Consider the following 57671-nt stretch of genomic DNA (forward strand, 5'->3'; position numbering starts at 1 on the left):
CTGGAGTTTACGTGCCAAGCGAAGGTTATTTAGCTTCGGCAAAAGCACTTTGCGAAAAGCACAATGTTTTATTTATTGCAGATGAAGTACAAACCGGTATTGCAAGAACAGGACGTTTATTAGCCACTTGTGGAAACTGTAGTTGTGCAGATAAACATTGTTCTGGAACACCTGAAGTAAAAGCTGATATTTTAATATTAGGAAAAGCCTTATCTGGAGGTGCATATCCTGTATCTGCGGTTTTAGCTAATAACGAAATTATGAATGTTATAAAGCCAGGAAATCACGGTAGTACTTTTGGAGGAAATCCAATTGCAGCAGCCGTTGGTATCGCAGCTTTAGATGTTATTAAAGATGAAGAATTAGCTAATAATGCTTTTGAGTTAGGTGAATTATTTAGATCGGAATTGTCTAAATTTATTGAAACAAGTTCTATAGTAAATGGTGTTAGAGGAAAAGGTCTTCTAAATGCTATTTTAATAAACGATACAGAAGAAAGTGATACAGCTTGGAATATATGTATGGCTTTGCGTGATAATGGTTTATTAGCAAAACCAACACATGGTAATATTATTCGTTTTGCGCCACCTTTAGTGATGACGAAAGAACAATTATTAGACTGTGTTTCCATAATAACAAAAACACTAACTCAATTTGAAAAATAATTGTTTTAGTTGAAAATGATATAAAAAAAAGCGACCGATTGGTCGCTTTTTTTATGCTTAATAAATTAGCAATGAATTATTGTTGACTTTCATATTGCTCCATAGTCTCTTGAAATTGCATCATAACTTGATCCCAACCAACCGTAGCAATTTGGTAAATAGTAGATATTAGGTATAGTACGTTTATTATAAGTATCACCAAGGCTACTATTTTTGCAGTATTCATCGCTTTTACGCTTGCAGGATCGTACTGTTCTGGGTTTGCTTTTGCTGCGTTTATTTTACTATTTGCAATAAAAAAGGCAATACCAGCTAAAATAAAGCCAAAACCACCAATACAGCAGCATAATAGTCCGATAATTGCTAATACATATACTAGCGTTGGGTTGAGTTTTTCTTGTTCCATGTGTTAATTTTAATTAATTATTTTAATAAAATAGCTTGTTACAATAGTCACGATTGTCGCTATAGCTAAAATTGTTGTGATAATATTTGAGTGCTTAAATTTAAAGACCATATTACTTCCTATGTAAATAAAAAGAAATATTAAAGGGTAAATGGCAGGATACATTTTAAAAGCAGCAATAAAGTCACCCTGAAAAATTAATGAAATAGAGCGCTGTATACCGCAGCCCATACATTCTACACCAAATAGTTTTTTATTTAGGCATGGAAGCATGTATTTTTCTAGAGATTGCATGTTTTATTTGTTCTAAGTATGCTAAAATAATAAAAGCCAACTAACAAAAAAATGCTTTATCGATTTTTTGTTAGTTGGCTTTTTTAAACCAGTATTAAAATGGTTTAATTAATAATTATCTTTTTATTGAATGTTGTGTTATTATCTAGCGTTGCTTTTACAATATAAACACCTGTACTAAGTTGTTTTGTAGAAAGCTCGTAAGCATTAGAAATGCTATTAGGTCTTTCTGTTATTACTTGTTTTCCTGAAACATCATATACCAAAATAGATTTTATATCTAAGTTAGATGGGTTTAAAACCTTAAGTATATCTGTTGTGTTATTTTGAATAGCGTCCATGCTATCCACAAGATGTTCTTCCGTAGCTAATGTAACGTCTGCTCTAAATGTCACTTCAAAACGTTCCGTGTAATTTCCAGCATCGAGGTTTACACTAAAGTCTTGACTTTGTAAATTAACATATAGATCTGTTGTTTTGTCATGAATGTAAATTGGTAAATCTGAATCGAAATTTTGGACATCTGCAATTTTAATGTTTACCGGCATATCATTTGCTACCTTAATATGTAAAGGTATTTTCATAGCTTCATCATACATTAATGCCTCAGCAATAAATGGCAAATCGTTTACTAGCCAAGAAGCATCAGATGATAGCATATCATCTTCACGTAATCTAGATTCTAGTCCACGATCAAAACCTTCTGTGGCATTCGGACTGAAAGTTTCTACTATTTGTCTAGTGTAAACACTGTTAAAATCTACGTTTAATCTAAAACGCTTAAATTCATTTGGTACTGATGTAAATATCGATTTTATTTCTGTTGTAACTGTTTTTGAGTTAGTTGACCTAAAAAAAGCACTATTAACACCGTCCTCTTTTTCGTAAACACGATGGCTGTTTTGTGCATTAATAGTTCCGTTAGCTGTTCCTAAAACCATAAAGCCCTGGCCTATTGGTATGTAGCGAGTTGGTGTTTTTGTATTCGATCCGCCTGTTACTCCACTAGCAACTCCATCTGTAGTAAAAGTGGTAAAGACAGCAGGTGTAATTGTTTCATTAAAAGTGGTTTCATGAATTGTGTAAGTGGTGTAACCTCCTTCATAGGCAGCCAAATTATGAGAGTTTACGGTAGCGTCCTGTTCCCAGTAAAGTAAGCTTCCATCAAAAGTATTTCTATTATTTGCATCCCAAATGTAAGCATGAGCATCTATTGCAGATGGGTAAGGATTACCTACTAAGCTATTTTCACCTGCAGTGATAGGGACACTTATTTGTCCTGTGTTAGGTTTGCCTCTAAAATCATATTTTTGGTTATCACCTGTGTTGTTTGAGCTGGTGCCAGCGGTTCCTTTCATTGTAAAGCCTTCTCCGGGCTCTATAGTTGTAGCTGCTCCAACATAAATCCAATCAGAATAAGCTGTTCCTCCAACGAATTTCCAAATCCAATACGGTTCTATTTTTAGGTCTGTAGCATCACCATTATAGCCAGGTTGATGTACTGTAATTGCTGGTGAAGAATCAGTTATATTATCAATATCATTAAGTAGCGTGATACCAAATAAGCCATTTCCGGCAGCAGCAGCAGGAAGTCCTGTAGGCGAGCACCAATAGTTATATTCGTATACACCAACATTTCCATCTTGGTAAACACTTAATGCACCTTCTCCTGAGTTTCCTGTAGTTCCACTACCTTGTATCACTTGAGCATCGGTTCTTAAATAGATTGTACTTGCAGGTTCTCCTAGGTTAATATCATCTTCAACAAATACAATTTCATCATTTACATAAACATATGCATTGTTTCTTACAGCTAGTTGCGCTTCGGCAAATTGGCATGTTAATACCGTAGCGAATAGAGCAAATCCAATTGATAGAGTTGATGTTTTTTCCTTCGTTAAAGTGTTTTTCATCGAAATAAAAAGTGTTTTATAGATGTTTCGTGTAGGTTTTATCATAATTTTTAGATGAATATGGAACAATACAAATATACTAAAACTTTGCTAACATTATATTATTTATTAAAAATGGCTAAAATTTAAGTGTTTGATAATTAGTAATTTAATGTTTTTAAGTAATTTAAGAAATTATAATCTCAATTATTTTGATTAGTATTTGTTTAAATTTGCCAAATGAAGTATTTAAATTATATATTAATTTTAGTTGGAGCCGTAGTTGCTATGTATGCTAAAGTTGGTGCAGAGCAGAACCAATATTTACTAATGGTTGGTATTGTTTTTTTAATGATGGGAGTTTATAGAATTTCTAAATTAGTACCAAGTAAAAGGGATAAAGATTTAGAAAACAACGATTCAATAGAAAACTAATTACTATGAAATTTAAAGTAAACGATTTTGTTTTAGTTTTAGATGAAAACCTGTCTGGGCATATAAAATCTATTGCTGGGAATACAATATCTATTGAAACAACCGATGGTTTTTTGTTGGATTTTGAAGCTGAAGAACTTGTTAAAGATACTTCTAAGAGCGATTTTTCTACTGGTGTTTTTTCTCATAAAAGTTTAAGTTCTGTTTTAGATGAAAAAGAAAAACCAGGTCGCAGAAAATCTGTTAGAGTAAAACCAAAAGAAAGATTTGAGCCTACAATGGAGGTCGATTTACATATCAATCAGCTTGTAAAATCCTCTAGAGGCATGAGTAATCACGATATGCTAACCACCCAATTAGATACAGCAAGGTATAAGCTAGATTGGGCCATTTCTAAACGCATACAGAAAATTGTATTTATCCATGGTGTTGGAGAAGGTGTGCTTAAAATGGAATTAGAATACTTATTTGGTCGCTATAACAACGTTAAATATTACGACGCCAATTACCAAAAATATGGTTTAGGCGCCACCGAGGTTTATATTTATCAAAATGTAAGTACCGATTAAAGCTTATTCAAAATCTGGTGTTACACTTTCCGATGATGTTAAACCACTATCGCTTAAAACACCAAAATCAAAATCGTCTTGAGATAAAAAGCTTAAACTAATTTCTTGCAAGTTTACAGTTACTAAATAGGTGTAGTAAATTGTATGTTCTCTATAAGCTGTTGCCGGAACTGTTTCTGCAACGGCTGGGTTTAAGTAATCTGCACCAACATCACTGTTAGTAATATCGTTATTTGGACGTTGATCTTGTGAGTCGTTTTCTTCATCACGAGTTAAAACACCATCGCCATCATCATCATCATCTAAATAATCTGGAGTACCATCACCATCGGTATCTTGAGCATCTTCTAAATCACCATCACCGTTAGGGTCAGGATTTTCATCTTCAGTTAAAATATTATCACCATCATCATCCCAATCAATATAATTTGGTAAACCATCACCATCGGTATCATCATTAGTTAAATCGCCATCACCATCTAGATCTTCTAAGCCTGCAAGAATTCCATCTTCATCATCTTTAGTTAAAACGGTTAAAATTTCCGCAGTACAAGCATCACTTTCACTAGAAGTAATCGTTACTTCATCAGGGATATCGTTACAAAATAGGGTAGAGGGTAAACTTTCATCACTATAAGTTCGGTAATAAAACGTAGCATCTACAGTAAGTTCTAAAGAATCATTACTTTCTACCGCTAGAATTTCATCTAAAGTCAAATCAGAAATTAAAACTGATAAAGATTCTGATGGATCGTCTTTCGTTTTATAAAGAACAAGATCCGATACACCTTCGCATGCGCTAAACTCATCGTCGAATTCAAGCTCTACGGTAATAATATCACCATCATCACAGCCCTGGATTGAAATTAAACAAACAGCAACAAAAATATAAATTAACTTACGCATGGACATCTATTTTGCCACAAAAATAGTGGAATTGATATTGATAACAAATAAACTTCAAAATTACAGATTAAATTCGTTTTTATCATTTTTTTAACCTACTTAAATATGGAATAAAAAATAATAAGTAAACCGAATTTTGCAATGTTGTAAAATTCATTTCAAACTAATAACGAACGATATTAGAAATAATTTTATTTGAAGTATTTTTGTTGCTCAATAAAGTAATATGAAACCAGTATATTTTGATAATGCCGCAACAACAGAACTGAGAGATGAAGTTATTCATGTTATGGCGCAAGTTTTGAAAGCGAACTACGGAAACCCATCGTCTTCACACAGTTTTGGGAGGTCTTCAAAATCTTTAATCGAAAAATCTAGAAAGGCTATAGCGAGTTGTTTAAATGTTTCGGCTAGTGAAATTATTTTTACATCGGGTGGCACAGAGGCCGATAATTTAATTTTGAATAGTGCCGTGCGCGATTTAGGCGTTAAGCATATTATAACCACAAAAATTGAACATCATGCCGTTTTACATACAGTAGAAGCTTTACAGGAAAACCATAACATTGATGTTAGTTTTGTTAATTTAGACAGCAAAGGGAATTTGGATTTTAATCATTTGGAATCCTTATTGCAAACAGAAACCAAAACATTGGTGAGCTTAATGCATATTAATAATGAAATTGGCAACATTACCGATATTAAGCATGTTTCTAATTTATGTAAAGCTAATAATGCACTTTTCCATAGTGATGCCGTGCAATCTGTAGGGCACTATAATTTAGATTTACAAGATATTCAAGTTGATTTTATAGCTGCGGCGGGTCATAAATTTCATGGTCCAAAAGGTGTTGGTTTTGCTTTTATCAGAAAAAATGTAGGATACCTTAAACCTTTAATTTTTGGAGGAGAGCAAGAACGCGGACTTCGAGCAGGTACAGAGAGTGTGCATAATATTGCTAGTTTAGAGGCGGCTCTAAAATTATGTCACGAACGTGCTGAAGAAGAGCATAAATATATTAAAGACTTGAAATTATATTTTATAAATGAAATTAAGGCGGCTTTACCGGGTGTTACTTTTAATGGAGAGTCAGAGAATTTAGAAAAAAGCACCTATACCTTAATTAATGTTTGCTTGCCAATTCCGGCAAATAAATCTGCTATGCTGCTCTTTCAATTAGATTTAAAAGGTATTGCTTGTTCTAAAGGAAGTGCGTGCCAAAGTGGAAGTAATAAAAAATCGCATGTCTTATCCGAAATATTATCTGGTGACGATTTAGAGAAACCATCTTTAAGGTTCTCGTTTAGTATTTTTAATACAAAAGAGGAGGTTGACTATGTGATTTCCATTTTGAAGGAATTCGCTTAATAATAATTTGATTTTACAGGATAAAACCGTTGAAACGATCGTTTTTAACGTTTAAATGTATTTTTGTAGTGTTTAACTGATTTTTTATACCTAACTTTGCGCTTTATTTATTATATTTAGAGTAACTTAAAGCTAAGCGAACATGAAGAACACTACCATTTTTATCGGATTATTATTTTTAGTCCTTTTTCAGGTGCCAACATATGCACAAGTAGGTATAGGAACAATTACTCCTGATGCTTCTTCAATTCTAGACATAGAATCTACAACTCAAGGAATTTTAACACCTAGAATGACAACACTTCAAAGAAACGCAATTGCTTCTCCTGCAGAGGGTTTGATGGTTTTTGATACCGATGAAGGTTCTTTTTTCTATTTTGACGGAACAGTTTGGGTTGAGTTAGAAGGATCAGTAACTAGAGATAATTATAAATTGGTGAAATCTGCAGCCGATTTGGCTGATGAGCTTGCTGCGGGTGGTGGAACCGAATACTTATTTACTACCGACTTTATGTATGAAATTAATGGCACAATAACTTTAGCAGCTCCTATTAATTTAAATGGCGCTTATTTAATTGGAGAGGATACAAATGAAGATATACTAGTTAGAGTTGGAGGAACTATGTTTCAGGGTGCTACGGGAGGCTCAATAAGAGGTCTTACATTAACGGCTCCGGGAGGAACTGTTTTTAACCTAACTGGTGGTGCTGCAAGAACTGAGCGCTTCGTATTTAGAGACTGTGTTGTAGCAAACTCAGGTTCGGTTGGTTCTATTTCGTCATTTGGACTTGTATTTTGCAGTGTTGTGCAATTTGTTGATAATACAGCAGGTATTACATATGGAGGAAGTGACCAAGTTCTTTTAACATCTCTAGGATGGGGAAGTGATAATGGAGGTACTTACGAAACATTTGTTGGTGATTTTGATATTATTACTAAACAGGGGGGGTTTAGTAAAGTTACAACAGCCGACTATGCAATGGATATTATAGGAATAACATCTTTAACTGATGGAGGTTTACGTATTGTCGATTTTTATGGAGGCGGAAATTATGTAAATGGAACATCACCTTATGCTGGACATAATTTCCCTAGAGAATGGGATGTTAATAGTCCTGGTATTCCTGTAGAGACTGATGGAGAGGCGAAAGGTAGTTTTTGTTTTGATGGAACTTTAACTACAGGTTTTTCTCAAACTATATCAAATGGTACTCCTGTTGAAGTTCAAGGAACTGGTAGTTTTGATGCAACAAGTTTATTTAGGTTTACAAGTACTGGAGGTAATAATGAATTAGTCTATGATGGCATTAAAGCTAGAAGCTTTCTTGTAAATGCATCCATGTCCATACGTGTAAGAAGTGCTGCAGGATTTTTTTATGCATTTGTTATTGCTAAAAATGGTGTTTTGATAGAAGAATCTAATGCTGTTGTGCGTATTGATAATGATAGTCAAATTCAAAATATATCATTAAATACCGATGTTGATATGGTTAATGGAGATTATATACAAGTTTATGTTCAGCGGCTAACTGGTTCAGGTTCAAATACCCTTGAAGTGTTTTCAGAAAATTTAAATATAAAATAGTAGTTATATTAAAACCTCATACTAGTTTTTACATTAAAAACACGTGGTGTTAAGTAATTAGGAATCGCATATTGGCGCTTGCTATATACATCGCGTACCCAAGTGTTTGTTATAGAGTTTTGAGCATCAAACATGTTATAGATTTCAAACCCAAAAGACAAGGCTTTAAAAGGCTTTCTCCAACCACGATCAAATTGTTTTTTATCATCGACTACCACAAATTGTAATCCTAAATCGGCACGTTTATAATCGGGTAGTCTGTTTTGATAATCGTAAGGATCGGCATAACTTGGCGATCCACCAGGTAAGCCTGTATTGTAAACTAGATTTAAATACACTTTCATGTTTGGTACATTAGGTACATAATCTTGAAATAAGGCAGCAAACTTTAAACGCTGATCTGTTGGTCTGGCAATGTAACCGCGATTATCTATATTTTCCTCATTCTTTAAGTATCCAAAACTAAACCAAGATTCGGTTCCAGGTACAAACTCTCCGTTTAAGCGCATATCTAAACCATATGCATAAGCTTCAGCATTATTATTGGCTGCATAACGGATACGTACGTTTTCTAAAGTATACGGATTAACATCGGTAATGCCTTTATAATAAAGCTCGGTAGTTAATTTAAAGGGGCGTTCCCACATTTTAAAACTATAATCGTTACCTAATACAACATGAAGTGATTTTTGAGCTTTAACATCAGGCTGAATTGTTCCCGACGCATCACGCAATTCACGATAGAAGGGTGGCTGATAATATAAGCCTGTAGCTACTCTAAATAGCATATCTTTTTCCCAATTAGGTTTTATGGTGAATTGTGCACGCGGACTAAATACGATTTGATTGGTTCCAGATATTCCATCTCCCGAAACGGACCAACTATGTATGCGGCCTCCGGCATTGTACCAAACATCGCTATTACCTATAGTAGAGCGTTTACTCCACTGCGCATAGGCTTGCAGTCTATTAATTTGTGTGCTATTTGTAGCTCTAATATTTTGATAAGGTTCTAGCGGACCACTAAATGGTGCATAAGGTTGCTCGTTTGTTACCGTTTTTGGAGGCCTTATAGAGAATCCTGCAGAGTCTATGGTTTCCCATTCTACTAAGCGGTCTCTAATATCTTCGTGAGTATATTTTATAGACCATTCAATATGGTTATCTTCAATTCTTAAGTCGCCTTTATGTTCAATATTTGTAATTAAGGCGTCAAGATCGTTTCGGCCATGATTTAATTGGCTCCCAACACCTTCGCTAAATTCTACTTCTCCTAAATTCTCATCACCAATATTACTATTAACTTCACCTAATCTATATTGTGCTAAAATATCAAAATACTCTTCTTCTGTAGTATGGTAAGTTGATGCTATTAGCTTTAAAGTTAAATCATCATTTGCAAAATAGGTTCCTTTAAAAGCTCCAAAATAGGTTTGATATTCATCTTTTTCTTGACCTTCATAAAATACTAAAAGCGCAATAGGGTCAGCAAGTGTACCAAAATTGGTTTGTCGGCTTTGCGGTTCAAAATTATATTTATTGATAGAGGCGTTTCCTAAAAAACTCAAATGAAATTTATCGGTAAATTTATAAGTCAAAAATGCTTGCGCATCTGCAAAGGTTGGTTTAACATTAGTTTCGGTTTCCTTAGCATCAACTAGCAAACTATTGTCGCGATAACGTAAACCTATAATGCTTGTAAATTTAGAATCTTTACTAATGCTTTCTACGGAAAGACTTCCGCCAAGTAAACTCAAATCGGCATTAACTTCAAACTGGTAAGGTGTTTTATAGGTAATATCTAAAACTGAAGATAATTTATCGCCATATTTAGCTTGAAACCCACCTGCTGAAAAATCGACATTTTGCACCAAATTAGAGTTTACAAAACTTAGACCTTCTTGTTGGCCTGAACGAATTAAAAACGGACGATACACTTCTATATCATTCACGTAAACCAAATTTTCATCGTAATTTCCACCGCGAACAGAGTACTGTGTGCTCAATTCGTTATTATTACTAACGCCTGGTAAGGTCATTAATAGGTTTTCTACACCGGCATTAGCACCGGGTATTTTTCTAATGGTTTCTGGTTTTATGGTAATTATCCCTTCAATATCTTTTCTACGGTTGCTTGTTACTACAACAGTGGCTATTTGCTCTAAAGAAGTACTCATTACAGGATTGAATTCGAAGATTTCTCCGTTTTTCAAATTAAAAGTACTCGATATTTTTTTGAAAGCTAAATGTGTGAATTCAACTAAAACATCTTCATTTATATTTATAGTTAAACTATAAAACCCGCTAGCATTACTAATGGTGCCTTGCGTGCCAGATTTAATACTAACCTGTTCTACTGGTAAATTGTTTTCATCTAAAATAATACCTTTTATAGTTGCTGTTTGCGCAAACCCATTGTAAAGGTTCAAAAAAAATAAACTGAAAATTAAAAGTTTTGTTTTCAAATGAATTGATGAGTTAGGTTGTGTTATTTCCTGTAAAATAACGCTTCAAAAGTAGAGCTATTTCCAACATTATCAGTAACAATAACTTTTAAATTATTGTTGGTGTCTGTAAAATCGCCATCGTTAAAATCGTAAGTTAAAGTATTTGTTTTGTATTCGTACTCCATTAAAATAAATTTCCCGTTAATGGTTGCTCGGTAATTAGAAATGCCAGAAAGATCGTCGCTAATTTTAACTTTTAGATATCTAAAATTACTTAACCATTGCTTATTTTTAAAATTATCTGCCTTAATAGTAGGAGGAATGCTATCGGTTGTTAAAGCATATTTTCCTAAATATTTTGTGGTAGTCGATAAAATATCGCCTTTTCTTTTTGTTGTAGAATAAGCGGCGTAATCTTTATAACCAAGTAAGCGAGCAATAAAAAGTTGGTTTTTATCAGCATCGTTATATTGGCTAACATCAAAAGATATATTGAAACTTTTTTGTGTAGGGACGGTATCGTCATGCAATAATAGAGTGTCGTTTTTTACTTCAAAATCTAAATAAAAATCGTTGTAAAATGTGTTTTTATAAAAATCGACAGCAATTTTATCTTGTTTTAAATTTGTTACTTGGTCGGCCTGAATAAAATAAGGTGTTATCTTATCTGCTTCTGGCTCGGTAATGGTGTTTTTTGTTCCCTTTATATTAACGGTAATCCAGGTTGCATTATTTTTATAATCGGATACTCTAATTTTATAAACAGAATTGGTGCTATCCTGTATAGTTAACATACCGTTATTAGATACCGATTTGTATAAGCTTAATTGATTATCTTCTCTATACAACCGTTGTATGCGTTCTCTTTTAGTTTTAAAATGCTCGTAATCTATTAAAGCATTAATGTGTTTTGTTTCATCGAATGAAAATTCTTTAAAATCAATTTCAAAATTACGCAGACCATTAATTACGGTTTGTATGTTGTAAACCCCGTTAGAGTTTCCAGCCAAATCTTGTCTGTCAATAGTTTTAATTCCAAAACCAATATTACCAATGGCATCGATTTTTTCGGTAACAAAATCGCCATTTTTTAAAGGCACCAATCTTACTTTCTGTTTTTTATTCTTCTTATTTACAAATGAAGTGCTATCTAAAGGATACACGTAAAGCGATTGCACAACAGGAGCTTTGGTGTCTAGAATGTCAATGCCAAAAAGCATTGGGTTTATGGGGTGCTCGTCTTTGTTTCTAATTTCAAAATGGAGGTGAGGCCCACCAGAACTGCCCGTGTTTCCGCTATAAGCCACAAGTTCACCTTGTGTTACAGGTAATTCTTCTGGAGTAGGGAATAGCTCAATTTCATAACTTTCAGCCTCGTATTGCTTTTTTTTTATGTAAGCTTCAATCTCTGGAGATAGTTTTGATAAATGTGCATACACTGTAGTATAACCATTTGGATGTGTAATATATAAAGCCTTACCGTAACCGTAATGTGCAATTTTAATACGACTTACAAATCCGGTTGCAGAGGCATTTACTTTTAAGCCAATGCGTTGTTTTGTTTTTATATCGAGTCCGGAATGGAAATGATTAGACCGCAGTTCGGCAAAAGTACCAGCGAGCACTAAAGTGCCCTCTAAAGGATTTGCAAAATAATCTTGCGGATAGTTGTTTTGGGCGTTTAATAATAACGAACAGAACAGCAGAAGGGAAAGTATAAATTTCATAGGATAAATGTAACTGCTAAAATATTAATTTGAGATGAAAACACAAAGAATAAAGCAAAAACTAAGCCATTGTATTTAAAAGGAGTTTAAAGGAATAATCTAAAAATTTATTGAAAAACTATTGTAATTTATAGCGAACTTGGTTAACTTTGTAATATAAGTATTGAAATTTGTAAATGAGTAATATTGAGGATATTGTAGATTCGTTAGAAAACAAAATTAGCAAAGTATTACATAAGATAGAGCTTTTAAAGCAAACTAATTTGAAATTAAATGAAGAATTAGAAGTTTCAAAGCAGGAAATTTTGAACCAAAAAAAGCTAAATGCTAATTGGGAAGAAAAATATGAAGCTCTTAAAATTGCAAATTCAATGCTTGGTGGTGACGATAATAAAAGAGAAACTAAGCTTAAAATAAATGCCTTAATTAGAGAAATTGACCATTGTATTGGACAACTATCTGAATAGTGCTAATTAAATTCAATGTCCGACAAGCTTAAAATAAAGCTATCTATTGCTAATCGCGTATATCCTTTAACTATTGACCCGAGTCAAGAAGAAGGTTTACGTAAGGCGGCAAAGAACATTGAAGTAATGATTAAAAAATTTGAGCAAAGTTATTCTGTTCGAGATAAACAAGACGTTTTGGCCATGTGTGCCTTGCAATTTGCATCTCAAGTAGAGCAGAAGTCTATAGATAAAACAAATATAAACGAGCATGTTGAAGAAAAGCTTGTTGCGCTTAATAGTTTGTTAGATTCTCACATAGGCTCTTAATTCGTTCTTTAAAATAAACTAAAAAGTTACTGCCTACATTGGTTATTTTTTTTGATAAACTCAACGTTAATTCTTTAAAAAGGGTGAGTTTAAGTTGTAAAAGCAGGCTGCAACACTAAATTTATTTAGTGTTAGACAGATCCTTGATCAGCTTGTTAGCCCTAAACTTGTTTTTAAGGAGTTTATACAAAACTTTATGCTAGTGTAGGCTTTTTTATATATTATAATCAACTAATTTAAACGATGGATAACTCAATTATATTTGCAGTAGGTGGTGTTATATTAGGGCTTGCAATAGGCTTTATTATAGCAAAAACGTTAGAAAAAAACAATGCGTCTAAACTTATAAAAAACGCTAAAAAAAATGCAGCTTCAATACTTAAACAAGCTAATTTAGAAGGTGAGAGTATTAAAAAAGATAAAATGCTACAGGCTAAAGAAAAATTCTTAGAGCTAAAAGCAGAACACGAAAAGGTTATTTTAAGTCGTGATAAAAAAATGAGTGAAGCTGAAAAGCGCACTAGAGATAAAGAATCTCAGGTATCTAATGAGCTTTCTAAAACTAAAAAATCTAACGATAGTTTAGAGAGTAAAATAAAGGACTACAACCACAGACTTGATGTATTAGAAAGCAAGCAAGAAGAAGTAGAAAGATTACACAGAAGTCAAGTACAACAATTAGAAGTTATTTCTAGCCTTTCGGCGGAAGAAGCAAAAGAGCAATTAGTAGAGTCTTTAAAAGGTGAAGCTAAGAATGATGCGATGGCTTTTATACAAAGTTCTATAGAAGAAGCTAAACTTACAGCTGAACAAGACGCTAAGAAAATTATTATAAATACCATACAACGTATTGGAACAGAGGAAGCGGTTGATAACTGTGTATCTGTATTTAATATCGAATCTGATGATGTTAAAGGACGTATTATTGGTCGTGAAGGTAGAAACATACGTGCCATTGAAGCCGCTACAGGAGTAGAAATTATTGTTGATGATACGCCAGAGGCTATTATCTTATCTTGTTTCGATTCTGTACGTCGTGAGATAGCAAGATTATCACTTCATAAATTAGTGACAGATGGTAGAATTCACCCTGCACGAATTGAAGAAGTCGTTAAGAAAACTCAAAAACAAATAGAACAGGAAATTATAGAAGTTGGTAAGCGTACGGTTATCGATTTAGGTATTCATAATCTACACCCAGAACTTATTAAAATGGTAGGTAGAATGAAGTATCGTTCGTCTTACGGACAAAACTTACTGCAACACTCGCGTGAGGTTGCTAAGCTTTGTGGCGTAATGGCAGCAGAATTAGGTTTAAACCCTAAACTTGCAAAACGTGCTGGGTTATTACACGATATTGGAAAAGTGCCAGATGCTGAAACAGATATGGAAACGCCACACGCTATATTAGGAATGCAATGGGCTGAGAAATATGGTGAGAAAGACGATGTAATAAATGCTATTGGAGCACACCACGATGAAATTGAAATGAAATCGTTACTAGCGCCAATTATACAAGTTTGTGATGCAATCTCTGGTGCAAGACCAGGAGCACGTAGACAAGTATTAGATAGTTATATCCAACGTTTAAAAGATTTAGAAGAAATCGCTTTCGGATTTAGTGGTGTTAAAAAAGCATACGCTATTCAAGCAGGTAGAGAACTACGTGTTATTGTAGAAAGTGAAAAAGTTAACGATCAAACGGCTGCCGATTTATCATTTACTATTTCTCAAAAAATCCAAACGGATATGACGTATCCAGGACAAGTAAAAGTTACTGTAATTAGAGAAACTCGTGCAGTGAATATTGCAAAATAAACTACTTTATTAAAGTAGAAGAAGTATTAAAGCTTTCCTTTTTTTTATTAAGAAGGAAAGCTTTTTCTTTTGGAAAAAACAGTTTGAATGTTGTGCCTTCGTTTAGTTTGCTTTCAATATTAATTGTGCCTCCTAAATCTTCAACTTGTATCTTGGTAAGATATAAACCTATACCTTCAGAATCTTCTCTACTACTTTCATGAAATGTATTATACATTCCAAAAACTTGCTCTTTATATTTTTCTAAATCAATACCAATACCATTATCCGAAATAGAAATTTCAAAACCTTCCTCTGTTTGAACACCTTTAATATTTACTGTTGGTGTTTTTTCTGGATGGACGTATTTTACCGCGTTCGAAATTAGATTATGGAATATACTTTCTAAATAAGAAGAGTTTCCTTTAAGATATAAGTTAGAAGGTAAATCGGTATTTATAATAGCTCTCTTTGAAGCGATTTCAATAGATAGGTTGCCTAATGTTTCTCTAACAACTTCACTTATACCTATATTATTGTTTAGGTCGTTATATTCTGAGTTTACACTAATAACATCATTTAAATTAGTAATGGTAGTTGTTAACGCAGACGAAATTGTTTTTAAATAATTAAACATTTCATCTTTTTCTTGTTGCGTTGTAGACGACTCGTGAAACTCTAATACGTTTTTAAAGTTACCAATATGGGTTCTTAAATTATGAGAAACAATATGTGTAAAATTATAAAGCCTTTTATTCTGGTTGGTAATGATGTTGAAGTTTTCATTTAAAAGCACTTCATTCCGCTTACGCGATGTAATGTCTATATGTGTACCTATAATACGTAACGGTTTACCGTTTTTGTCTTTGCTAACAATTTTTCCGCTATCTAGAATCCATCTATAGCTGCCGTCTTTACAAAGTACACGGTGTTCGTTCTTGTAGAGTTCTAGTTCGCCTGTAATGTGTCGCTGAAAATCGCTATTGTAAGCGGCTTTATCTTCTGGGTGTACACGCTTGTTCCATTCATCGACATGGTTGCCAATTTCGTTATCACTGTATCCTAAAATATTTTTAGATTCAACGGAATAAAAGACTTCGTTCATCTTTGCATCCCAATCCCAAACACCAATTTTGGAGTTTTCAACAGCAAATTGCCATTTTAAACTATTGGAATTATCAGAACTAGTTCTATGTTCAAATAGACGACGGATAGGTGAGAATATACGTTTAATCATTTGGTTTTCTTTGGGTTAATAATGTAGTATAAATTATAAGTAGGTGTAATTTAGACGCATTAAACAGTTATAGGTCACAATTTAAGTCTCGATTTTGTTTCAAATCTTACATAAATAACGACATTTCTTGGATAAAAACACTATTTTCTCGGATGAAATTGCTCCACGACCTTAGTTAAATGGTTTCTGTCTAGGTGTACATAGATTTCGGTGGTGGTTATACTTTCGTGTCCAAGCATAAGTTGAATTGATCTTAAATCTGCATTATTTTGAAGTAAATGTGTTGCAAAAGAATGTCTAAATGTATGAGGAGAAATACTTTTATTTAGATCTATTTTAACTGCTAGCTGTTTTATAATAGTAAAAATCATGGCTCTTGTTAATTGTTTACCGCGACGATTTAAAAACAAGGTATCTTCAAAACCTGCTTGAATATTCATGTGGTTTCTAATATCTTTTCTGTAAATATTAATGTATTTTTTAGTAACATCAATAATAGGTACAAAGCGCTGTTTGTCTCCTTTACCGGTAACCTTTATAAAACCTTCTTCAAAAAATAAATCCGATAGTTTTAAATTTACCAATTCACTAACACGCAATCCACAACCATAAAGCGTTTCTAGCATGGCTCTATTACGTTCGCCTTCTGGTTTGCTTAAATCTATGGCTTTTATTAGGTTATCAATTTCTTCTTCCGATAAGGTATCTGGAAGTTTTCTTCCTATTTTAGGAGATTCTATAAGTTCCAAAGGGTTATCTGGTCTATAATCTTCAAAAACCAAGTAATTAAAAAAACTGCGTAAACCAGATATTAATCGCGATTGTGAACGCTCGTTAATATGTTTAGAGGTGTTATAGATAAATTCTCTTATGGTTTCATCTGTAATTGAAATAGCAGTTTCGTTAATATCTTTTTCCTCCAAAAAAGACATTAATTTTTCAACATCTAGTACATAGCTGTTAATTGAATTTTGAGATAACCCTCTTTCTATTTTTAGATAAAAGGTATAATCTTTTAAAGCTTGACTCCATTTCATTATGATAAAAGTAAAGAATTTTTTGGATTAAATAGAGATTGGATTGCTCATATTTTTGGAAGTATTTAATAAACAAATGAATAAGAAATAAGTGCGCATTTACTGATGAAAAAAAATGATTTTCGGCTTTTTTTATGTTAAAAAAAAAGTTTTTTCTGTAGATATTGATTACCAATGAGTTGTAGTCTAAACAATGTTAAAATTATCACAAAGCGGGATTAAGTGTTAATTTAACGGATAAACAGTGTTTAATTTGCGGAATATTTAAAATAAAACAATTTAATTATGAAAAAATTATTTTTTGCTGCAGCTATTGCAGTTTTCGGATTTACTACAGTAAATGCACAAGATGATACTACTGAATTTGGTTTTGGAGAAGGTAACGTTTTTGTTGAAGGAAGTTTAGGCTTCAGCAGTACTAATGATAAAAACTTTGATACAAAATCTAACGCTTTTAACATTACTCCAAAAGTAGGTTATTTTTTAAATGATGATTTAGCTGTTGGTGTTCAATTAGATTTTGGTACGGCTAAAACTTCTGTATCAGGAACTGATACTTCTAAAAACTCTAATGTAGGAATTGGTGCTTTTGGACGTTATTACTTTTTGGATTTAGGAAAACGTTTTAAAACTTATACTGAGTTTGGTGTTGGATATAACACATTAGATGACAAAATTTCTGATGTTAAAGTGAATTCAATTGGAGCTGGTCTAGATTTAGGTCTTAACTATTTTGTAAAAGAAAACATTGCGCTTACTTTCGGATTAGATAATGTTTTAGCATATTCTTCTACTAAAGTAGATGTGTCTGGAGCTAAAGCAACAAATAGTTTTGAGTTTGGAGTAGGTGAAGTAAACAATCCTTTTGGTGGAACTGCTAAATTTGGAGTATTATTTGTATTCTAAGTAATAGTTAAAGAAAATAAAAAAAGGGAAGTCGTAAAGGCTTCCTTTTTTTATGCGTAAAAATTAAATATATTTACCATATGAAAAAACTAATGATTATTAACGGGCCAAATCTAAATTTGTTAGGTAAACGTGAACCAGAAATTTATGGTAGCTTAACTTTTGAAGCTTTTTTTAGTGAATTAAAAGAAAAGTATCCATCGGTAAGTTTAGAGTATTTTCAGTCTAATATAGAGGGAGAGATTATAGATAAGTTGCACGAAGTTGGTTTTAGTATAGATGGTATTATTTTAAATGCAGGAGCTTATACGCACACATCCATCGGTATAGGTGATGCTATAAAAGGTATTGAAACTCCAGTTGTAGAAGTACATATTTCTAATACATTTGGTCGCGAAGCTTTTCGTCATCAATCTTACATTTCTCCAAATGCTAAAGGTGTAATATTAGGTTTTGGTATGGCAAGTTACGGATTGGCTATACAGAGCTTTTTGTAAAAATCTTTTAAGTTTAAATTATAAATAAATTGTGAAAGATTAACAGGCGTTAATGTTAGATTTGTGTAGTATTAAATTTACAATAATTTATATATGAAACAAAAATTACTCATTCTATTTTTAATCTGTCCTGTTTTTTTTATTTTAAATGCTCAAGAAAACGCCAAAGAAAAGGAAGACGCATTTGTAATAAGTGATGATGTTAACATAAACAATAGCGTTTTACCGTTTTCAAACTACTTTTCGGAATATAAAATAAGTGATAATTGGAACATCCGTGCAGAGAATATTGAAACCAACTTTGGAGGTTTTAATACAAACTATAAGGTTAAGGAATTTCCAATACTTGCAAAATACAGTTTTACTCAAAAATTTAGTGTTATGTTTGGGCCAACAACACGTTTATTATTAAAAAATGGTGTTATTGAAGATGTATCTACATCAGGAGCTTTAGGCCTGCAATACGATTTTACTGAATCGTTTTTAATGGAGGCTAGGCTAAATTATAATTTAACCGATGATGCGCCTTTTAATTCAAACTTACCAACCACAAATTCTATATTTAAATTAAGCGGCAAATATAAATTCTAAAAAAAAAGTGCGATTCAAAATAATTTGAATCGCACTTTTTATATTTATAATATCTAATAGTATTAGATATGTATTACTTCATCATAAGCAGCTGCAACAGCTTCCATAACAGCCTCACTCATTGTTGGGTGTGGGTGAATGGTTTTTAAAACTTCATGACCTGTAGTTTCTAATTTTCTGCCTAAAACAGCTTCAGCAATCATATCAGTAACACCAGCACCAACCATATGGCATCCTAACCATTCGCCGTACTTAGCATCAAAAATTACTTTTACAAAACCTTCTTTGTTTCCACCAGCACTAGCTTTTCCAGAAGCAGAGAAAGGGAATTTACCAATCTTTACATCTAAACCTTGTTCTTTAGCTTGCTTTTCAGTGATACCAACAGATGCAATCTCAGGAGTACAGTAAGTACAACCAGGAATGTTTCCGTAGTCTAAAGCTTCAACATGTTGTCCAGCTAATTTTTCTACACAAAGTATACCTTCAGCAGAAGCAACGTGTGCTAAAGCAGGCCCAGGAGTAATATCTCCAATAGCAAAATATCCAGGGATATTAGTTTGGTAAAAATCGTTAACAATTACTTTATCTCTATCCACAACAATTCCAACATCTTCTAATCCAATGTTTTCAATGTTTGTTTTAATACCAACAGCACTTAAAATAATATCAGCTTCAAGAACTTCTTCTCCTTTACTTGTTTTAACTGTAGCTTTTACACCTTCTCCAGATGTATCAACAGTAGTTACTTCAGCAGAAGTCATTACTTTAATACCAGATTTTTTGAAAGAACGCTCAACTAATTTAGATACGTCTTCATCTTCAACAGGTACGATGTTTGGTAAATATTCTACAATAGTTACATCAGTTCCCATAGAGTTGTAAAAGTATGCGAACTCAACACCAATAGCTCCAGAACCAACCACAATCATTTTTTTAGGTTGTTCCTTTAATGTTAAAGCTTGTCTATACCCAATAACTTTTTCACCATCTTGAGGTAAGTTTGGTAACTCACGAGAGCGAGCACCTGTAGCTATAATAATATTATCGGCGCTATATTCAGTACCATCAACATCTATTTTTTTACCTGGTTTAAGTTTTCCAAAACCATTAATTACATCTACTTTATTTTTCTTTAGTAAAAACTGAACGCCTTTACTCATACCGTCTGCAACATTACGGCTACGTTTTACAACAGCATCAAAATCGCGTTCTGCATCTGTTACTTTTAAACCGTAATCTTCAGCATGTTTTAGATATTCAAAAACTTGAGCAGATTTTAATAAGGCTTTGGTAGGGATACAACCCCAGTTTAAACAAACCCCACCAAGATTTTCTTTTTCAACAATAGCAGTTTTAAAACCTAATTGTGACGCTCTAATAGCTGTTACATAACCACCAGGACCACTTCCAAGAACAATAATATCGTATTTACTCATTTGTTAATTTTTAGGTTACGAATTTACAAAATCGAAATGTAATAATGAATTAACAAAGGCTTAAATCGAAAAAAAAAGCACACTCCTGTTTCATTTGGTTTTCAATAAATTAGAAGCCCTAGTGATAAAGGGAATTTACCATTGTTTTACTACCTTTGCTTTGCAAGTTATTATTTATGAACATACCTAAAACAAGTTACCCACGAATTATTATAATTGGTGGCGGTTTTGCAGGAATTGCCTTAGCAAGAAAATTATCTAAACAAGAAGTACAAGTGGTGCTTTTGGATAAACATAACTACCATACATTTCAACCGTTATTATACCAAGTATCTACCGGTGGGTTAGAGCCAGACTCTATTGCATATCCAATTCGTAAAATTTTAAAAGATTTTCCAAACTTTCACTTTAGGCTTGCAGAAGTAAATGAAATTGATACCACTTGCAATACCATAAAAACAAATATTGGCGATTTAAAATTTGATTATTTAGTTGTGGCTTCGGGTTCTAAAACCAATTATTTTGGTAATACGGAAATCGAAAAACACAGTATGGCCATGAAAACCATACCGCAATCTTTAAATTTAAGAAGTTTAATACTCGAAAATTTTGAAGAAGCTCTATTAACCACTGATTTGCATGAGCGTATTGCCCTCATGAATTTTGTAATAGTAGGTGGTGGTCCAACAGGTGTGGAGCTTGCAGGTGCTTTAGCCGAAATTAAAAAAGGTATTCTTCCAAAAGATTATCCCGATTTAGATACCCGTTTAGCACAGATTAATATTATTCAATCTGGAGGTTGCTTATTAAAGGGTATGAGTGAAAATGCATCGGCAAAAGCAGAAGATTTTCTTGAGAAGCTTGGGGTTCACGTATGGAAAAACGTTCGTGTAACTAATTACGATGGTAAAACAGTAACTACAAATTCCGATTTAATCTTCGATACAGCTACCGTAGTTTGGGCAGCAGGAGTACAAGGTGCAACTATAAAAGGACTAGATGCTAAAGATTTTGTTACTCGTGGTAACCGTATTTTAGTAAACCAATGCAACCAAGTAAAAGGCTTCGAGCATATTTTTGCCATTGGCGATATCGCTTGCATGGCAACCGATGAGTTTCCGAACGGCTTACCAATGATGGCACAACCCGCCATACAACAAGGTCAGCAATTGGGGAGTAATATTTTAAAACTTATAGAGGAAAAACCCATGAAACCTTTTGAATATAAAGACAAAGGTGCTATGGCAACAGTAGGACGAAACAAAGCAGTGGTCGATTTAAAAACATTGAGATTTCAAGGTGTTTTTGCCTGGTATGTTTGGATGTTTGTTCATTTGTTTTTCCTAATTGGTTTCCGAAACCGGATGGTTGTTTTTGTAAACTGGGTGTATAATTACATACGTTTCGATCGCGAAGCACGTTTAATTATTCGTCCGTTTAAAAAGAAGTTTAAATTATAAATTCTCTCTTTTTTGTTTAATGTTTATAGCGAGTTGCCATGAAAAATGGCAAACAGGCTTTCCGCTATATCTTTTGTTTTTTTTCTTAAGGAGAGTGATGGCTTGATTGTTTTCGTTTTTTCTAAACTCGAAAGTACAAGTGAATCAACCTAAAACAAAAGGATATCGCATCAATCCTTCTCGCAGGGCATATCCGCAAAAGTATGTTTTAAGTATTTATATTATTGGGTTTGTTTCGTCATGTCTACGCTGGGAGACATCATATCACAGTAAGCACTTCAATTTAAAATATCGAAATTTAAATTACAAAATACCACCATTATAAATCATCAGTAAAATGCTTTCTAGATTTCTCTTCGCTAAACTTTTTATCGTTATAAGCTTTAGATCTACCTTTAGGGATGGAAAGAATCTGCCAATCTTTTCCTTTAAAAATTTTACCTAAAAAAACAATTTGACCAATATGATAAGAGTAATGTGCTAATTGTCTATTTATCGCTTCTGTAACAGTATGGCCTTCATTCCTGATATAAACTATACGTTCTAAATCGCTTTCCGTTAAAGGTTTTATAGCATTAAATAGGCAGTCCCAACCAGTATTCCAACTTTCTAATAATTGCTCTTTGGTTTCAAAAGTATCATCGAATTCTCGATTTCGGTTTCTCGAAGGTTTTTCACCGTCTTCAGTTAAAAAGTTTGTCCAACGGCTTAGCATATTCCCAGAAAGATGCTTTGTTATAATGGCTATAGAATTGGCATCTTGAGCAATTTCATTTTGTAATTCATCAAACGATAATTGCTCAAAAGTTTTGTCGCCTAAACCTTTATAATATTCAAACTGTTTTCTAATACTTTCTAAATAACTTTCCATGCGATAAATGTAATTCATCAAGGCAATAAAAGCAAATGGCGAAGGTAACTTTCAAAAAAGCTTATTCTGCAGGAACAAATGTTAAAGAGACACCGTTAATACAATGGCGCATTCCGGTTGTACGCTTTGGGCCATCGTTAAAAACATGACCTAAATGTCCGCCACAAGTTCCGCAATGTTCTTCGGTTCTAGCATACCCTAAATCGTAATCGGTAGAAAAATCAACATTACCTTTAACTTCTCTATCAAAACTTGGCCATCCTGTACCAGAATCAAATTTATGCTCACTTTTAAATAAAGGTGTTTCGCAAGCTTTACAAACGTAAGTTCCTTGTTTTTTGTTATTGTTTAAAGCGCTTGAGAAAGCACGTTCGGTTCCTGCTTCACGTAAAACGTAATATTCTGTATCCGATAATTGTGCTTTCCATTCAGATTTTGTTTTAGTAACTTCAAACGTTTTCTTTGTCTCGGTTTTCTTCTTTTGTGCTGTAGAATTGCAGCTAAAAGCTAAAAATAAAGCAAGTACTATTATTATCTTATTCATATTTAAATTTGTTTTTTAATTCAGTCGTAGTGTAAATCTAAAAATAACAGAATAGAATTTAATTAAAGTTATATTTTTCATAAAAAAGCGCTTTTATTACGTTCAAAGTTTGTTAAATTTGAATGTGACTAATTAATTAAAAATGTGTCTCAATATTAAACATACAGATTTTGTATTTTTGACACCAAATAAAACCCAATATGATGAAACTAAAAGTTACTTTAATATCCTTAGGAGTTTGTGCCATGATATTTTCTTGTGCAACAAACCCTTTTACGGGAAAAAAAACAATGGCATTTGTATCTAATGCTCAGTTGTTTCCAACTGCTTTTGCTCAATACGATCAGTTTTTAACCGATAATAATGTTGTAGCAGGTACTAAAGATGCCGAAATGATTACAAGAGTAGGGCAACGTATAGCTGTAGCGGCCGAACGTTGGTTAACTGCAAACGGAAATGCGGGTTACTTAAATGATTACAAATGGGAATATAATTTGGTAAATGATGAAACCGTAAATGCTTGGTGTATGCCAGGTGGTAAAATTGTATTTTACACAGGTATTTTGCCAATAGCAGCAAATGAAACAGGTGTTGCAGCTATTATGGGGCACGAGGTTGCGCATGCATTAGCAAACCACGGACAACAACGTATGAGTGCAGGATATGTACAACAAGGTTTAGCAGTTGCAGGAAATGTAGCTATACAAGATGAGCAATCTAGAAATGCTTTTAACCAATACTATGGTGTTGGTTCGAATGTATTAGGAATGTTACCTTTTAGTAGAAGTCATGAAACTGAAGCTGATAAAATTGGTTTATACTTAATGGCTGTTGCTGGTTATAACCCAGATGAAGCGGCTGAATTGTGGAAACGTATGAAAGCGAACAGTGGAGGAGATGCTCCAGCAGAATTTATGAGTACACACCCATCTAACGATACGCGTATTAATAACCTAACACAATGGGCTCCAGATGCTAAAAAGGAAGCTACAAAATTTGGAGTAACATCGTTTAGAGCGATATAACATTTTAATAAAATATTTGTTTACTTTAGAAGCTGCTAATTATTAGCAGCTTTTTTTATTTAGCCAAATTTTTTATATGATTCAACTTGAAAAGGGAAGTAAAAAACTATTAAATGCTTGGGCATTTTACGATTGGGCAAACTCGGTTTATACTTTAACTATTGCATCTTCAATTTTCCCGATATTTTATTCGGCACTATTTCTTTCGGAAGTTAAAACTGTAGAAGCTTTTGGTACCGAATTTAAAAGCACCGCGCTAATTACTTATGTAACGGCTTTTACCTTTTTGGTAGTAGCGATTACTTCGCCAATACTCTCCGGAATTGCCGATTATGTTGGAAATAAAAAGAACTTTCTAAAGTTTTTCTGTTACGTTGGTAGCGCAGGTTGTATTGGATTATATTGGTTTAATTTAGAGCAAATTCACCTGAGTTTGTTATTCTATTTTATGGGATTAATTGGCTATTGGGGAAGTTTGGTTTTCTACAATTCATATTTACCAGATATTGCATATCCAGAACAACAAGATAGTGTTAGTGCTAAAGGATTCTCAATGGGGTATTTGGGGTCGGTACTGTTGTTGATTTTTAATTTATTGATGGTGATGTATCCTCAGTTTTTCGGGTTTGATTTAAGTATAGCCCCATCTATTTTAGAAACTGGAACTCAGGCGGAAATTCAGTTAGCTATGGATGCGGCTAAAGACTTAGCTTCGGTTAAGGCTATGAAAATATCTTTTATTACCGTTGGAATTTGGTGGGCATTATTTAGTCAATATTCATTTTACTTTCTACCAAAAGGAACAAAATCTGGACACAAAGTAACTCGAGCTGTCATCTTTAATGGTTTAAAAGAATTAAGAGAAGTTTGGAAAGAGTTAAAGCAAAACTTAAGATTGAAGCGTTATCTATATGCATTTTTTGTATTCAGTATGGCTGTGCAAACTATTATGCTGGTTGCTGTTTATTTTGGAGAAGAAGAAATTTCTTGGGGAACAGATAGTGAAAAAACAATGGGTTTAATTGTTAGTATTTTGGTGATACAACTGGTTGCCATTCTGGGCGCTTATGTAACATCTAAAGCATCTGCTAAATACGGAAATATTAAAACACTAATCGCAGTTAATTTTGTTTGGATGTTTTTGTGTTTTTATGCTTACATGATGCATACTCCAATGGAGTTTTATATTGCAGCTGGTATTGTTGGCTTGGTTATGGGAGGAGTGCAATCACTTGGGCGTTCTACATATTCTAAATTTTTACCAGAAACGGAAGATACTACATCATACTTTAGTTTTTATGATGTTGCTGAGAAAATCGGTATTGTAATTGGTATGGTTATTTTTGCTACCGTAGACCAAATTACCGGAACCATGAGAAATGCTATTTTGGTGCTTGTTGTCTTTTTTATAGGTGGTATTATTTTATTGTTTAGAGTGCCAGACGAAAATAAAAGACTGCCTTAGAATAGTAAAAATACATTCTAAAAACAGTCTTATTTATTCAAATTAGGGGAAGCTTAAACAAGCTCCAACGTTTGGGATCTTAGATTTTTAGCAGCAGTCACTAAATTTTTTAGAGCATCTTTGGTTTCTGGCCAATCTCTAGTTTTTAGTCCGCAATCTGGGTTTACCCAAATATGTTCTTTAGGTAAAACGTTTTTAGCTTTTGTAAGTAAGTTTTCAATTTCTTCTAAAGAAGGAACGCGTGGCGAATGTATATCATAAACGCCTGGTCCAATTTCATTCGGATATTTAAAATCAACAAAAACATCGAGTAATTCCATTTCAGAACGTGATGTTTCAATAGTAATTACATCGGCATCCATATCAGAAATACTCGCGATAATATCATTAAACTCAGAATAACACATATGTGTATGGATTTGAGTTTGGTTTTGCACACCACTTGCCGAAATTCTAAACGCTTTTACAGCCCAATTTAGGTAATTCTTCCATTCTTCTTCTCGTAATGGTAAACCTTCGCGAATGGCAGGTTCGTCTATTTGAATAATTTTTAAACCCGCTTTTTCTAGATCTGTAACTTCATCTCTAATAGCTAGCGCAATTTGGTTACAAGTAACTTCTCTAGGCTGATCGTTTCGAACAAAAGACCACTGTAAAATAGTAACCGGACCAGTAAGCATGCCTTTTACAGGAATATCAGTTAAAGACTGTGCGTATTCAGACCATTTTACGGTCATTGGGTTTTCGCGAGATACATCGCCAAATAAAATAGGTGGTTTTACACAACGGCTACCGTAACTTTGTACCCAACCGTAGCTGCTAAACGCAAATCCGTTTAGTTTTTCTCCAAAATATTCAACCATATCATTACGTTCAAATTCACCATGAACCAAAACATCTAGACCTATTTCTTCTTGAAAACGGATAGAGTCTTCAATTTCTTTAGCAATTAAAGCGTCGTATTCTTGCTGAGATAACGTTCCTTTTTTGAATTTTAAACGCCAGCTACGAACTTCTTTGGTTTGGGGGAACGAGCCAATAGTTGTAGTTGGGAATAACGGGAGGTGCAATGCTTGCTTTTGTAAAACTTGACGTGTAGAAAAAGTGCTTTCTCTATGACTATCAGATAATTTTAAATTAGAAATTCGCGTTTTTACCGAATCATTATGGATTAGTTTTGAGCTTTTCTTGGTGAGGTTTGCTAATTTATTTTCTTCAAACAAGTGTAAATAACCATCGTTATCTGCTTTTAATAAATGTTTGAGCGCAACAATTTCTTCAATTTTTTGTTTAGCAAAAGCTAGCCATTGTTTTATTTCGGGTTTTAGAGTGGTTTCTAAATCGAGGTCGTATGGTGTGTGCAGTAGGGAGCAAGATGAAGCTATCCATAAGTTTTCCGGATCTAATTTTTTACTCGCTTCTTCTATAGTTTTAATTGAAGCTTCAAAATCATTTTTCCAAATATTTCGACCGTCTATAACACCTAGTGATAGTTTTGTTTTTGGATTAAAATGTTCCGATTCTAAAATATCATTTAATTGCGAAGGGCATCTTACCAAGTCTAAGTGCAAAGTATCGACGGGTAATTGTAAAGCAATATTTAAATTTTCGCCATAACAATCAAAATAGTTAGCTAAAAATACTTTCAATGTCGGGAATTTTTCGGCAATCCGTTCGTATGTTTTTGTAATAGCTTGCTGTTCTTTTTCAGAAAGGTTTAATGCTAAGCAAGGTTCATCGAATTGTATGTATTCTGTACCCAAATTTACTAGTGTTTCAATAACTTCGAAGTAAACGGGTAATAATTTATCCAATAAATCTAACCTATGAAATCCCGGTTCTTTTTCTTTTCCTTGAAGTAAAAATGTAACCGGACCAATTAAAACAGGTTTTGTTTTTATTCCTAATGCTATAGCTTCTTTGTATTCTTCTATAATTTTATTCGAAAAGAAATGAAATGTTTGTTCTTTTTCAAATTCGGGAACAATATAATGGTAATTAGTATCGAACCATTTTGTCATTTCCATGGCAGTAACATCTATATTATCTTTTTGAAGTCCACGTGCCATAGCAAAATACAACTCTAAATAGTTGCTTTTATCAATGTTGTTATAGCGTTTTGGAATACAACCAAAAGTTAAACAAGCGTCTAAAACTTGGTCGTAAAAAGAGAAGTCGTTCGACGGAATTAAGTCAACACCTAAGTCTTGTTGTTGTAGCCAATTTTGTTTTTTTATTTCTTTGGCAATGTTTAGTAGTTCAATTTGATTAATTTTTCCTGACCAAAAAGCTTCGCATGCTTTTTTTAATTCACGTTGGCGTCCAATTCTTGGGTGTCCTAAAAGGGTAGTTTTCATAATTAAATATTAGATTTTATTGCTGTTCAAAATTAGTATTACAGCATGTAAGTAAGAAATTATAGCTAATATTAAGATGATTTACCTATTTTTGAATGGTATAATAGAATAATGTTATTTATATCTAGTTAAATATGAGTTTACCAGAAAATAATTCTGCTTTACCGTTGGATGAAATAGATTTGCGCTTATTAAGAATGTTGCAAGCCAATTCGAACCTAACAACAAAACAGTTAGCAGCTAAAGTGAATCTATCTACGACTCCTGTTTTTGAGCGTATAAAAAAATTAGAAAAAGCGGGCTATATTAAAAACTATGTTGCTGTTTTAGATGCCGAAAAGCTTCAAAAGGGGTTAACAGTGTTTTGTAATATTACTTTGAAAGAGCACACACGTGTTATAGGTAATCAATTTGTGAAGGATATTGTTTCTCTTGAAGAGGTTGTGGAATGTTATAATATCTCGGGAGATTATGATTTTTTACTTAAAATACTGGTAAAAGACATGAAGGAGTATCAGAATTTTGTTCTAAACCACTTAGGTAGTGTTAAAAACATAGGAAGTGCACAGAGTACTTTTGTAATGGGCGAAATTAAAAACTCTTATGCTGTACCTATTTAAGTTTGGGTTTTAATTTGTACTATTTTTCATCAGCTTCGCGCACTGCATTGTTTGCCCATTCTGTAGCATTATTTATTTCTGTAAATGTTTTCAATGGTTTTTTTGAAAATATTTGTTCGATTTGAGAATTGATACGTGCTATTTTTTTAGATGAAACTATGGCAAAACCTACTAAGTTTTCAATTTTTGAGGCTTGAATATAAATAACGGGATCTACGGCATACGAGTTTATGCGGTGTGAAATGTAAACAAATTTTTTATTTTGGAAATATGTTTTTGCTATTTTGAATAGATCGGCATTCGATAAGTCGGTTACGGTTTCTCCTTCGTTAACAATACCGATAACGTAGTTTTCGTAAACCTGCATCACTCCAACAGATGTTTTTACTAGATGATTCATTAATATGAAATGGTGTTTTTTGAATAAAAAAAAGCTCGAAAACTAATTTCGAGCTTTTTTAATTTATAATTTAATTTTTAAGACTCTGTTGGTTTTTCAGCTTTTATAATTGAAATACTCAACTCTTCTGTTTTGGCATCAAGATCAATCTTGATGTTATCGCCATCTTGTAAATGTGATGCTACAATTTCTTCAGCTAAAGCATCTTCAACATATTTTTGAATAGCTCTTTTTAAAGGTCTTGCTCCATATTGTTTATCGAAACCTTTATCGGCAATATAGTCTTTAGCCGTTTCTGTAATAGTTAGGTTGTAACCTAATAACTTAATACGATCTAAAAGTTTTTCTAATTCGATATCGATAATTTTATTAATGTCTTCTTTTTCTAAAGCATTAAAGACAACAACATCATCAATTCTATTTAAAAATTCTGGTGCGAACGATTTCTTTAAAGCATTTTCAATAACACTCTTAGCATTTGCATCTTCTTGTGCTTTTTGAGAAGCTGTTCCAAAACCAATTCCTGTTCCAAAATCTTTTAATTTGCGAGCTCCAATATTAGAAGTCATAATGATAATAGTGTTTCTAAAATCAATTTTTCGGCCTAAAGAATCGGTTAAATAACCATCATCTAAAACTTGAAGTAGCATATTGAACACATCTGGATGTGCTTTTTCAATTTCATCTAAAAGAATAACCGCGTAAGGTTTACGACGTACTTTTTCAGTAAGTTGCCCGCCTTCCTCATAACCAACGTATCCCGGAGGTGCTCCAACTAATCTAGAAATAGCGAATTTTTCCATGTATTCACTCATGTCTATTCTAATTAAAGACTCTTCAGAATCGAATAACTCTCTAGATAATACTTTTGCTAACTGCGTTTTACCAACACCTGTTTGCCCTAAAAAGATAAATGACCCAATTGGCTTATTTGGATCTTTAAGTCCAGCACGGTTTCTTTGAATAGCCTTAACTACCTTAGCAACAGCATTATCTTGACCAATTACTTTTCCTTTTATAAGGTCTGGCAATTCGGCTAACTTATTAATTTCTGTTTGTGCAATACGGTTTACAGGTACACCTGTCATCATAGAAACCACATCGGCAACATTATCTTCTGTTACCACTTCACGATGTTGCTTGGTATCTTCTTCCCATTTTTCTTGAGCAACTGCTAGCTCTTTTTCAAGACGCTTTTCGTCATCTCTTAGTTTTGCAGCTTCTTCGTATTTCTGTTTTTTAACAACAGTATTCTTAGTTTCCTTAACTTCTTCTAGTTTCTTTTCTAATTCTAGAATTTGTTTAGGAACTTCAATATTGGTAATGTGTACGCGAGAGCCCGCTTCATCTAAAGCATCGATAGCTTTGTCTGGTAAAAAGCGCTCTGTCATGTATCTATTTGTTAATTTTACACAGGCTGCAATAGCTTCTGGTGTATAATCAACATTATGGTGCTCTTCGTATTTACCTTTTATATTGTTAAGTATTTCAATAGTTTGTTCTACCGTTGTAGGCTCAACAATTACCTTTTGAAAACGACGCTCTAAGGCACCATCTTTTTCAATATATTGTCTGTACTCATCTAAAGTTGTTGCACCAATACATTGTATTTCTCCTCTTGCTAAAGCAGGTTTAAACATATTAGAAGCGTCTAAGCTTCCGGTAGCTCCACCAGCTCCAACTATAGTATGGATTTCATCTATAAATAAAATAACATCATCATTTTTTTCAAGCTCGTTCATAACGGCTTTCATACGCTCTTCAAACTGTCCGCGGTATTTTGTTCCAGCAACTAAGCTGGCTAAATCTAAAGTAACCACACGTTTATTGAATAGAATTCGCGATACTTTACGTTTCACAATTCTAAGCGCTAAACCTTCGGCAATGGCAGATTTACCAACACCAGGTTCTCCAATTAGTAACGGATTGTTTTTCTTTCGTCTACTTAAAACTTGAGAAACACGTTGTATTTCTTCTTCACGACCAACTACAGGATCTAGTTTTCCTTCTTCGGCCATCGCTGTTAAGTCCCGCCCAAAGTTATCTAAAACTGGTGTTTTAGACTTTTTGTTGGTTTTAGCACCTGTTGGTGCATTAAAAATACTGTCTTTTGAAGATTCGTCTTCTATGTTAGAATCATCATCCGGGAATTCAGCTTTCGGTTCTATATAACTATCATCGTTTGTTATCATAATTTTAAATTGTTCTTTAACATTGTCGTAGTAAACCTTTAATTTATTTAAAAGTTTTGTAGTTGGGTCATTTTCATTTCTTAAAATACAAAGCAATAAATGCGCTGTATTTATTGAGGTGCTCTGAAATAATTTAGCTTCTAAAAACGTGGTTTTTAGTGCGCGTTCTGCTTGCCTTGTTAAATGTAAGTTCTTCTTTTGGTTAGAACCTACGGCTATATTGGGGTTTGCAGGACTTAATATTTCTACTTTACGCCTTAAATGATTTAAATCAATATCTAAAGCGTTTAAAATTGTTATTGCTTTGCCGTTGCCGTCACGCAAAAGTCCAAGCATAAGATGTTCGGTACCGATAAAATCGTGACCTAACCTTAAGGCTTCTTCTTTGCTGTAAGCAATAACATCTTTTACTCTTGGGGAAAAATTATCATCCATATTCGTGTCCTTTCTGCATTAAAAATACTAAAACATTTTACTAACGACAAAAACTATACCTTTTTTTGTGTGTAAAATGCTAATTGACGAAAAAAAGGATATAAATCCAAAATTTTGGAATACATACTTATTAACTAAAAATAGATGTAAAATTGTTAATAAAAAACATGAAAAAATGATTATAAAACCCTTAGTATAACTATTGGAATTGTTATATTAGCATGTTTTGAAAATTACATAAAACTTAATTAAAATATATATGGCAGAAGGAGAAAAACTTATTCCAATTAATATTGAAGATGAGATGAAATCAGCTTACATTGATTATTCAATGTCAGTTATCGTGTCACGTGCTTTACCAGATGTAAGAGATGGTTTAAAACCAGTTCATAGACGTGTACTTTATGGTATGCATGAACTCGGTATTAGAGCAAATACAGCACATAAAAAGTCGGCAAGAATAGTTGGGGAAGTTTTAGGTAAGTATCACCCACACGGCGATACTTCGGTTTACGATGCAATGGTACGTATGGCTCAAGAGTGGAGTTTACGTTACATGCTTGTAGACGGACAAGGGAATTTTGGTTCGATTGATGGTGATAGTCCTGCAGCAATGCGTTATACAGAAGCACGTATGCGTAAAATTGCTGAAGACATGTTGGCAGATATCGATAAGGAAACCGTAGATCATAAGTTAAACTTTGATGATACTTTACAAGAACCAACGGTTTTACCAACGCGTATTCCAGGTCTTTTAGTTAATGGAGCATCGGGTATTGCTGTAGGTATGGCAACTAACATGCCGCCTCACAATTTGACAGAGGTTGTAAATGGTACAATTGCATATATCGAAAATAACGATATTGAAATTGATGAGTTGATCCAACTTATTAAAGCGCCAGATTTTCCAACAGGTGGTACTATATATGGTTACGATGGTGTAAAGGAAGCTTTCCATACAGGTCGTGGACGTATTGTTATGCGTGCTAAAACTAATATTGAAGAGGTAAACGGTCGTGAATGTATTATTGTTGACGAAATTCCATACCAAGTCAATAAGGCAGACATGATTAAAAAAACTGCCGATTTAGTTAACGATAAAAAACTAGAAGGTATTTCGCTTATTCGTGATGAATCTGATAGAAATGGTATGCGTATCGTTTACGTTTTAAAACGTGATGCAATCCCTAATATTGTTTTAAATAAACTTTTTAAATATACAGCGTTACAGTCTTCTTTTAGTGTAAATAATATTGCATTAGTAAATGGACGTCCGCAGTTATTAAACTTAAAGGAGTTAATTCATTATTTCGTAGAGCATAGACATGAAGTTGTTGTTAGACGTACAACTTATGAGTTACGTAAAGCAGAAGAACGCGCACATATATTAGAAGGATTAATTATTGCTTCGGATAATATAGATGAAGTTATAAAAATTATTCGTGCTTCTAATAATGCCGATGAAGCTAGAAATAACTTAATTGAACGTTTCAAACTTTCAGAAATTCAAGCGAAAGCTATTGTTGAGATGCGTTTGCGTCAGTTAACAGGTTTAGAGCAAGATAAATTGCGTGCTGAATATGATGACATTATGAAAACTATTATTGACCTTAAAGATATCTTAGATCGTAAAGAGCGTAGAATGGATATTATTAAGGAAGAATTAGTGGTTGTTCGTGATAAATACGGTGATGAGCGTCGTTCTGTAATCGAGTATGCAGGTGGCGATTTAAGTATCGAAGATATGATCCCTAACGAGAGTGTAGTTATTACAATTTCTCATGCAGGTTATATTAAACGTACTTCTTTAACAGAATACAAAACACAGCATAGAGGAGGTGTAGGGCAAAAAGCATCTACAACAAGAAATGAAGATTTCTTAGAGCACTTATTTGTGGGTACAAACCACCAATATATGCTGTTCTTCACTCAAAAAGGAAAATGTTTCTGGATGCGTGTTTACGAAATCCCAGAAGGATCTAAAACATCTAAAGGACGTGCTATTCAAAACCTTGTAAATATTGAACAAGATGATAAAGTTATGGCTTTCATCTGTACTCAAGATTTAAAAGATGAAGAATACATTAATAGTCATTACGTAATTATGGCTACTAAAAAAGGTCAGGTTAAAAAGACTTCTTTAGAGCAATATTCTCGTCCAAGAACAAACGGAATTAATGCTATTACTATTAAGGACGATGATGTTTTATTAGAAGCTAAACTTACTACTGGTGAAAGCCAAGTGATGTTAGCATTAAAATCTGGTAAAGCTATTCGTTTCGAAGAAGCTAAAACGCGTCCAATGGGTCGTGGAGCATCTGGAGTTCGTGGTATTCGTTTGCAAGATGAAGAAACAGACGAAGTTATCGGAATGATTGCTGTTGATGATATGGAAAGCAACGTGCTTGTAGTATCTGAAAACGGTTATGGTAAACGTTCTAGTTTAGAAGATTATAGAATTACTAACCGTGGAGGAAAAGGTGTTAAAACTATTTCTATTACAGAAAAAACAGGTAATCTAGTGTCTATTAAAAACGTAACGGATGAAGATGATTTAATGATTATCAACAAATCTGGTGTAGCAATTAGATTGGCAGTAGCCGATTTAAGAGTTATGGGTCGTGCAACTCAAGGAGTTAAATTAATAAACCTTAAAGGAAAAGATTCTATCGCGGCAGTTGCAAAAGTAATGCATGAAGATGAGGAGATTGTACTTGAAGGAGAAGAAGGTGAAGTTTCTGCAGAAGGCGTTGAAGGTGTTGAAAACACTGATGTTTCTGAAGATGGCACAACTCTTGATAATAATTTAGAAGATAATAACACTGAAATTTAAACTTAATATTACTTAAAATGAAAAAACAATTAATCATAGCTTTAGCCATTTCAATGGGTGCATTTTCATTTGCACAAAAGAAAGAATTGAAGGCAGTAGAAAAAGCTATTAAATCGGGCGATTATGCAACGGCAAAAGCTGCGGCAACAACAGCAGAAGGTCTTGTAGGTGCTATGGACGAAAAATCTAAAGCAAAATACTACTACTTATTAGGACAAGCACTTTATGCAGATGGAAAAGGATCTGATGGGGATATTGCATCTGCATTAGAAAGTTTCACAAAAGCAGAAAGCGCATACGGATCGGAAGTAACAGCTTTAAAGCAAACTATTACTAACAAATTTTTAACTAAAGGTAATGCTGCTTACGAAAAGCAAGATTATTCTAATGCTTCTAAGTATTTTGAAAAATCTTATAGAGTGAAAGAAAAAGATACTGTTTATCTTTATTATGCAGCTGCAACGGCAGTAAACGTAAAAGAGTATGATAGAGCTTTAGGATTATATGAAGAACTTAAAAATTTAGGTTATACAGGTATCCAAAAGCAATATTTTGCAATTAACAAGGAAACTGGAGAAGAAGAAATTCTTGATAAAGCAACTCGTGATCTTTACGTAAAAGCAAAGAGCCACATTAAGCCAGGTGAACGTGTAACAGAGTCTAAAAAACCAGAAATTGTTAAAAACGTAGCATTAATTTATGTTAGCGAAGGTAACAATGAAAAGGCTATTGAGGCCATGAAAGAAGCTAGAGATGAAAATCCTGAAGATGTAAACTTAATTCTTTCTGAAGCTAATATTCATTTCAAAATGGGTAACACTGAAAAGTTTCAAGAGCTTTTAACTAAAGCTACAGAATTAGAGCCAGAAAATGCAGAGTTACAATATAACTTAGGTGTAATTGCATCTCAATCTGATCATCCAGTAGAGGCTAAGGCTTATTATGAGAAAGCAATTGAATTAGATCCTAATTATGTTAATGCTTACATTAATATTTCTGCGCTTGTATTAGCGAGAGAAGAGCCACTTATTACTGAAATGAATGGTTTAGGAAGTTCTAAAAAAGATGACTTACGTTACGATGAGTTAAGAGAAGAGCGTCAAAACTTATATAAAGAAGCAGTACCATTTTTAGCGAAAGCTTTAGAAATAGATACTGAAAACTTAAGCGCAGCTAAAACTTTAATGAACATCTATAATATTTTAGGTGAATCTGATAAAGCGAAAGGTTTAAAAGCTAAAGTTGAAGCTTTAGAAGGGGCTCAATAATTATATAGTCACTTTCATAAAATAAAAAAGGTCGCAAATTGCGACCTTTTTTTATGCGGTATAATTAATGAAAATATTAAATAATCTTTTTGATAACGCGTAGTTTATGTGTATGTTTTCTTTTATCTACATTGTAAATTCCAGAATGGTCTAAGCGATCAATTCTTACTTTACCATGTGCGTGTATAATGTAATTATCTTCCATAATTAAACCAACATGAGTAATAGCGCCTTCGCTATTATCAAAAAAGGCCAAATCTCCAGGTTCACTTTCTTCTATAAAACTTAAAGCTTCACCTTGTGTGGCCTGCTGAGAGGCATCACGAAGTAATTTATACCCGTTTAATTTGTAAACCATTTGCGTAAAACCAGAGCAGTCTATTCCAAAAGGTGTTTTTCCTCCCCATAAATAAGGAGCGTTTAAGTAGGTAAAAGCAGTTTGTATTATTTGTGATTTAGGACGAATTCCAGAAATTACACCACCATCATAGTCGTGATCTAATATAGAGATTCCGTTTAAGCTAGATCCAAAAACAATAGGGTGGAGCTGTTCGTTTTTATCTTGAATAAATTCAACCAAATCTCCAGAAAGCTGCAAGGGCTGTCTGTCTAAATTGTTGTATTGTTCTTCGGTTAATTCAACATATTGCTTATTATCTATCCAACCTTCGTAAGTATCAAAGGCAATTCTAATTTTACTCCAATTTTTACGTTGTTCCAAAACTTTAAACAAATCACCATAAATTACTTGCGAAATTAATTCGCTAGCGTCCGATGGTTCTAGTCTTAGAGGTACAATGCTTAAATTACAAATTCCGTATTGCATTAATCAATTATCGTTGTTTAATATTTTAAATAAAGCTCTGTTTTATTCAAATTAATATACAGGCAACAGCTTTTAAAGCTAACTAATATATTTTTTTAAGGGCGTTCAATAACTACAGCCGATGCGCCACCGCCACCGTTGCAAATTGCAGCAGCACCAATTTTGGCATTGTTCTGTTCAAGTACATTAAGTAATGTAATTAGTATTCTAACACCAGAACAACCCAGTGGATGTCCAAGTGAAACTGCTCCACCATTTACATTAACGTTACTGTCGTTAAGACCTAAAATTTTCATGTTTGCTAAACCAACAACCGAAAAAGCTTCATTAAATTCAAAGAAATCTACATCTTCTAATTTCATTCCTGCTTTGTTCAAGGCTTTTGGAAGCGCTTTTGCTGGTGCTGTTGTAAACCATTCTGGTTCGTGAGCAACATCTGCATAACTTTTTATAGTCGCTAGAACTTTTAATCCAAGTTCGTTTGCTTTCTCTTTACTCATTAATACCATAGCTCCGGCACCATCATTTATGGTAGAAGCATTGGCCGCTGTAACTGTTCCGTCTTTACTAAAAGCAGGTCTAAGTTGCGGTATTTTATCCGTTTTTACGTTAGTAAACTCTTCATCTTTAGAAAAAACTAAAGGTTCACCACGACGTTGTGGTACTTCTACAGGCACAACTTCGTTATCAAATTTCCCTGCTTCCCAAGCGGCTGCAGAACGTTTGTAAGATTGTATGGCGTAAGCATCTTGATCTTCACGAGAAAACTCATACTTATTAGCACAAGCATCTGCGCATACACCCATAGCATCATCACTATATGGATCTACTAAACCATCTTTTTGTAAACCATCTATTAAAGATGTTGGTCCAAATTTAGTTCCCGTTCTAGCATGTAAATAATGAGGTATTAAACTCATGTTTTCCATACCACCAGCAACTATAATATCTGCATCACCAAGCGCAATACTTTGAGCGGCTTGCATAACAGCTTTCATACCCGAAGCACAAACTTTATTTATCGTTGTACAAGGCACCGTGTTTGGTATACCTGCGTATATAGCGGCTTGTCTTGCTGGAGCCTGTCCGGTACCTGCTTGTACCACATTACCCATTAAAACTTCATCTACCAATTCGGGCTTTAAATTAATTTTATCTAAAGCACCTTTTATTGCAATTGCTCCTAATTTTGGAGCAGCAATAGTTGATAAACTTCCTAAAAAACTACCAATTGGTGTTCTTGCTGCAGAAACGATAACGACTTCTTTGTTCATAATGATCTACTTTGGTTTAGCTTTGAATATAATTTATCCAATTGCAAAAAATTAGAAATAGAATAAATTCATTGCGAAAATAACGATTTTTTTAATAATATACAGAGATGTGTTCATTATAAAAGGTGGTGTAAGCCTAATATTTTATTACATTTGAAAATGAAATCATTAACTAAATTTTTATCTATATTTAGTTAGAAAATGTACCTGTGAAAGACTTTTTAAATAAATTATACCGAAACCATTCTTTAATATATAAGGTTCTCTTATTTATTTGTACTACGTTTTTAATTGTTTATTTGTTTCCGAAGAGCGGTAAATTTAAATATAATTTTGAAAAGGGAAAGCCTTGGCAGTCAGAGAATTTGTATGCGCCTTTCGATTTTGCTATTAAAAAGTCTGAAAGTGAAATTAACAAGGAAAAAGAAGATATTATTAATAATGGAACTCTGTATTTTACCATTGATAGTAGTATTGAAAATAAAGTAAAAACGGCATTTAAAAAGGAGTTTACCACTAATTTTTCCGACACTATTTCTTTAACATCTTCTAGTGAATTATACAAAACGGGAATTGATATTATTTCTCAGCTTTATAGCTTTGGTGTTTTAAATGAAAGCTATAGTTTTTCCGAAGAAAAAAGAATTGTAATTTTAGATGAACGTGTAAAGAAGCAAGAGGGCATCTATTTCGATTTAATTAAGTTGGATAAAGTGACTTCTGTAATTGAAAAAGTTTTAAAAAAGCATAAATTGTCTTCTAATAAAACTGAATTTGTTTCATTATTTTACGACTTAGTAGAACCAAATCTAACTTTTGATAAATCTTTCACAGACAAGGCTTTACAAGAAGAATTAGATAAGATAGTTTATGCTAGAGGGAGCATTGAAAAACAAACTTTAATAGTTTCTAAGGGTGAAGTTGTTCAGGGCGATAAATATGAAATATTAAAGTCTTTACAATCGGAATACGAATCGCAGGTTTGGAGCAAATCTAGTTACATTTGGATTTTATTTGCATACACGTTATTGGTGGCCTTAGCGTTACTTATGCTTCTATTATTTTTAATGAAATACAGATTAAGTGTATTTGAAAATAATACGAAAGTTACCTTTATATTCTTCAATATATTTTTGTTAATCTTTCTAACCACTATGGTAGTAAATTACAACTCGAAGTTTATTTATGTGGTGCCAATATGTATTCTGCCTTTAGTTTTTAAAGCGTTTTTCGATGCACGTTTAGGGTTGTTTTCTCATGTTATTACCGTGTTGCTTTTAGGTTTTGTAGTACCAAATAGTTACGAGTATATGTTTTTGCAAATTATTGCAGGGATAGTTACTATACTAACGGTAAAAGAGCTTTACAAACGTGCTAATTTATTTATTTCGGTTGGGCAAATTACGCTTATTTATTTCATAGCTTATTTTGCGTTTTTTGTAATTCATGAAGGAACGGTTGAAACTTTAGACTGGAAAACTTTCGGCTACTTTGTACTTTGTGGTTTAGCAACATTGTTTGTGCAGCCTTTAATTTATGTTTACGAGAAAGTTTTCGGGTTGGTTTCCGATGTGTCTCTGTTAGAGCTTTCGGATACTAATTCTAAGCTTTTAAAAGAATTATCTAATAAGGCACCCGGAACGTTTCATCATTCGTTAAACGTTGCTAATTTGGCTGAATCTTCAGCAAATGAAATTGGAGCAAACGCCATGTTAGTTAGGGTAGGAGCTTTGTATCATGATATTGGTAAAATGAAGAGCCCAACTTACTTTACCGAAAATCAATCTACCGGAATTAATCCGCATGATGAGTTATCATCTAAAGAAAGTGCGAGAATAATTACCGATCACGTTATTGACGGGATAGAAATTGCTAAGAAAAATAATTTGCCAGATCGTGTTATAGATTTTATTAGAACACATCACGGTACTAGCGTGGTGTATTACTTTTATATGCAGGAAAAAAAGAACCATGATGATGTAGATCGATTAGATTTTAGCTATCCTGGTCCGAAGCCTTTTAGTAAAGAAACGGCAATCTTAATGATGTGCGATAGTATTGAAGCTGCATCTAAGAGTTTAAAGGAGCCAACCTCGACAAAAATTGACGCATTTGTGGAAAATATAATAAATAAGCAGATAGAAGAGGGACAATTCTTAAATGCGAACATAACTTTTAAAGAAATTGAGTCGATTAAAAAAGTGCTAAAACACAAGCTAGCAAACATTTACCATTTAAGAATTGAATACCCTGAATAATTTTTAAAAATAAATGAAAAAATGTTTGTCAGATTTAAGATGAAATCCTAAATTTGCACCCGCATTACAATATTAGTGCGATGTTCATATAACATTACTGGAGAGGTGCCTGAGTGGCCGAAAGGAGCGGTTTGCTAAATCGTCGTTGGTGGAAACACTGACCCAGGGTTCGAATCCCTGTCTCTCCGCAAAATATTTCGTAAGAAATATAGATAACCAATTCGGGGTGTAGCGTAGCCCGGTTATCGCGCCTCGTTTGGGACGAGGAGGTCGCAGGTTCGAATCCTGCCACCCCGACTAACCTAGAAATAGGAACAACTAAACACCGTTAATCTTTTGATTAACGGTGTTTTTTTTGATACCTATCCATCATAATAGTTTATCCTGATACCTTTCATTAAAAGGGATGTTTTACTTCATTTGTATATTTTTTCAAGAACACTTTTTATTTTCTAATTAATAATAAGAAATGCACTATTGTTTTAAATTAATCTTTTCAGAAAAATAGTTGAGCAATTAAAAAGTAGTTGGTTAAAATATTTCAAAACTAATTTGAATAATTAGCTAGCACATTTTTTTTTATCCTAAAGGTTTTTTGCTGTTTTTGATAAGGGAGTAGCGATATTTAGTACAGAGTTAATTTTAGTGTTTTATAAATATTGAGAATACCGCGTTAATTTTTTTGTAGTAATTTACTTTATTTTTATTTATTTTTAAAATAAATAAGCCTAAAACACCGTTTAAAAACACTTATATCGGATTAAATGTTTATTTTAGCAAATAATTAACGTTGCGATTCTTACGTCAGGCTATGAATTTGTTCCTGATTTACTTGATTGCTTAATAAAATTGTCCCAAATGAAATTAAATATAAGTGTTATAACCAAACCGTTTGCTATTCTATCTTTAGAAGAGCGTACACAGTAAAAATTTATTACTGGCTTAATTATTAAAAAAAGCTAACTCTCGTGTTTCAAATCATTTTTTCTAAGAAGCATAGCTGATTTTACAACTATTTAATAAAGTCTGTGATAATTATAAGGATGGTAAAATTAACTATCTATAAAAACGATTTTTCTCTATTAAGCTAACATGCTTATACTGTTGATTGCTATCTTTCAAAGTCCCAGATATGTGCTACATGATAAAAATCATACTGTATTATGTAAAAAAAATATATTTTGAATAAATATATTTTAAAGTAAAATGAAACCTACGAATGATTAACTTAAAGTTCTCCAAAAACATACGCTATTTAGCTAAGGGGATAAGTCTTATTGTCATTTTTTTCTGTTGGAGCAATATTTGTTTTGGACAAAATATCGCTGTGCCCGAAAATATCCAGGCGGCACTATTAACTAAGGTTTTAAAATATAATCCTCAAATTCCTCAAGATAACAAAATTAAAATCTTAGTTGTTTACAATAATAATACTGTTCTGGATAAGGACGAATTTATTAAGGGACTAGGAAGCTCTATGGTTGTTAAAGCAATTACTCCAAAAGATTTAGAGAGAAATATTTCAGAATTTAATGTTGTTTATTTTATGGAAGGCATTAATGGCTTTTCTAAAATATGCAGAATTAATAAGGTTTTATCAGTAACTGCTACAACTCGGTTTGTAGAAGAAGGTGAAATTTCCCTCGGATTTGGAATTGAAAACAATAAACCCAAGATATTAGTGAATTTAACATCTCTAGATATGGAGGGGCAATCGTTCTCTTCAGATATATTGAGAATTGGAAAAATTTTTAAATAACAAAGTTATGAATTTTAAGGAAAAAATACTTTTATTCATTATGATCATAACATCTTTGTTATGCTTCAAAACTTTCGCGCAAAAAGGTAAAGTTTATAATGATATGACTCTTGAAGAGTTGTTGGATATTGATGTTGTGGTAACTGCTTCTAAACACCCAGAAGATTTATTTGAGACACCATTGTCTACAACTATTATTAGTAAAGAGGAAATTAGTAATTCTGGAGTTACAAGCATTCCGGAAGCATTGCGCTTGTCTCAAGGTTTAATTGTTAGAGAAATAACACCAGGTAATTACGACATTCATATTAGAGGGTATGATGATATTACAAAAAATGTTTATTTAACATTGTCTTACAATACGACTATATTGGTGATGATTGATAACCGAATAGTATATAGTTATTTTAGTGGAGGAACTTTTTGGGAAACTTTACCTGTCGATTTAATAGATGTTGAAAGAATTGAAGTTGTTAGAGGGCCTGCGTCTGCTTTATACGGGCCTAATGCTGTTACAGGTGTAATTAATATTATTACTTCTCATGCCAATAAAAAAGGTAAAAACATTACTGTTAATAGCCAAATAGGAACCAACGAGGCTAAAAATGCTAGTGTCAATATTGGTTACAATTGGGATGATAAAACAAAGCTTTCATTCTCGGGTAATTTTACAGAACGACACCGTTTTGATATGGATTATTTTGATTTCATAAGGAAAGGTTATACATCTGTAGATAGTTTAACCATGTTTGTATCACCGGTAAAAGATGTAAATGACAATGAATCTTGGACGTTTTTAGAATATCAAGAAGAACTCGGTGCATATTACAATGAAGATCTCAGTTTAAGAAGAGTAGGAGGAAACATATTTTTAACCCATAATTTTAAAGAAGGTTCTAATTTTGATATTGCTGTTGGTGCACAAAAATCCCAAAGTCAAAGAACAGGCTTTGTAAATTTGGCAACACCATTATCTCAAACAGAGTCAGAAAGTTATTACTTTAACGCAAAAATAAATCACAATAACTTTAGCGGACAGTTTAATATTAACACCGGAAAAGATGAAAATAATTACAAGTTTAATTCTTATAAGTTTACTAACATAGAGGGGAATCTAGAGTATTTTAAAGAATTTAAAAATGTAAGTATTAGACCAGGAGTTAATTATAAGTTTTTATCATATAATAGTCCGTTTACTTACGATGACGGGTTTAGTTTTAATGAGCTTAACTTCGAATTTAAAGATGAGCCCAAAAAGACGTTTTCTTATTCCACTTTTGTATTAACAGAATGGAAACCAATATCTAAACTTAGAATGATTGGAGCTATTCGAGTTGATAAATTTGGGTTTAATAAAAATTATTTCACCAATTTTGAAATAGCATCCACGTATCGAATAAATAAAAACAATTTAGTTAGGGCCGCTTATTCTAGAGCCAGTAAATCACCTTTCTTTTTTGATACGTATCTTAATACTGATTTAACTGTGAAATATGCGAGTAACGCTACTAATTTAGATGTGCCTGTAGATTTTACAGTTAGTGGCCAAGAAGATTTAAAATACCCAACTATTACAAGTTTTGAAATCGGTTGGAGAACGAAATTGAATACAAATTTAACATTAGATTTTGAGGGATTTTATTCAAAAGTAGACAATTTTGTAAATCCAAATGCATATTATGATTATGTTACTACACAAGAAATAAATGAAGCGGGAGAGCCAGACGAAATTTTAGCTATACATGCTGATGGTTCTGTTATATTCGAAAATTACGATTTAAAAGCAAACCAGTTTGGAGCAGGATTTACATTAAACTATGATTTTAGTGATAATTTTCAAGCTAAGGTGTTCGGTACTTATCAAAAAACTAATATTGCTGGTAGAAAAGATATTGAGATTGAATTGACTGATATTGTATTTGAGCCTAATGCTGAGGGAGATATTTTAACAACTACTTTAAGCAATAGAACAAACCCTACCCAATGGAGCGAAGAAGCGACACCATCCTTTTTTGGAGGTTTTTCATTAAATTATAAACCTAATAAAAAGTGGAGTTTTAATACAGATGCTTACATATATGCAGATCATGAATTTGCTAACTATAACTATTATCAAATATCAAATGTAGATAATATTGATGATGCTAAAGTGCAGATGGATATTAGAACCAACATGATTTTAAATGCCAAAACAATCTATCAATTAAATAAAAATATGTCTGTTAATGTTACAGCAAAAAACATATTAGGAAAACACCGTGAATATGGTTTTGCAGACAACATTGGTTCTCTTTTCTTAATAGGCATACAATGGAAATATTAAAATTAAACTCTCAAATCTTTATGAAAAACAATTATTATTTATCTGCTATTATCGCTTTATTTATTTCTTTAACCTCTTGTAGTTCTAGTGACTCTAACGATGCGAACACACCCAGTGATATGGTGAGTTCTAAAACATGGAAGATAGAAAGTAAAATGCTTTCACCTATTATAAATTATGGAGGTGTAGAGATAGACGATATCATGATTCTCGAATCAGAAGAAACTAGAAACTATTCATTTAAATTTAATGCTGATGGTACTTTTGAACAGTATGATGCAACTGGAGAAGTTCTATTTGAAAGTACGTGGTCTTTAAACTCAGATAATACCATTTTATCCTTTGGAGAACCAATTGTTTACGTCTATCCTGTAGTTGGCGAAATGGGTTTTTCTAGCATTGATATTGTCTCTATATCATCATCAAAAATAGTAGGTACTATTGAATCTACGTTTGGTGAAGATGATTACGAGCTTACAATAACATTTATATAAGAAAGTATTAAAACATAATCTTCCAGATAAGTTAATTTATATAAATTATGATCTTTAAAAATCTATCAATTAAAGTTAAAATGATGCTGATTATTCAGTTAGTATCGTTGTCTTCTCTATTGATAGGTTTTTCTTATGTTGTCTATAGTAATATAGATGATTTTAAGGAAGATATGAAGAATAATACTATAATTAACGCTACACTCGTTGGCGATTATTGTGCTGTGCCTTTGGTTTTTGATGTGTCAGAAAGTGCAACAGAAACGCTAGGCAAATTGCAAAATATTCCTTCGCTAGAGGTTGGCATAGTTTATAATGATAAACATGAGGTTTTTGCGGAATATTACAAAAATGGCAATAAAATTCCCGTTTCTAATACTTTTGTAAAAGGCTCATGGAATAAGTTTGAAGACGATCATTTAAGTGTTTCTAAACCCATATTTAGCGATGAAGAATTTGCGGGAACCATTTATTTAAGAGTTTCTACCGAAGAGCTAACCATGAAAATTAATGACTACTTAGTTAAAATGGCTATTTTATTGGTTTGCTTACTTTTAGTTAACTATATACTTGCTACATGGTTGCAAAAAGTTCTTTCAGAACCTATATTGAATTTAACAAAAGCTACTAAAGAAATTTCTCAAGAAGGAAATTATAAACTACGAGTGCATAAACAAGGTAACGATGAAATTGGAGATCTAGTTGATGAATACAACGAAATGCTATCTCAAATCTATGTTAGAGAAGAGGCTTTAAAACAACGCACAAATGAGTTAACACAGACTCTAGGAGATTTAAAGCAAACTCAAGAAAAACTTATTAATTCAGAAAAACTGGCAGCACTTGGTCAATTAATTGCTGGTGTTGCACACGAGATAAACACACCACTTGGAGCCATTCGTTCATCTATCGGCAATATCAATAAAACGTTATGTTTTGTGTTAAATGAATATCCTATATTTATAAATGAATTGCCAAAAGAGTTAAAGGAAAACTTCTTAAATTTAGTTGAAGATTCTTTTAAAAATAGGCACATGCTTACGTCAAAAGAAGAACGATCGCTTAAAAAGAAAATATCTAAAATATTTGAAGAGCACGATATTAAAAATGCCTATTCATTTGCAGATACTTTTGTAGATATGATGGTAGTAGAAAATGTAGAAAACTATTTAGACTTATTGCAAAACGAAAATTCTGAAAAAATTATAGAAACAGCTTATAAAATTACAGGATTACAAAGAAGTACAGAAAATATTGAATTTGCAGCCGACAGGGCTTCAAAAGTAGTTTTTGCACTCAAGAATTCGTCTAGAGTAAATAATTACGAAGAGCAGGTTTTAGCAGATGTTACAGAAGGCATTGAAAGTGTTTTAATTTTATACAACAACCAAATTAAACAAGGTATAGAAGTAGCAAAAGTATACAAGGAAATACCCGAGATTCTTTGCTATTATGATGAATTAAATCAAGTATGGACCAATATTTTACATAATGCCATTTATGCCATGGAGCTTAATGGTAAATTAACTATTAAAACATACACAGAAAACAATTGGGTTGTAGTTTCAATTAGTGACAGCGGACGAGGTATTCCTAAAGATGAAATTGATAAAATATTCGATCCTTTCTTTAGTACTAAACCAACAGGTGAAGGTACAGGTATAGGCTTGGATATTTCAAAACGAATAGTAGAAAAGCACCACGGAAAAATTGAAGTACAAAGCGAACCAGGAAAAACAACCTTTAGTGTTTACCTACCAATAGCAGGTAGTAACAATGAAGATTCTATAAAACCACAACAATAATACTATGGAGAAAAATGTAATATTATGTGTCGATGATGAAAAAATTATACTAGATAGTATTAAAGCGCAGTTAAAAGAGAATTACGGTAACTTATTTCTATATGAAACTGCCGAAAGTGCAACAGAAGCTTTAGATATTATTGAAGATTTAGAACTAGATTTAAGCACCAATTTAATAATAATTAGCGATTGGTTAATGCCGGTTATAAAGGGTGATGAATTTTTAATTAAAGTACACCAGATGTATCCTAATGCATTAAAAATAATGTTAACAGGTCATGCGGACTATAAATCGATTAAGAAAACGGAAGATGAAGCAGATTTATATAAATGCATTAAAAAGCCTTGGGTTCGGTCTGAGTTATTTTCATGTATTGATTCTGGTTTGCAATTAACTTAAATTACAGCGAATGAAAAAGGATGTAATATTTTGTGTCGATGATGAAAAAATCGTTTTAAATAGTTTAAAAACCGAGCTGAAAAATGCGTTCGGTAATAAGTATATTATAGAAACTGCAGAGTCGGGAACTGAAGCTTTAGAGGCTATCGAGAACTTAATGAGCTTAGGTTATAAAATACAAGTGGTTATTGCAGATTACGCCATGCCAGTTATGAAAGGGGATGAGTTTTTAATGAATCTTCATAGTAAATCCCCTGAGACCTTAAATATATTATTAACTGGGCAAGCAACTATTGAAGGGGTTATAAACTCTATAAATCACGCTGGTTTATATCGTTATATTTCTAAACCTTGGCATACTAATGATCTTGTATTAACAGTAAAGCAAGCGCTTAAAAGTTACGATCAAGAAAATCAACTTAAAGTTCAAAATGAAGCGCTTAAAGAGCTAAGTGCTTCTCTAGAAAACAAAGTACAGTTACGCACACAAGAGCTAAAAAATAATAACATTTTGCTTCTAGAAAAGCAGCAAGAAATTATACTTCAAAATAAGGAATTAGAAACCTATAGAAATCATTTAGAAAACCTTGTTAAAGAGAGAACCCTTGATTTAACGATTGCTAAAGACAATGCAGAAGAAAGTGATCGATTAAAATCGGAATTTTTATCTACCATGTCTCACGAGTTACGCACACCTCTTAATTCAATTATAGGCTTATCTGGTTTGGTAGATCGAGATACATCTATGGATGAGGTTATTGAGTACACACAAATAATAAATAATAGCGGAGAGCATTTACTTAAATTAATTGACGATCTTTTTAATGTTTCTCTTATTGAATCCGGGAAAACTAAAGTCAACATTAAGGATATTGATTTAGGTGTTTTTATGAATGAAATTCATGGGAACATGAAGATTTATTTAGAACGATTAAAAAAGGAACACATAGATTTTAATTTAGTAATACCAGAAATTCATAAAAACTTAACCATTTATACCGATAAATTAAAGCTTACCAACATTTTGGTTAACCTATTAAGGAATGCCATTAAGTTTTCGGAAAATGGTACAATAAATTATGGGTTTAGAATTTGCGAAAAACATGAACAAAAGTATATTGTATTTTTTGTGTCAGATACGGGGATTGGTATTGATAAAAAATATCAGGATTTAATTTTTAAAAGTTTTACTCAGGTTAATAGTGATTTAAACAGACCTTACGAAGGGGCAGGAGTAGGATTAACTATTGCAAAAAAGTTGGTTAATCTTTTAAAAGGTGATATATGGCTAGATTCAACTTTAGGAGAAGGAAGTTCTTTCTTTTTCACAATTCCATTGTATGATGTAAATAACGAAATGATCAGAAATAATTGTGAAAATATCATAAAGTCACCAGCCGAATTTAAAAATGAACTCAAAAAAAAATAAAATAATTATATTTTTTTTTGAGTGTTAAAAATCTTAAAATTTATATAAATAGATAAAATGTTCTGTACTTCAGTATGTTACTATTTAATTTAGTTGAAGAATAAAATGAAGAAGATTTATTGAAATTTAAAATAAAGAATTTATTTAAAATAAAAAGTAAATTTTATTTGTTAGAACTCTAATAAGTTATATATTTGCAGCCGATAAAGTAAAACCCATTACTTTTAAGTTCTTAAATTAGATATTGAAATTAAGGTTATTTATTAAATATTTAACCAATTAATATAAATTGTAGAAAATAGAAAATCTCTATTAATACAATGTTTTCGTAGAAACATAAAAACTACGGGCTCTTAGCTCAGCTGGATAGAGCACCTCCCTTCTAAGGAGGCGGTCGAAGGTTCGAATCCTTCAGGGCTCACTTAAAGCTTCACAGAAATGTGAAGCTTTTTTGTTTTATAAAGGTTTTTTTAAAATTTCTCAAGAACCTTTAAAACATCCTTTTTGTAGCTTCTACTTATAGTTAAAGATGTTTTATTGATGGTGACTTCTTCGTTAGTGAAAGATGTAATGGATTTTAGCGCAATAATAAACGATCTATGTATTCTTAAAAAAGCATCACTAGGTAATTTAGCTTCAATAGCACTTATAGTTTCGCGTGTTACAATCGTTTCATTTTCTAAATGAATTTTTATATAGTCGCTGTAACTCTCAATATATAGTATAGAAGTGAAATCGACCTTAATCATGCGTCTGTCTGCTCTTACAAACATAAAGCCATGCTGTTCTAATATTGGAGTTTTAGAGCTGTTAGCAGTCGTGTGAGTATCAAAATATGCGGTAACAGCTTGTAGCAATCTATTAAATGAAATAGGTTTTAGTAAATAATCTACAGCTTGTAATTCAAATCCCTCAACAGCATAATCGCGATAGGCTGTTGTGAAAATAATTTTGATGTCTTTGTTAATCGATTTAGCAAAGGAAATCCCTGATATTTCTGGCATATTGATATCCAAAAACACCAAATCAATTTTATGATTATTTAAATAATTAAAGGCCTCAATAGCGTTACTGCAACTTGCAACAATATCTATGTTATTAATTTTAGAAAGATGATTAGCTATCACGTCTCTAGCAATACTTTCATCATCAACAATAATACACGAAATGTTGTTCTGCTGCTCCATACCTAATTTAAGTTCAGGTTTAAGTTTACTGTAAATAGATTGTCAGTTTGATCAATTTTTAATTCATATTGATTTAAATACAGTAAATCCAATCGTTTTCTTATGTTATCTAGCCCAATACCATTTTTAGATGAAATAGCTTTAGAAGCTGTGTTTACAATCTGTAAGTGTATTTTATTTTCATCACAACGTAAATCAATATTTATAGATAATTCGCCATTTTTTATAACGCCATGTTTAAAGCTGTTTTCTACAAAAGGAAGTAATAACATGGGCGCTATTTTTAATACTTCGGAAACTGTACTGGTCTTAAAATTAATATTTAGGGTGTTATTAAAACGCATTTTCTCTAAAGCAATATAATCTTCAATATGATGTATTTCTTCTGTTAAAGAAACAAAAGGTTTATCGGTTTGATAGAGCAAATAATCTAACAAATTGGATAGTTTTAAAATCATATCTGGAGTTTCGTCTGCTTTTTTTAGAGCAAAACCATATAGCGTGTTTAAGGTGTTGAATAAAAAATGCGGATGGATTTGCATTTTTAAGTAGTTTAACTCTTGTTCCTTTAATTTTAGTTGAGTTTCTAAAATTTTAGTCTCAAGTTTTTTGGTTTCATTGCTGTGTTTTGCATTCAATTTTAATAATTTAAAGGCACTCACAATTATAACAACCAAATAAACTGCAGTACCAACTAGCAACAAGCTTTTGCTGATAGGTGCCATATTGTTAAACTGAAAATTTGATAAATAAATGAGACCATAAAAAACAGAAACTACAATTAAATATGCCGAAATTATAAAGGTGTACAAACTGTATAAGCCAAACAGAGCATATCGCTTTTTTACAAAATAATCTGGAATAAGCTTATATATCGAAACATAAGTGGTGGCAATAGTTATTGGCATTAAAAACAAAGAAAACGATAATACATAATTAAAATCGGCGCTATTAAAACCAAAAAAATAGGTGTAAAATAGGAGCGCACCACACCAAAAGATAGCGTGTAGCAACACTTGCCCAATTTTATTTAATATTATTTTTGTTATCATACCTTTGTTGTAGCCTTACAATAATACTATATTTTTGATTTTTAAAGGTATTTTATAGATAGATAACTGATTCTGTTGGGGATTTAACCAAAAGTTATAACAGGTGCTAAATTAGCAATCCATCGCATTTTATCCTGTAGCTTGGCCAAAGCGACTAGGTTTGCGATATGTTAAATTAAAACTATTAATTATGAAAATTTCTATGTATTTATTGTCAACTTTTTTAGTCTCAAATGTTTTTGTCGATCGCTTTATGGAAGGCGGGCCACTTTTTATGTCGCTAATATTAATTTGCTTTTTACTAGCCTTATTTTTTATTATCAAGGCTTTTGTAAATTTGAAAAAAGATGAATCAAAATCTATAAAAATGACGAGTTTAGCTTCTGAAGCGAGCTTATTAGGATTAGTTTTTGGCTTTTTAGGGTCCATAATTGGTTTAATCACCGCTTTTGATGCTATAGAAAGTATGGGGAGTATTTCTTCCGGAATGCTCGCTGCAGGACTTAAAGTGTCTTTTTTAACAACCGTATTCGGTACTGTTACTTTTATTTTAATAAGAATTGGAATTATAGTTTTAAAAGCACTTCGAACGAAATAAGATTAAAAATAAAATATTTTAAACCTCCATTTACAATAGTTAAATGGGGGTTTTCTTTTTTTTATCAAAGCGAGAATAATTTATCATCAACTGTTTCGTAAGAATTTATCTATTTGATTGTAAGTAAATTAAGTGTGTAAAATGATGTATTTACGAAAATAAATTTTATATTGTAGTTAACCTTAACTAAATATTAAAATATGATACGTGATTATCCATTAGAAAAATGGAAACACGTAGTTTTTGATGACAAAATAGCCGAATTTGAAAACTACAAGATTTCCAATTATGGTCGGTTAATTAATTGCAAACACGACCAAGAGAAACTAGTTAAATTGTCGCTTACAAATGGTTACCCTAGTATTTCTTTAAAGCAGCGCGTAAATGGCAAAAGTACAGGTCGATATATCCATAAACTGGTTGCACAGCACTTTTTAGAAAAAGAAGACGATCAAATTTATGTTATTCATTTGGACTATGATAAGGAAAACAATCATATCGATAATTTAAAGTGGGCAACAAAACGCGAAAAGGAAGTTCACCAATATTCTGGTGAAAACTATAAAAACAGAAAAATAGACCGGTCTTATGCTAAACTTACTGAAAGTCGGGTTCGATTAATTAGAAGAAAAGTAAACGACCCTAATCGGCGTACACGCATTAAAATGATAGCGAAACAATTCGGGATTTCAGAAATGCAAGTATATCGCGTAGCTTCTGGTGCAAACTGGAAACATGTAACAGATTATTGAAAATAAAAAGAGGTTAACTTTTTAGCTAACCTCTTTTTATTTTATTCTTTATAATTAGGCGTTAACCTTATTTATTCTTGTTACGTTTATTGTAGTTTTTATCACCACGTGTTTTAGGTTTTTTATATTTCGCAGCAATTTTAAATTTGTACGATCCGCCTAAATTTTCTTTAGAGTTCTTTTCAGATTTCTCATGAAAAGCAGGTCCAGGAGCATCTTCATCCTTACGTTTTATAGGATTGTAATGTTCTTTAATTTCTGCGCGTTCCTCATCAATTTGCTCTGTAGAAATTTCAACAGTTTCGGGTATTTCCAAAACAGGAATTTGCATATTCATTAAAGCTTCAATGTGTTCAACTAGCACCGTTTCTTTTACAGTAGACAATAATAAAGATTCACCTTCACGTTCAGCACGACCAGTTCTACCAATTCTGTGCATATAGTTTTCAGGGAAATCTGGCGTATCAAAGTTAATAACATGAGATACGTTATCAATATCTAAACCACGCGCCATAACATCGGTTGCAATTAAAATACGGTTATGTCCTTCTCTAAATTGCTCAATACTTCTAAGTCTGTAATTTTGTGTTTTATTAGAGTGAATAACGCAAAGTTCATCATGAAAAATTTCGTCTAATTGATCAAACAATCGATCTGCCATACGTTTGTAAGCCACAAATATCAAAACTCTACTATATTTGTCTGTATCTCTCAATAAGTGAGAAAGCAAGTTTACTTTAGTGTAAAAGTTAGGGACGTTGTAGCGCTCTTGCTTAATGTTTTCTAGAGGAGTACCAGAAACAGCAATAGAAACACGTTCCGGATTTTTAAAGAAATCGTTAAGTAAAACATCAACATCCTGCGTCATCGTAGCCGAGAACATAATGTTTTGTCTCTTAGGAGGTAGAATATCAAAAATATTAATTAATTGATGTCTAAACCCTAAATCTAGCATAACATCAACTTCATCAATCACTAATTTCTGAATAGATTTTAGTTGTAAAACACGGCTCAAAGCCAAATCGTACATACGGCCTGGTGTGGCAACTAAAATATCGATACCTTCAGCAATAGCTCTTTTCTGCGTATTAATATTAGTACCACCATAAACACCTAATACGCGAGTATTAACGTATTTAGATAATTTTTCAATTTCATCTACAACTTGCACAACAAGTTCACGCGTTGGTACTAAAACCAAAACACGCGGGTTTTCCTGCATTGAATATTTTAAATTTTTCAAAATAGGTAACATGTAGGCAAACGTTTTACCCGTACCTGTTTGCGCAATACCAACCACGTCTTTACCCGAACTAACAACGTTAAAAGCTTCTGCTTGTATCGGTGTAGGCGTAGTAAAGCCCAAATCGTCTAGAGCGTTATATAATGGTGTATTTAAATTTAAATCTTGAAAAGTCACAATGGTAAGTTTAAGCGGCAAAGTTAAGCTATTTTTTAGAACCTTAGCTAATTGAAAACTTGTTGTTTTAAGAGCTGAGTTTATCCGTCATTTAAGTGTTTATTATAAATGTGCTTTTGCAATAGCAATATGGTAACTTGCTGTAAAACTTTGTTTAGAATCTAGTTTTAAAACACCTTCTTTTGTAATAAAATCTTGATTTGTGTTTTCGTTGTCTGCAATGCCTAACCAAGGTTCAATACAAACATAATCTCCACTTGGCTTGGCCCAAATACCTAAGTACGGGAAGTTTGGGTAGTTTACATTTAGTATTTCTCCATTCAATTTACTTTTTAAACTTACACGTCTCGATTTTAAATCTTTAAAAACAAGGGCATCATCATTAAATAAATCATGCTTTAGCGGTAACATGTTTGTATTTTCAAAAACAGGTTCGGTTTTAGATGAAATTAAACCGTTTTCCATATTAATACAATGCGTTTTTGAATTTTCGGCATGTTCAAATTCTAAAAAATAATCTTCATAAGTTTCATTTTCAAAAACAGGACATTTAAAAGCAGGGTGACCGCCTAGAGAAAAATAGAGCGATTTATCGTCAATATTGTTAACGGTATGTTTTATTTCAAGCGTATTTTCTGTTAAAGTATAAGAGATAAAAAATTCAAATTTAAACGGATATATTTTCAATAACTCATCGTTATAAGTCAGTTTAAAAGTAATGCTGTTTTCTGTTTGTTCTGTAATTTCTAGGTCGTTACTATGCCTAATAAAACCATGTTTAGGCAAGCTATAACTTTTATTTTCAAAAGTGTAAGTGTTGTTTTTTAGAGCACCAATAATTGGAAATAAATTTGGCGCAATACCACTCCAAACATCAGGATTACCATCCCACATAAAATCAGTATTGTTCTTAACCGATGTTATTTTACTTAGTTCGGCTCCCGTTTTATTAATGGCTATTTTAAGTAATTTATTCTGTAAAGTGTACATAGTTATTTTTAAAATTGGTATTATGGACAAAATTTACATTTTTTTATGGAAACTCATTAACTTTACAGAATAATATTTTTTAATCGAATAGATCTAGAATACTAGAACAAGAAAAATAGCTTATTAAATTCCCTTTTGAGAACAAAACAAATTTATAATCCAGAAAATGCCGCCGATTTTAAAAATCAATTATTGATTTGGAGTCAACAATTCGACGAAGTTATTTGGTTAGATTCCAATCAATACGAGCAACAATACTCTAGTTACGATGCTATTTTGGCGGTAGAAGCTTTTACAAGTATTCAAACCGATTATCACGATGGTTTCGAAAAACTAAAAGAATATCAAACCTTAGCAAACGATTGGGTTTTTGGGTATTTAACCTACGATTTAAAAAACGATGTAGAGGCTCTAAAATCTCAGAATACCGACGGTTTAAAGTTTCCCGATTTATCTTTTTTTCAACCTAAAAAAATATTTTTATTTAAAGATAATCAAGTTGAAATTCAGTATTTAAAATTTGTAGATGATGAGATTCAAACCGATTTAGAGGAGATTCTAAATGCTCAAGAAGTCTTTACAAACCCTGAAGAAAACAACATAAAAATAAAGCTTAAAATACATAAGGATGAGTATTTCGAAAAAGTAAATACGCTTCTTAATCACATCCATAGTGGCGATATTTACGAAGCCAATTTTTGTCAAGAATTTTATGCCGAAAACACCCAAATTTCGCCTTTAGAAACCTATAATAAGCTTAATGCGATTTCAAAACCACCTTTTGCAGCTTTCGTAAAACTTTACGATAAATTTGCTTTAAGTGCTTCGCCAGAGCGTTATATCAAAAAAGAAAGTCAACATATTATTTCGCAACCTATAAAAGGTACAGCAAAACGATCTTTAGATAAAACCGAAGATAATGAGTTGAAAAACAACTTAATTGCAGACGAAAAGGAGCGAAGCGAAAATATTATGATTGTGGATTTAGTACGTAACGATCTTTCAAAAACGGCCACAAAAGGAAGTGTTAAAGTAGAGGAGCTTTGCAAAATTTATACCTTCGATCAAGTACATCAAATGATTTCCACGGTTACTTCCGAAGTAAAATCAGAAACGCACCCAGTAGACATTCTAAAAAGTACATTCCCGATGGGGAGTATGACGGGCGCACCAAAAATATCTGCCATGAAAATCATCGAGAAACTCGAAGCTACCAAACGCGGATTATACTCTGGAGCCATCGGTTATTTTACACCCGAAAACGACTTCGATTTCAATGTGGTTATCCGTACCATTTTGTATAATGCCACACAAAAATACGTGTCTTACTCCGTTGGTGGTGCCATTACAGCAAAAAGTGATCCGCTTAAGGAGTACGAAGAATGTCTAGTAAAAGCCAAAGCTATGCGCACCGTTTTAGAGAATTAAATTACTTTGGGCGCAACCCGAAAAGGGTCGGGCTTTCACTACTCAATCTGCTTGTTTTTTAGGAAAACAAGCAGGATTTCAAATAAACCGTTCAATCCCTTGCGCGTATATCCGTTAGGTTTTGAACAGCTTTAAACAATGGTTTATTTGCGCAATTGATTTCTTTTTACTTCTTATAAGCTCTGTAAATCTTTACGAATAATCAAAATAAACACTAAATTTGAAACATGCTTAAAAACCTTCAAAACCATATCAATAAAAATCTTGCATTTTTAAACGAAAGCAAAATCCTAATTGCTATTTCTGGAGGAATCGACAGCGTTGTTTTAACACATTTATGCCATCGATTAAAACTTAATATAGCACTAGCACATTGTAATTTTCATTTAAGAGAAGAAGAAAGTAATGGCGATGAAGAATCTGTAAAACAGTTAGCTGAACAATTAGATTTAGAAGTTTTTGTTCAAAATTTTGACACCGAAAATTATGCTAGAAGCAAGAAGCAATCCATTCAAATTGCAGCTCGAGAGTTACGTTACAATTGGTTCGAAGATTTAGCAAATCAATTAGAATTCGATTATATTTTAACAGCACATCATGCCGATGATAATCTCGAAACCTTTTTAATAAACTTTACTAGAGGTACAGGTTTAGAGGGGTTAACGGGGATTCCTGAAGTCAATACTATTTTTGTTCGTCCGTTATTACCATTTTCTAGTGAAGCTATCGAGCATTATGCCAAAGCAAATAATATCGCTTGGCGAGACGATAGTAGTAATGCTTCTACTAAATATGTGCGTAATAAATTGCGCCACAATTTAATACCGATTTTAAAAGAAATAAACCCGAGTTTATTACAAAGCTTTCAAACAACGCTTAGTAATTTAAACGACACCACGGATCTTGTAAAAGATAGTTTGGATAATCTTTTAAGTAAGGCCATTGTTTCTCAAGATAATGATAAAACGGTATTTAAAATTTCAGAATTTAAAAACTTAAGAAACCCAAAAGCGTATTTATTCGAAGTTTTTAAAGATTATGGATTTACCGAATGGAATGATGTTTTAAACTTACTCGATGCAGAATCTGGAAAGCAATTGTTTTCTGCAACACACCGCTTAATTAAAAATAGAGAACACTTATTATTAAGTGAAATTAATAACGAAAAAGAAAAAAGTATTTTAATTTCAAAAGAGGGAAAACAGGTGGAAACACCTTTTGGAACATTATTTTTTGATGAAGCCGATGCTATTTTTGGAAAGCGAAGTGAGGTTATTTATGTCGATGCTGATACTTTAGAATATCCATTAACTTTAAGAAAATGGGAAGATGGCGACTTTTTTCATCCCTTAGGGATGTCGGGTAAAAAGAAAATTAGCAAATATTTAAAAGATGAGAAACTATCACTTTTAGATAAGGAGCAGGTTTGGGTGTTATGCTCTAAAAATGCTATTGTTTGGGTTGTAAATAGGCGCGCAGACAATCGTTTTAAGGTTACCGAAAACACTAAAAATATTTTAAAAATTACATTACAATAGTTTGTTCAATTTATTCTAAAATAACTTTTGGAGTGTTAACAAAACTATCAAAACATATAAGTCATGATATTACAAGGCCAAATAGTCGATATA

The 57671-nt window shown here is 32.5% G+C and carries 49 protein-coding genes, 3 tRNA genes and 1 other RNA gene (2 of these 53 only partly in view); 33 read left to right on the plus strand and 20 right to left on the minus strand.

Translation table 11 applies throughout. The features are described 5' to 3' along the window. Positions 1–665, plus strand: the 3' portion of a protein-coding gene (rocD, locus tag V6246_RS01675) for an ornithine--oxo-acid transaminase (protein ID WP_042494738.1). It extends 616 nt beyond the left edge of the window; the window shows 665 of its 1281 coding nt (coding positions 617–1281); the start codon falls outside the window, past its left edge; the stop codon is at positions 663–665. Between the two features lie 76 nt (positions 666–741). On the opposite strand, the gene V6246_RS01680 is transcribed toward rocD, so the two are convergent. The 3 genes from V6246_RS01680 to V6246_RS01690 form a co-directional block, all read right to left on the minus strand. Next, on the minus strand, positions 742–1071 hold the full coding sequence (locus V6246_RS01680; protein ID WP_341558687.1) for a CCC motif membrane protein: 330 nt from the start codon (positions 1069–1071) through the stop codon (positions 742–744). A gap of 9 nt (positions 1072–1080) precedes the next feature. Then, complete coding sequence (locus tag V6246_RS01685; RefSeq protein WP_133965625.1) at positions 1081–1365, minus strand: DUF2752 domain-containing protein; 285 nt, start codon at positions 1363–1365, stop codon at positions 1081–1083. Between the two features lie 104 nt (positions 1366–1469). After that, positions 1470–3323, minus strand: a complete 1854-nt coding sequence (locus V6246_RS01690; RefSeq protein ID WP_341558688.1) for a T9SS type A sorting domain-containing protein — start codon at positions 3321–3323, stop codon at positions 1470–1472. A gap of 174 nt (positions 3324–3497) precedes the next feature. Between V6246_RS01690 and V6246_RS01695 the strand changes: the two genes are divergently transcribed. Both V6246_RS01695 and V6246_RS01700 read left to right on the plus strand, forming a co-directional pair. Further along, the gene (locus V6246_RS01695; protein ID WP_159020013.1) at positions 3498–3692 is read left to right on the plus strand and encodes a hypothetical protein; all 195 of its coding nucleotides are present in this window, start codon (positions 3498–3500) and stop codon (positions 3690–3692) included. 5 nt (positions 3693–3697) lie between these two features. Beyond that, positions 3698–4261 carry a Smr/MutS family protein gene (locus V6246_RS01700; protein ID WP_341558689.1) on the plus strand — a complete coding sequence of 188 codons (564 nt, stop codon included), beginning with the start codon at positions 3698–3700 and terminating at the stop codon, positions 4259–4261. A gap of 3 nt (positions 4262–4264) precedes the next feature. Here V6246_RS01700 and V6246_RS01705 read toward each other — a convergent pair whose 3' ends face one another. Next, positions 4265–5167, minus strand: a complete 903-nt coding sequence (locus V6246_RS01705; RefSeq protein WP_341558690.1) for a hypothetical protein — start codon at positions 5165–5167, stop codon at positions 4265–4267. Positions 5168–5393: 226 nt separating this feature from the next. Between V6246_RS01705 and V6246_RS01710 the strand changes: the two genes are divergently transcribed. Both V6246_RS01710 and V6246_RS01715 read left to right on the plus strand, forming a co-directional pair. Beyond that, positions 5394–6536 carry a cysteine desulfurase family protein gene (locus V6246_RS01710; protein WP_341558691.1) on the plus strand — a complete coding sequence of 381 codons (1143 nt, stop codon included), beginning with the start codon at positions 5394–5396 and terminating at the stop codon, positions 6534–6536. Positions 6537–6678: 142 nt separating this feature from the next. Further along, entirely contained in the window at positions 6679–8121 is a 1443-nt protein-coding gene (locus V6246_RS01715) for a cell wall anchor protein (RefSeq protein ID WP_341558692.1), read from the plus strand. A gap of 8 nt (positions 8122–8129) precedes the next feature. Here V6246_RS01715 and V6246_RS01720 read toward each other — a convergent pair whose 3' ends face one another. Then, on the minus strand, positions 8130–10550 hold the full coding sequence (locus V6246_RS01720; protein WP_341558693.1) for a TonB-dependent receptor plug domain-containing protein: 2421 nt from the start codon (positions 10548–10550) through the stop codon (positions 8130–8132). Between the two features lie 59 nt (positions 10551–10609). Continuing rightward, positions 10610–12295 (minus strand): M23 family metallopeptidase, encoded by a 1686-nt coding sequence (locus V6246_RS01725; RefSeq protein ID WP_341558694.1) that lies wholly within the window; start codon positions 12293–12295, stop codon positions 10610–10612. Positions 12296–12471: 176 nt separating this feature from the next. Here V6246_RS01725 and V6246_RS01730 point away from each other — a divergent pair, with 176 nt between their 5' ends. The 4 genes from V6246_RS01730 (at position 12472) to rny (ending at position 14889) form a co-directional block, all read left to right on the plus strand. Beyond that, entirely contained in the window at positions 12472–12762 is a 291-nt protein-coding gene (locus tag V6246_RS01730) for a hypothetical protein (RefSeq protein ID WP_042494746.1), read from the plus strand. A 15-nt stretch (positions 12763–12777) separates the two neighbouring features. After that, positions 12778–13071, plus strand: coding sequence for a cell division protein ZapA (locus V6246_RS01735; protein WP_042494747.1), 294 nt, complete (start codon positions 12778–12780; stop codon positions 13069–13071). Between the two features lie 58 nt (positions 13072–13129). After that, positions 13130–13255, plus strand: a non-coding RNA gene (ssrS, locus tag V6246_RS01740) — 6S RNA. A gap of 59 nt (positions 13256–13314) precedes the next feature. After that, a complete protein-coding gene (gene rny / locus V6246_RS01745) occupies positions 13315–14889 on the plus strand; it encodes a ribonuclease Y (protein WP_159020021.1) in 1575 nt (524 codons plus the stop codon). 1 nt (position 14890) lies between these two features. Here rny and V6246_RS01750 read toward each other — a convergent pair whose 3' ends face one another. Together V6246_RS01750 and xerD are read right to left on the minus strand one after the other, a co-directional pair. After that, positions 14891–16105 carry a sensor histidine kinase gene (locus V6246_RS01750; RefSeq protein ID WP_341558695.1) on the minus strand — a complete coding sequence of 405 codons (1215 nt, stop codon included), beginning with the start codon at positions 16103–16105 and terminating at the stop codon, positions 14891–14893. A 140-nt stretch (positions 16106–16245) separates the two neighbouring features. Next, the gene (xerD, locus tag V6246_RS01755) at positions 16246–17142 is read right to left on the minus strand and encodes a site-specific tyrosine recombinase XerD (protein ID WP_341558696.1); all 897 of its coding nucleotides are present in this window, start codon (positions 17140–17142) and stop codon (positions 16246–16248) included. Between the two features lie 285 nt (positions 17143–17427). On the opposite strand from xerD, the gene V6246_RS01760 reads away from it, so the two are divergent. The 3 genes from V6246_RS01760 (at position 17428) to V6246_RS01770 (ending at position 19136) form a co-directional block, all read left to right on the plus strand. Then, the gene (locus tag V6246_RS01760) at positions 17428–18048 is read left to right on the plus strand and encodes an outer membrane beta-barrel protein (RefSeq protein WP_341558697.1); all 621 of its coding nucleotides are present in this window, start codon (positions 17428–17430) and stop codon (positions 18046–18048) included. A gap of 80 nt (positions 18049–18128) precedes the next feature. Continuing rightward, positions 18129–18545, plus strand: coding sequence for a type II 3-dehydroquinate dehydratase (gene aroQ / locus V6246_RS01765; protein WP_159020025.1), 417 nt, complete (start codon positions 18129–18131; stop codon positions 18543–18545). Between the two features lie 93 nt (positions 18546–18638). Next, positions 18639–19136 (plus strand): hypothetical protein, encoded by a 498-nt coding sequence (locus tag V6246_RS01770; RefSeq protein WP_341558698.1) that lies wholly within the window; start codon positions 18639–18641, stop codon positions 19134–19136. 62 nt (positions 19137–19198) lie between these two features. On the opposite strand, the gene lpdA is transcribed toward V6246_RS01770, so the two are convergent. Next, positions 19199–20575 carry a dihydrolipoyl dehydrogenase gene (lpdA, locus tag V6246_RS01775; protein WP_341558699.1) on the minus strand — a complete coding sequence of 459 codons (1377 nt, stop codon included), beginning with the start codon at positions 20573–20575 and terminating at the stop codon, positions 19199–19201. Between the two features lie 176 nt (positions 20576–20751). On the opposite strand from lpdA, the gene V6246_RS01780 reads away from it, so the two are divergent. Beyond that, positions 20752–22035, plus strand: coding sequence for an NAD(P)/FAD-dependent oxidoreductase (locus V6246_RS01780; RefSeq protein ID WP_341558700.1), 1284 nt, complete (start codon positions 20752–20754; stop codon positions 22033–22035). 319 nt (positions 22036–22354) lie between these two features. Here the strand turns inward: V6246_RS01780 and V6246_RS01785 are convergent, their stop codons facing one another. After that, positions 22355–22906, minus strand: coding sequence for a DUF1572 family protein (locus tag V6246_RS01785; RefSeq protein WP_341558701.1), 552 nt, complete (start codon positions 22904–22906; stop codon positions 22355–22357). Between the two features lie 61 nt (positions 22907–22967). Then, entirely contained in the window at positions 22968–23450 is a 483-nt protein-coding gene (gene msrB / locus V6246_RS01790; protein ID WP_341558702.1) for a peptide-methionine (R)-S-oxide reductase MsrB, read from the minus strand. Between the two features lie 203 nt (positions 23451–23653). Between msrB and V6246_RS01795 the strand changes: the two genes are divergently transcribed. Both V6246_RS01795 and V6246_RS01800 read left to right on the plus strand, forming a co-directional pair. Further along, positions 23654–24475: a M48 family metallopeptidase gene (locus V6246_RS01795; protein WP_341559891.1), complete on the plus strand. Its 822-nt coding sequence runs from the start codon at positions 23654–23656 to the stop codon at positions 24473–24475. Positions 24476–24551: 76 nt separating this feature from the next. Next, on the plus strand, positions 24552–25940 hold the full coding sequence (locus V6246_RS01800) for an MFS transporter (protein WP_341558703.1): 1389 nt from the start codon (positions 24552–24554) through the stop codon (positions 25938–25940). 53 nt (positions 25941–25993) lie between these two features. On the opposite strand, the gene metE is transcribed toward V6246_RS01800, so the two are convergent. Further along, entirely contained in the window at positions 25994–28297 is a 2304-nt protein-coding gene (gene metE, locus V6246_RS01805; protein ID WP_341558704.1) for a 5-methyltetrahydropteroyltriglutamate--homocysteine S-methyltransferase, read from the minus strand. 134 nt (positions 28298–28431) lie between these two features. Here metE and V6246_RS01810 point away from each other — a divergent pair, with 134 nt between their 5' ends. Then, positions 28432–28917: an Lrp/AsnC family transcriptional regulator gene (locus V6246_RS01810; RefSeq protein ID WP_159020033.1), complete on the plus strand. Its 486-nt coding sequence runs from the start codon at positions 28432–28434 to the stop codon at positions 28915–28917. Positions 28918–28936: 19 nt separating this feature from the next. Here V6246_RS01810 and V6246_RS01815 read toward each other — a convergent pair whose 3' ends face one another. Then, positions 28937–29317, minus strand: coding sequence for a hypothetical protein (locus V6246_RS01815; protein ID WP_341558705.1), 381 nt, complete (start codon positions 29315–29317; stop codon positions 28937–28939). Positions 29318–29394: 77 nt separating this feature from the next. After that, a complete protein-coding gene (locus tag V6246_RS01820; RefSeq protein ID WP_304404863.1) occupies positions 29395–31944 on the minus strand; it encodes an ATP-dependent Clp protease ATP-binding subunit in 2550 nt (849 codons plus the stop codon). A gap of 259 nt (positions 31945–32203) precedes the next feature. Here V6246_RS01820 and gyrA point away from each other — a divergent pair, with 259 nt between their 5' ends. Together gyrA and V6246_RS01830 are read left to right on the plus strand one after the other, a co-directional pair. Next, positions 32204–34777: a DNA gyrase subunit A gene (gene gyrA / locus V6246_RS01825; protein WP_341558706.1), complete on the plus strand. Its 2574-nt coding sequence runs from the start codon at positions 32204–32206 to the stop codon at positions 34775–34777. A gap of 17 nt (positions 34778–34794) precedes the next feature. Continuing rightward, on the plus strand, positions 34795–36045 hold the full coding sequence (locus tag V6246_RS01830; RefSeq protein ID WP_341558707.1) for a tetratricopeptide repeat protein: 1251 nt from the start codon (positions 34795–34797) through the stop codon (positions 36043–36045). Positions 36046–36121: 76 nt separating this feature from the next. Here the strand turns inward: V6246_RS01830 and V6246_RS01835 are convergent, their stop codons facing one another. Then, positions 36122–36871, minus strand: a complete 750-nt coding sequence (locus tag V6246_RS01835; RefSeq protein ID WP_341558708.1) for a C40 family peptidase — start codon at positions 36869–36871, stop codon at positions 36122–36124. 95 nt (positions 36872–36966) lie between these two features. Further along, a complete protein-coding gene (locus V6246_RS01840) occupies positions 36967–38145 on the minus strand; it encodes an acetyl-CoA C-acyltransferase (RefSeq protein WP_341558709.1) in 1179 nt (392 codons plus the stop codon). Between the two features lie 209 nt (positions 38146–38354). On the opposite strand from V6246_RS01840, the gene V6246_RS01845 reads away from it, so the two are divergent. The 10 genes from V6246_RS01845 to V6246_RS01890 all read left to right on the plus strand — a co-directional run bounded on the left by V6246_RS01845 (position 38355) and on the right by V6246_RS01890 (position 49034). After that, the gene (locus tag V6246_RS01845) at positions 38355–40403 is read left to right on the plus strand and encodes an HD family phosphohydrolase (RefSeq protein ID WP_341558710.1); all 2049 of its coding nucleotides are present in this window, start codon (positions 38355–38357) and stop codon (positions 40401–40403) included. A 99-nt stretch (positions 40404–40502) separates the two neighbouring features. Further along, positions 40503–40591 (plus strand) — tRNA-Ser (locus V6246_RS01850). Between the two features lie 34 nt (positions 40592–40625). Continuing rightward, positions 40626–40700 (plus strand) — tRNA-Pro (locus V6246_RS01855). A 922-nt stretch (positions 40701–41622) separates the two neighbouring features. Next, entirely contained in the window at positions 41623–42162 is a 540-nt protein-coding gene (locus tag V6246_RS01860) for a YfiR/HmsC family protein (protein ID WP_341558711.1), read from the plus strand. A 40-nt stretch (positions 42163–42202) separates the two neighbouring features. Further along, entirely contained in the window at positions 42203–44485 is a 2283-nt protein-coding gene (locus V6246_RS01865) for a TonB-dependent receptor plug domain-containing protein (protein WP_341558712.1), read from the plus strand. 20 nt (positions 44486–44505) lie between these two features. Further along, positions 44506–44979, plus strand: coding sequence for a hypothetical protein (locus V6246_RS01870; protein ID WP_341558713.1), 474 nt, complete (start codon positions 44506–44508; stop codon positions 44977–44979). An 80-nt stretch (positions 44980–45059) separates the two neighbouring features. After that, positions 45060–46784, plus strand: coding sequence for an ATP-binding protein (locus V6246_RS01875; RefSeq protein ID WP_160491505.1), 1725 nt, complete (start codon positions 45060–45062; stop codon positions 46782–46784). A gap of 4 nt (positions 46785–46788) precedes the next feature. Continuing rightward, entirely contained in the window at positions 46789–47184 is a 396-nt protein-coding gene (locus V6246_RS01880; protein ID WP_042494815.1) for a response regulator, read from the plus strand. A gap of 10 nt (positions 47185–47194) precedes the next feature. Then, positions 47195–48613 carry a hybrid sensor histidine kinase/response regulator gene (locus V6246_RS01885; RefSeq protein WP_341558714.1) on the plus strand — a complete coding sequence of 473 codons (1419 nt, stop codon included), beginning with the start codon at positions 47195–47197 and terminating at the stop codon, positions 48611–48613. Positions 48614–48960: 347 nt separating this feature from the next. Further along, positions 48961–49034, plus strand: a tRNA-Arg gene (locus V6246_RS01890). A 49-nt stretch (positions 49035–49083) separates the two neighbouring features. On the opposite strand, the gene V6246_RS01895 is transcribed toward V6246_RS01890, so the two are convergent. Together V6246_RS01895 and V6246_RS01900 are read right to left on the minus strand one after the other, a co-directional pair. Beyond that, entirely contained in the window at positions 49084–49800 is a 717-nt protein-coding gene (locus V6246_RS01895; RefSeq protein ID WP_341558715.1) for a LytR/AlgR family response regulator transcription factor, read from the minus strand. A gap of 2 nt (positions 49801–49802) precedes the next feature. After that, entirely contained in the window at positions 49803–50852 is a 1050-nt protein-coding gene (locus tag V6246_RS01900) for a sensor histidine kinase (protein ID WP_341558716.1), read from the minus strand. 190 nt (positions 50853–51042) lie between these two features. Here V6246_RS01900 and V6246_RS01905 point away from each other — a divergent pair, with 190 nt between their 5' ends. Both V6246_RS01905 and V6246_RS01910 read left to right on the plus strand, forming a co-directional pair. Continuing rightward, positions 51043–51450 carry a MotA/TolQ/ExbB proton channel family protein gene (locus V6246_RS01905; protein ID WP_341558717.1) on the plus strand — a complete coding sequence of 136 codons (408 nt, stop codon included), beginning with the start codon at positions 51043–51045 and terminating at the stop codon, positions 51448–51450. 200 nt (positions 51451–51650) lie between these two features. Beyond that, positions 51651–52202, plus strand: a complete 552-nt coding sequence (locus V6246_RS01910; RefSeq protein ID WP_341558718.1) for an NUMOD4 domain-containing protein — start codon at positions 51651–51653, stop codon at positions 52200–52202. A 67-nt stretch (positions 52203–52269) separates the two neighbouring features. On the opposite strand, the gene V6246_RS01915 is transcribed toward V6246_RS01910, so the two are convergent. Both V6246_RS01915 and V6246_RS01920 read right to left on the minus strand, forming a co-directional pair. Continuing rightward, the gene (locus V6246_RS01915; RefSeq protein WP_341558719.1) at positions 52270–53622 is read right to left on the minus strand and encodes a DEAD/DEAH box helicase; all 1353 of its coding nucleotides are present in this window, start codon (positions 53620–53622) and stop codon (positions 52270–52272) included. A 102-nt stretch (positions 53623–53724) separates the two neighbouring features. Further along, entirely contained in the window at positions 53725–54612 is an 888-nt protein-coding gene (locus tag V6246_RS01920; protein ID WP_341558720.1) for an aldose 1-epimerase family protein, read from the minus strand. Positions 54613–54747: 135 nt separating this feature from the next. On the opposite strand from V6246_RS01920, the gene pabB reads away from it, so the two are divergent. The 3 genes from pabB to ade form a co-directional block, all read left to right on the plus strand. Beyond that, on the plus strand, positions 54748–56040 hold the full coding sequence (pabB, locus tag V6246_RS01925; protein ID WP_341558721.1) for an aminodeoxychorismate synthase component I: 1293 nt from the start codon (positions 54748–54750) through the stop codon (positions 56038–56040). A 227-nt stretch (positions 56041–56267) separates the two neighbouring features. Next, positions 56268–57578 carry a tRNA lysidine(34) synthetase TilS gene (gene tilS / locus V6246_RS01930; protein ID WP_341558722.1) on the plus strand — a complete coding sequence of 437 codons (1311 nt, stop codon included), beginning with the start codon at positions 56268–56270 and terminating at the stop codon, positions 57576–57578. A gap of 63 nt (positions 57579–57641) precedes the next feature. After that, positions 57642–57671, plus strand: the 5' portion of a protein-coding gene (ade, locus tag V6246_RS01935; RefSeq protein ID WP_341558723.1) for an adenine deaminase. The gene runs 1590 nt beyond the window's last position; 30 of the gene's 1620 nt are visible here — the first part of the coding sequence; it begins with the start codon at positions 57642–57644; its stop codon lies beyond the right edge, outside the window.

This window comes from Algibacter sp. TI.3.09 (assembly GCF_038154905.1).
Classification (GTDB): Bacteria; Bacteroidota; Bacteroidia; order Flavobacteriales; family Flavobacteriaceae; genus Algibacter.

What these genes read in the sequence shown, in the direction of transcription:
- V6246_RS01905 (WP_341558717.1), top strand. Translation starts at nt 51,043, where the DNA reads ATGAAAATTTCTATGTATTTATTGTCAACTTTTTTAGTCTCAAATGTT.
- V6246_RS01840 (WP_341558709.1), bottom strand. Translation starts at nt 38,145, where the DNA reads ATGAACAAAGAAGTCGTTATCGTTTCTGCAGCAAGAACACCAATTGGT.
- V6246_RS01715 (WP_341558692.1), top strand. Translation starts at nt 6,679, where the DNA reads ATGAAGAACACTACCATTTTTATCGGATTATTATTTTTAGTCCTTTTT.
- V6246_RS01910 (WP_341558718.1), top strand. Translation starts at nt 51,651, where the DNA reads ATGATACGTGATTATCCATTAGAAAAATGGAAACACGTAGTTTTTGAT.
- rny (WP_159020021.1), top strand. Translation starts at nt 13,315, where the DNA reads ATGGATAACTCAATTATATTTGCAGTAGGTGGTGTTATATTAGGGCTT.
- V6246_RS01705 (WP_341558690.1), bottom strand. Translation starts at nt 5,167, where the DNA reads ATGCGTAAGTTAATTTATATTTTTGTTGCTGTTTGTTTAATTTCAATC.
- V6246_RS01810 (WP_159020033.1), top strand. Translation starts at nt 28,432, where the DNA reads ATGAGTTTACCAGAAAATAATTCTGCTTTACCGTTGGATGAAATAGAT.
- V6246_RS01760 (WP_341558697.1), top strand. Translation starts at nt 17,428, where the DNA reads ATGAAAAAATTATTTTTTGCTGCAGCTATTGCAGTTTTCGGATTTACT.
- V6246_RS01895 (WP_341558715.1), bottom strand. Translation starts at nt 49,800, where the DNA reads ATGGAGCAGCAGAACAACATTTCGTGTATTATTGTTGATGATGAAAGT.
- V6246_RS01830 (WP_341558707.1), top strand. Translation starts at nt 34,795, where the DNA reads ATGAAAAAACAATTAATCATAGCTTTAGCCATTTCAATGGGTGCATTT.
- V6246_RS01870 (WP_341558713.1), top strand. Translation starts at nt 44,506, where the DNA reads ATGAAAAACAATTATTATTTATCTGCTATTATCGCTTTATTTATTTCT.
- V6246_RS01710 (WP_341558691.1), top strand. Translation starts at nt 5,394, where the DNA reads ATGAAACCAGTATATTTTGATAATGCCGCAACAACAGAACTGAGAGAT.
- lpdA (WP_341558699.1), bottom strand. Translation starts at nt 20,575, where the DNA reads ATGAGTAAATACGATATTATTGTTCTTGGAAGTGGTCCTGGTGGTTAT.
- aroQ (WP_159020025.1), top strand. Translation starts at nt 18,129, where the DNA reads ATGAAAAAACTAATGATTATTAACGGGCCAAATCTAAATTTGTTAGGT.
- V6246_RS01680 (WP_341558687.1), bottom strand. Translation starts at nt 1,071, where the DNA reads ATGGAACAAGAAAAACTCAACCCAACGCTAGTATATGTATTAGCAATT.
- metE (WP_341558704.1), bottom strand. Translation starts at nt 28,297, where the DNA reads ATGAAAACTACCCTTTTAGGACACCCAAGAATTGGACGCCAACGTGAA.
- V6246_RS01800 (WP_341558703.1), top strand. Translation starts at nt 24,552, where the DNA reads ATGATTCAACTTGAAAAGGGAAGTAAAAAACTATTAAATGCTTGGGCA.
- V6246_RS01835 (WP_341558708.1), bottom strand. Translation starts at nt 36,871, where the DNA reads ATGCAATACGGAATTTGTAATTTAAGCATTGTACCTCTAAGACTAGAA.
- V6246_RS01900 (WP_341558716.1), bottom strand. Translation starts at nt 50,852, where the DNA reads ATGATAACAAAAATAATATTAAATAAAATTGGGCAAGTGTTGCTACAC.
- msrB (WP_341558702.1), bottom strand. Translation starts at nt 23,450, where the DNA reads ATGAATAAGATAATAATAGTACTTGCTTTATTTTTAGCTTTTAGCTGC.
- V6246_RS01685 (WP_133965625.1), bottom strand. Translation starts at nt 1,365, where the DNA reads ATGCAATCTCTAGAAAAATACATGCTTCCATGCCTAAATAAAAAACTA.
- V6246_RS01815 (WP_341558705.1), bottom strand. Translation starts at nt 29,317, where the DNA reads ATGAATCATCTAGTAAAAACATCTGTTGGAGTGATGCAGGTTTACGAA.
- xerD (WP_341558696.1), bottom strand. Translation starts at nt 17,142, where the DNA reads ATGAAATGGAGTCAAGCTTTAAAAGATTATACCTTTTATCTAAAAATA.
- V6246_RS01865 (WP_341558712.1), top strand. Translation starts at nt 42,203, where the DNA reads ATGATCATAACATCTTTGTTATGCTTCAAAACTTTCGCGCAAAAAGGT.
- V6246_RS01785 (WP_341558701.1), bottom strand. Translation starts at nt 22,906, where the DNA reads ATGGAAAGTTATTTAGAAAGTATTAGAAAACAGTTTGAATATTATAAA.
- V6246_RS01795 (WP_341559891.1), top strand. Translation starts at nt 23,654, where the DNA reads ATGAAACTAAAAGTTACTTTAATATCCTTAGGAGTTTGTGCCATGATA.
- V6246_RS01780 (WP_341558700.1), top strand. Translation starts at nt 20,752, where the DNA reads ATGAACATACCTAAAACAAGTTACCCACGAATTATTATAATTGGTGGC.
- V6246_RS01820 (WP_304404863.1), bottom strand. Translation starts at nt 31,944, where the DNA reads ATGGATGATAATTTTTCCCCAAGAGTAAAAGATGTTATTGCTTACAGC.
- V6246_RS01700 (WP_341558689.1), top strand. Translation starts at nt 3,698, where the DNA reads ATGAAATTTAAAGTAAACGATTTTGTTTTAGTTTTAGATGAAAACCTG.
- V6246_RS01880 (WP_042494815.1), top strand. Translation starts at nt 46,789, where the DNA reads ATGGAGAAAAATGTAATATTATGTGTCGATGATGAAAAAATTATACTA.
- V6246_RS01770 (WP_341558698.1), top strand. Translation starts at nt 18,639, where the DNA reads ATGAAACAAAAATTACTCATTCTATTTTTAATCTGTCCTGTTTTTTTT.
- V6246_RS01750 (WP_341558695.1), bottom strand. Translation starts at nt 16,105, where the DNA reads ATGATTAAACGTATATTCTCACCTATCCGTCGTCTATTTGAACATAGA.
- tilS (WP_341558722.1), top strand. Translation starts at nt 56,268, where the DNA reads ATGCTTAAAAACCTTCAAAACCATATCAATAAAAATCTTGCATTTTTA.
- V6246_RS01885 (WP_341558714.1), top strand. Translation starts at nt 47,195, where the DNA reads ATGAAAAAGGATGTAATATTTTGTGTCGATGATGAAAAAATCGTTTTA.
- V6246_RS01730 (WP_042494746.1), top strand. Translation starts at nt 12,472, where the DNA reads ATGAGTAATATTGAGGATATTGTAGATTCGTTAGAAAACAAAATTAGC.
- V6246_RS01860 (WP_341558711.1), top strand. Translation starts at nt 41,623, where the DNA reads ATGATTAACTTAAAGTTCTCCAAAAACATACGCTATTTAGCTAAGGGG.
- V6246_RS01920 (WP_341558720.1), bottom strand. Translation starts at nt 54,612, where the DNA reads ATGTACACTTTACAGAATAAATTACTTAAAATAGCCATTAATAAAACG.
- gyrA (WP_341558706.1), top strand. Translation starts at nt 32,204, where the DNA reads ATGGCAGAAGGAGAAAAACTTATTCCAATTAATATTGAAGATGAGATG.
- V6246_RS01735 (WP_042494747.1), top strand. Translation starts at nt 12,778, where the DNA reads ATGTCCGACAAGCTTAAAATAAAGCTATCTATTGCTAATCGCGTATAT.
- V6246_RS01725 (WP_341558694.1), bottom strand. Translation starts at nt 12,295, where the DNA reads ATGAAATTTATACTTTCCCTTCTGCTGTTCTGTTCGTTATTATTAAAC.
- V6246_RS01695 (WP_159020013.1), top strand. Translation starts at nt 3,498, where the DNA reads ATGAAGTATTTAAATTATATATTAATTTTAGTTGGAGCCGTAGTTGCT.
- V6246_RS01690 (WP_341558688.1), bottom strand. Translation starts at nt 3,323, where the DNA reads ATGATAAAACCTACACGAAACATCTATAAAACACTTTTTATTTCGATG.
- V6246_RS01875 (WP_160491505.1), top strand. Translation starts at nt 45,060, where the DNA reads ATGATGCTGATTATTCAGTTAGTATCGTTGTCTTCTCTATTGATAGGT.